35 protein-coding genes and 1 tRNA gene (1 of these 36 only partly in view) are annotated in these 57,671 nt (G+C 59.4%); 18 read left to right on the forward strand and 18 right to left on the reverse strand.

Annotated elements, in window-relative coordinates:
- Positions 1 to 240: 240 nt before the first annotated feature.
- Positions 241 to 1,125 (forward strand): hypothetical protein, encoded by an 885-nt coding sequence (locus tag H1B37_RS03400; RefSeq protein WP_182865198.1) that lies wholly within the window; start codon positions 241 to 243, stop codon positions 1,123 to 1,125.
- Here H1B37_RS03400 and H1B37_RS03405 read toward each other — a convergent pair.
- A complete protein-coding gene (locus H1B37_RS03405; protein ID WP_182865199.1) occupies positions 1,049 to 2,452 on the reverse strand; it encodes a Gfo/Idh/MocA family protein in 1,404 nt (467 codons plus the stop codon). The genes H1B37_RS03400 and H1B37_RS03405 overlap by 77 nt on opposite strands.
- 252 nt (positions 2,453 to 2,704) lie before the next feature.
- On the opposite strand from H1B37_RS03405, the gene H1B37_RS03410 reads away from it, so the two are divergent.
- Complete coding sequence (locus tag H1B37_RS03410) at positions 2,705 to 3,301, forward strand: c-type heme family protein (protein ID WP_286177364.1); 597 nt, start codon at positions 2,705 to 2,707, stop codon at positions 3,299 to 3,301.
- Here the strand turns inward: H1B37_RS03410 and H1B37_RS03415 are convergent.
- Positions 3,273 to 4,925, reverse strand: a complete 1,653-nt coding sequence (locus tag H1B37_RS03415; protein ID WP_286177365.1) for an alkaline phosphatase — start codon at positions 4,923 to 4,925, stop codon at positions 3,273 to 3,275. The two genes, H1B37_RS03410 and H1B37_RS03415, sit on opposite strands and share 29 nt — an antisense overlap.
- A 210-nt stretch (positions 4,926 to 5,135) precedes the next feature.
- Here H1B37_RS03415 and H1B37_RS03420 point away from each other — a divergent pair, with 210 nt between their 5' ends.
- The 5 genes from H1B37_RS03420 (at position 5,136) to H1B37_RS03440 (ending at position 11,568) form a co-directional block, all read left to right on the forward strand.
- Complete coding sequence (locus H1B37_RS03420) at positions 5,136 to 5,699, forward strand: methanogen output domain 1-containing protein (RefSeq protein ID WP_182865201.1); 564 nt, start codon at positions 5,136 to 5,138, stop codon at positions 5,697 to 5,699.
- Positions 5,665 to 7,737 carry a hybrid sensor histidine kinase/response regulator gene (locus tag H1B37_RS03425; RefSeq protein ID WP_182865202.1) on the forward strand — a complete coding sequence of 691 codons (2,073 nt, stop codon included), beginning with the start codon at positions 5,665 to 5,667 and terminating at the stop codon, positions 7,735 to 7,737. Before H1B37_RS03420 ends, H1B37_RS03425 begins: the two co-directional genes overlap by 35 nt.
- Positions 7,738 to 7,916: 179 nt before the next feature.
- Complete coding sequence (locus H1B37_RS03430) at positions 7,917 to 8,768, forward strand: RHS repeat-associated core domain-containing protein (protein WP_182865203.1); 852 nt, start codon at positions 7,917 to 7,919, stop codon at positions 8,766 to 8,768.
- A 1,397-nt stretch (positions 8,769 to 10,165) separates the two neighbouring features.
- The gene (locus tag H1B37_RS03435; RefSeq protein ID WP_182865204.1) at positions 10,166 to 10,570 is read left to right on the forward strand and encodes a tyrosine-type recombinase/integrase; all 405 of its coding nucleotides are present in this window, start codon (positions 10,166 to 10,168) and stop codon (positions 10,568 to 10,570) included.
- Between the two features lie 134 nt (positions 10,571 to 10,704).
- Positions 10,705 to 11,568 carry an Rpn family recombination-promoting nuclease/putative transposase gene (locus tag H1B37_RS03440; RefSeq protein WP_182865205.1) on the forward strand — a complete coding sequence of 288 codons (864 nt, stop codon included), beginning with the start codon at positions 10,705 to 10,707 and terminating at the stop codon, positions 11,566 to 11,568.
- A gap of 408 nt (positions 11,569 to 11,976) precedes the next feature.
- Here H1B37_RS03440 and H1B37_RS03445 read toward each other — a convergent pair whose 3' ends face one another.
- The 3 genes from H1B37_RS03445 to H1B37_RS03455 all read right to left on the reverse strand — a co-directional run bounded on the left by H1B37_RS03445 (position 11,977) and on the right by H1B37_RS03455 (position 13,990).
- On the reverse strand, positions 11,977 to 13,299 hold the full coding sequence (locus H1B37_RS03445; RefSeq protein WP_182865206.1) for a hypothetical protein: 1,323 nt from the start codon (positions 13,297 to 13,299) through the stop codon (positions 11,977 to 11,979).
- A 155-nt stretch (positions 13,300 to 13,454) separates the two neighbouring features.
- Positions 13,455 to 13,537: transfer RNA gene (locus H1B37_RS03450), tRNA-Ser, on the reverse strand.
- Between the two features lie 126 nt (positions 13,538 to 13,663).
- A complete protein-coding gene (locus H1B37_RS03455; RefSeq protein ID WP_182865207.1) occupies positions 13,664 to 13,990 on the reverse strand; it encodes a hypothetical protein in 327 nt (108 codons plus the stop codon).
- A 233-nt stretch (positions 13,991 to 14,223) separates the two neighbouring features.
- On the opposite strand from H1B37_RS03455, the gene lysS reads away from it, so the two are divergent.
- Complete coding sequence (gene lysS, locus H1B37_RS03460; protein WP_182865208.1) at positions 14,224 to 15,831, forward strand: lysine--tRNA ligase; 1,608 nt, start codon at positions 14,224 to 14,226, stop codon at positions 15,829 to 15,831.
- Positions 15,832 to 15,976: 145 nt separating this feature from the next.
- Here lysS and H1B37_RS03465 read toward each other — a convergent pair whose 3' ends face one another.
- From H1B37_RS03465 to H1B37_RS03495, 7 genes are all read right to left on the reverse strand, one after another.
- A complete protein-coding gene (locus H1B37_RS03465) occupies positions 15,977 to 16,990 on the reverse strand; it encodes a hypothetical protein (protein ID WP_182865209.1) in 1,014 nt (337 codons plus the stop codon).
- A gap of 106 nt (positions 16,991 to 17,096) precedes the next feature.
- Positions 17,097 to 18,752: a coiled-coil domain-containing protein gene (locus H1B37_RS33310; RefSeq protein ID WP_286177366.1), complete on the reverse strand. Its 1,656-nt coding sequence runs from the start codon at positions 18,750 to 18,752 to the stop codon at positions 17,097 to 17,099.
- Positions 18,753 to 19,015: 263 nt separating this feature from the next.
- Entirely contained in the window at positions 19,016 to 21,376 is a 2,361-nt protein-coding gene (locus H1B37_RS03475; RefSeq protein ID WP_182865210.1) for a coiled-coil domain-containing protein, read from the reverse strand.
- A gap of 16 nt (positions 21,377 to 21,392) precedes the next feature.
- On the reverse strand, positions 21,393 to 24,215 hold the full coding sequence (locus H1B37_RS03480) for a VWA domain-containing protein (RefSeq protein ID WP_353620769.1): 2,823 nt from the start codon (positions 24,213 to 24,215) through the stop codon (positions 21,393 to 21,395).
- Between the two features lie 2 nt (positions 24,216 to 24,217).
- Complete coding sequence (locus tag H1B37_RS03485) at positions 24,218 to 26,650, reverse strand: BatA domain-containing protein (RefSeq protein WP_182865211.1); 2,433 nt, start codon at positions 26,648 to 26,650, stop codon at positions 24,218 to 24,220.
- Positions 26,651 to 26,664: 14 nt separating this feature from the next.
- Positions 26,665 to 27,546, reverse strand: a complete 882-nt coding sequence (locus H1B37_RS03490; protein ID WP_182865267.1) for a DUF58 domain-containing protein — start codon at positions 27,544 to 27,546, stop codon at positions 26,665 to 26,667.
- Positions 27,536 to 28,618 carry an AAA family ATPase gene (locus H1B37_RS03495; RefSeq protein WP_182865212.1) on the reverse strand — a complete coding sequence of 361 codons (1,083 nt, stop codon included), beginning with the start codon at positions 28,616 to 28,618 and terminating at the stop codon, positions 27,536 to 27,538. Before H1B37_RS03495 ends, H1B37_RS03490 begins: the two co-directional genes overlap by 11 nt.
- 174 nt (positions 28,619 to 28,792) lie before the next feature.
- Between H1B37_RS03495 and H1B37_RS03500 the strand changes: the two genes are divergently transcribed.
- The 8 genes from H1B37_RS03500 (at position 28,793) to H1B37_RS03535 (ending at position 44,377) form a co-directional block, all read left to right on the forward strand.
- Positions 28,793 to 31,771 (forward strand): tetratricopeptide repeat protein, encoded by a 2,979-nt coding sequence (locus tag H1B37_RS03500; RefSeq protein WP_286177367.1) that lies wholly within the window; start codon positions 28,793 to 28,795, stop codon positions 31,769 to 31,771.
- The gene (locus tag H1B37_RS03505) at positions 31,768 to 32,601 is read left to right on the forward strand and encodes a DUF4159 domain-containing protein (protein WP_182865213.1); all 834 of its coding nucleotides are present in this window, start codon (positions 31,768 to 31,770) and stop codon (positions 32,599 to 32,601) included. The genes H1B37_RS03500 and H1B37_RS03505 overlap by 4 nt, the downstream gene beginning before the upstream one ends.
- Positions 32,602 to 32,706: 105 nt before the next feature.
- On the forward strand, positions 32,707 to 33,696 hold the full coding sequence (locus H1B37_RS03510) for an AAA family ATPase (protein WP_182865214.1): 990 nt from the start codon (positions 32,707 to 32,709) through the stop codon (positions 33,694 to 33,696).
- On the forward strand, positions 33,693 to 34,673 hold the full coding sequence (locus H1B37_RS03515; protein ID WP_182865215.1) for a DUF58 domain-containing protein: 981 nt from the start codon (positions 33,693 to 33,695) through the stop codon (positions 34,671 to 34,673). The genes H1B37_RS03510 and H1B37_RS03515 overlap by 4 nt, the downstream gene beginning before the upstream one ends.
- Positions 34,670 to 36,790, forward strand: coding sequence for a BatA domain-containing protein (locus tag H1B37_RS03520; RefSeq protein ID WP_182865216.1), 2,121 nt, complete (start codon positions 34,670 to 34,672; stop codon positions 36,788 to 36,790). The genes H1B37_RS03515 and H1B37_RS03520 overlap by 4 nt, the downstream gene beginning before the upstream one ends.
- 62 nt (positions 36,791 to 36,852) lie before the next feature.
- Entirely contained in the window at positions 36,853 to 40,965 is a 4,113-nt protein-coding gene (locus H1B37_RS03525) for a DUF4175 family protein (protein WP_220498011.1), read from the forward strand.
- Positions 40,962 to 43,361 (forward strand): hypothetical protein, encoded by a 2,400-nt coding sequence (locus tag H1B37_RS03530; RefSeq protein ID WP_182865218.1) that lies wholly within the window; start codon positions 40,962 to 40,964, stop codon positions 43,359 to 43,361. Before H1B37_RS03525 ends, H1B37_RS03530 begins: the two co-directional genes overlap by 4 nt.
- On the forward strand, positions 43,358 to 44,377 hold the full coding sequence (locus H1B37_RS03535) for a hypothetical protein (RefSeq protein WP_182865219.1): 1,020 nt from the start codon (positions 43,358 to 43,360) through the stop codon (positions 44,375 to 44,377). The genes H1B37_RS03530 and H1B37_RS03535 overlap by 4 nt, the downstream gene beginning before the upstream one ends.
- Positions 44,378 to 44,642: 265 nt before the next feature.
- Here H1B37_RS03535 and H1B37_RS03540 read toward each other — a convergent pair whose 3' ends face one another.
- From H1B37_RS03540 to H1B37_RS33615, 5 genes are all read right to left on the reverse strand, one after another.
- Positions 44,643 to 46,055 (reverse strand): hypothetical protein, encoded by a 1,413-nt coding sequence (locus H1B37_RS03540; RefSeq protein ID WP_182865220.1) that lies wholly within the window; start codon positions 46,053 to 46,055, stop codon positions 44,643 to 44,645.
- Positions 46,052 to 48,598: a serine/threonine-protein kinase gene (locus H1B37_RS03545; protein ID WP_182865221.1), complete on the reverse strand. Its 2,547-nt coding sequence runs from the start codon at positions 48,596 to 48,598 to the stop codon at positions 46,052 to 46,054. Before H1B37_RS03545 ends, H1B37_RS03540 begins: the two co-directional genes overlap by 4 nt.
- The gene (locus H1B37_RS03550; RefSeq protein ID WP_182865222.1) at positions 48,598 to 49,275 is read right to left on the reverse strand and encodes a sigma-70 family RNA polymerase sigma factor; all 678 of its coding nucleotides are present in this window, start codon (positions 49,273 to 49,275) and stop codon (positions 48,598 to 48,600) included. The genes H1B37_RS03545 and H1B37_RS03550 overlap by 1 nt, the downstream gene beginning before the upstream one ends.
- A 331-nt stretch (positions 49,276 to 49,606) precedes the next feature.
- A complete protein-coding gene (locus H1B37_RS03555) occupies positions 49,607 to 51,235 on the reverse strand; it encodes a prenyltransferase/squalene oxidase repeat-containing protein (protein ID WP_286177368.1) in 1,629 nt (542 codons plus the stop codon).
- 228 nt (positions 51,236 to 51,463) lie between these two features.
- Positions 51,464 to 51,907: a hypothetical protein gene (locus H1B37_RS33615; RefSeq protein WP_286177369.1), complete on the reverse strand. Its 444-nt coding sequence runs from the start codon at positions 51,905 to 51,907 to the stop codon at positions 51,464 to 51,466.
- Positions 51,908 to 52,114: 207 nt separating this feature from the next.
- On the opposite strand from H1B37_RS33615, the gene H1B37_RS33620 reads away from it, so the two are divergent.
- Together H1B37_RS33620 and H1B37_RS03570 are read left to right on the forward strand one after the other, a co-directional pair.
- Positions 52,115 to 55,375, forward strand: coding sequence for a PSD1 and planctomycete cytochrome C domain-containing protein (locus H1B37_RS33620; protein ID WP_182865223.1), 3,261 nt, complete (start codon positions 52,115 to 52,117; stop codon positions 55,373 to 55,375).
- Between the two features lie 164 nt (positions 55,376 to 55,539).
- Positions 55,540 to 56,994 (forward strand): DUF1501 domain-containing protein, encoded by a 1,455-nt coding sequence (locus tag H1B37_RS03570; RefSeq protein ID WP_182865224.1) that lies wholly within the window; start codon positions 55,540 to 55,542, stop codon positions 56,992 to 56,994.
- Between the two features lie 113 nt (positions 56,995 to 57,107).
- Here H1B37_RS03570 and H1B37_RS03575 read toward each other — a convergent pair whose 3' ends face one another.
- A protein-coding gene (locus H1B37_RS03575; protein WP_182865225.1) for a PEP-CTERM sorting domain-containing protein crosses the window boundary here: on the reverse strand, positions 57,108 to 57,671 show its 3' portion. 351 nt of this gene lie beyond the right edge of the window; 564 of the gene's 915 nt are visible here — the last part of the coding sequence; its start codon lies off the right edge, out of view; its stop codon occupies positions 57,108 to 57,110.

Below are 57,671 nucleotides of genomic sequence, written 5' to 3' on the forward strand. Positions count from 1 at the left end.
GCACACCCCATCGGTCCCATCCGCCCTCTGTTTCTAGCCCCGCAATCACCGCAAAATTCGTTGGCCAATTGTTTTTCCAGCAATCGCTTCGACATTCACACTGGTTCGATCGGATTCCACCCGCAATGGACTTGCCACTTCACCGCTTGGATCGAAAACGGCACGCGACTTGCCATGGTGATCATTGCAACCATCCACTGTGGCTCCGCTCGACGGGGCAAATACGAAAAGGAACCCCCGATGAAGAATCTTGTATGGCTGTCCGTCACTTTGACGTTGTTGATCGTGTTGGCCGCAGTCTTGACAGACTCGCCCGCCGAAAATCCAGGCTCTCCCGCTGCCGACGAAACTCCTCAGGCGGGCGCACCGTGTTGTTCCAGCCAGAGCGGTTGTTCAAACGAAACCTGTGCCACCGACACGGCACCGAACCAGCAGACCAAAGCGGCATGTTGTTTGGCCGCGAAAGACGCGGCGTTGTCCGACGCAGCGAAGACGGACGCCCCGTCCTGTCAGTTTTGTTCCGGCGACCAGTGCCCCCAGGAATGCAAGGACTGCGCTGATGCGAGGAAAAACCAAACCGCGGTCGCCAAGCAACCGATGCAAGCCAGAGGCAAGGGGATGATGATGCGGGGCCGGCACGGCCACGACGCACAACACGACATCGACCACGAAGATTTCTTCTTCCTGATTGAACACAAAGACACGATTCGGCGAACCGTCAAGAATCTGCCCGACGGGATCGAAACGCTGACCGAATCCGATGACAAAGACGTCGCGGCACGCATCCAAAAACACGTCGAATCGATGTATGACCGCATGGAGAACGTCAACCCGATCCGCATGCGTGATCCGCTGTTCCGCGAGATCTTTGCCAACGCGAAAAAGATCACGATGGATGTGGAGCATACCGAGCAAGGCGTCCTGGTGAGGGAAACCTCCAAGGATCCCTATGTCGTCAAATTGCTCCAAGAGCACGCCAAGGTCGTTTCCCTGTTCATCAAAAACGGGTATTCCGAACTGCCCAAGAACCACGCCCCACCGAAGCCCCTCATCCCACAAACGGATGCTGCCAAGGGGCGCGATAGTCGCGACGGAGCATCGCAGTCGCTTCCTGGTCCCCGATGACCCGTTGGTTCTTTGGATCGTATTGCAGCGGCCGGCCGCCCAGCCGCATCGACAGGTTGGCCAAGATGCAGCTGGCCGTCGATATGTGGCCTTCTTCGATATCCGCCACCGGACGACTGCGGTCTTCGATCGCCTTCAGAAAATCGAGCATGTGGAGACGTGTTGCCGGTGCGGCGTTCAGTTCAATGTCCTTTTCGGTCAGGTCTTCCGGGTACTTTTCACGTTCAAAGAAACAGTCAAAGTGGATCGGTTGGGCGCGTTTGTCTTGCGGGATAAAGTCAGCCCGCATCGTACTGGCCTTTAATGTCCCCTTTTCGCCATAGATGAATAACGCCCAGGGATAGTCGGGATCGGTCGGCGAGCCCCAGGTGCGGTGGGTCCACTGGGCGTTGAAGTCGTCGAATTCGAAAGTCGCCGATTGGGTGTCCGCGATGTTCGACTTGCCTTCGGTTTGGACCAAGATGCCACCGGTCGATGTAATCCGGCTGGGCCAGCCCAGGCCCAACATCCAGCGGGCCGTGTCCAGCATGTGGACACACATGTCGCCCATGATGCCGTTGCCGTACTCGGTAAAGGTGCGCCACCAGCGTTTGTGCGGCAACCCGTCATACGGCCGCATCGGCGCCGGACCGGTCCACATCTCGTAATCCAGATGATCGGGCACGGGCATCACGTCCGGATTCCCGTTGGCCCGCATGTGATAGTAGCAACACATCTCGACGTGACCGATTTTGCCCAACAATCCCGCCTGGACGACTTGTTTTTTGACATCGATCAAGTGCGGCGTGCTTTTTCGTTGCGTGCCGACTTGGACGACGCGACCCAGCCGTCGCGCCGCAGCGACCATCGCTTCGCCCTCCAGCACATCGACGCTGATCGGTTTTTGAACGTAGACATCCGCACCGGATTCCATCGCCGCGATCGCTTGCAAGGCATGCCAATGATCCGGCGTCCCGATCACGACGATGTCCAATCGGTTTTCGGCAAGCATCTTGCGGTAATCGACATAGGTTGACGGCTTGTTGCCGGATTTCTGTCGTTCGCTGGCGATCTGCACCGCTTCATCGAGCATCTTTTGGTCGGGATCGCAGATGCAGACGACTTCGACCGGTGCCACCTGAATCAATCGCCACAGATCGCTCTTGCCATACCAGCCGGCACCGATCAACCCGACTCGCTTGACCGGCCCGTCGGCCGCCGCAAAGGCGTTAACGCCCAGTGTCCCGGCAGCGATCGACGCCGCACCGGCTTGAAGCACACGGCGCCGCGCGATTCCGGTGGTTGCCGCGCCCGCGGTGGATTGATCCGAAGGGGTTTCTTGACGCATCGTCCTGGCTCCTCGTTGAACGCTTCCCATTGATTTCTCAAAACCGACCCGGCCCATTATACGTGTTCGCTGCCGGTTCAAGGCGTTCGACTCACTGGGGCCCGACGGATCCGAATCAACTGGCAATGTTGACATCTCGTTAGCTGGCGATATAAATGCAGTGAAAGCCTGCGATCCTCAATGGCACTGCGACACCAACACGGTCAAGGAGACGCTTTGAAAGTGAAGACGTCGAAGCTAAACAGATGGACGTTGACGACACCGAGCGTGTGGATTTCCGCCGCCGCCTTGCTCGCCGGGACCACACTCGGTTGCACGGCAAAACAACCCGAACCGACGAGCGAAGCCTCCGCCGAACCGGAGGTTCGGATCGTTCAGGGGGCGACGCCGAGTGAAGATGCCAAAGCGACGATGCTTGCCGCCAAGGACGCGTTGTTCACGCGGCTGTCCGGTCGTCTGATGGAAGCGATGGCGGACACGGGGCCAGCAGGGGCGATCGAAGTCTGCAGCCGGGAAGCGGTGACGATCGCCAATGAAGTGGGCGCCGAACATGGGGTTCGGATCGGACGTACCGGCGTTCGGATTCGCAACCCCGCCAATCAGCCTCCGTCGTGGGCAACGGCTTTGGTCGAGCAAAAAGTCGACATGCCCGTGTTCGCCGTCTTGTCCGACGAAACGGCTGCGGCCTTGTTACCGATCAAGCTGCAGATGCAGTGCGTGATGTGCCACGGCCCGAAGGAACAAATCGCGCCGGACGTTCAGTCGCAACTCGCCAAATTATATCCCGATGACCAAGCGACCGGGTTTCGCGAAGGCGAGCTCAGGGGTTGGTTTTGGGTCCAGCGATGAGTGCTTCGGGACGCTCCAGTTGAAAGTAGTGCCCGTGGTCGGCGGTCAGGATCAGCACGGTTTCGTCCCAGCCGCCATGTTGCTCGATCCATGTGACGACATCGGCAAAGGCATCGTCGCCGCTGTGGACCGCACCGATGGAGTTGTCGATGTTGTTGGAATGGTTTGCCCAGTCGACGTCGCCGGATTCGATCATCAACCACCATTGATCCGAGCGGGCATCGAGCACGTCCAAGGCGGCGATCGCCATCTCGCTCAATTGAACGTTCTCACGCAAGTCGGCTTCACTGTAGACCTCGGCCGCTTCGGGCGTCGGGTTGCCGAAACTGATCACCGGGTTGTAGTTCCCGTCGGCGGTGCGAAACGGCAGGTGTCCGCCCTGGACGCCGAAGTAGCCGAACAATCGCTCTCCGCTGGTTACGACTCGGGCGACCGCGTTTTTCAATACTTCGCTGCCACGCGTCCCGGGCGTACGCTGGGCGACCACGTACCGGCCTCCATTGGCCACATCGATTTTCGCCAGATCATCTCTGGTGAGGTATCGATTCCCGGGCACAAAGTTTTCACCCTGGGAACCGTCCTTCTCCTTATCCGTTCCCCAGCCGCCACCGATCAACACGTCGACGCCCGACAAACCGCCGGGATGATAGCTGGACGGGATCCCGACCAGGTCGCGCGTCAGGTCTTGGTAATCGCTGCGATGCACGTTGCTCGCGTACGCGCAGGCGGGCGTGGCGTGGCTGATCGGAACGCTGGTGACCACGCCGACGGCAAAGTCCTGCTGCTGCAGCGTGCGTGCGATCGGCAGCACTTCGCGGCCCAGCGGATCGACGTTGATCGCACCGTTGTACGTCTTGATGCCCGACGTCATGGAAGTCGCCGAGGAGGCGGAGTCGGTGAAGGCGTGTTTGGTCTGCTTGCTCTTGCCGATCGGATAGTCGGCGTCGGTGATCGGTTCCCAAGGCGCGGCGCCGCACAAGGCGGGGTCGTAACCACCCGGCACCGTGCCGCCGATCGACGTGACGGTTTGCTTGTCGACGTTGACGTTGGTTCCATCGTTGTGCGGGCTGGTGACAAAAAAACCGAAGTCCGTCGTCGTTCCCCGATAATCTTGAAACGCCAATCCGTCGCCACGCCCGCTTGCATACGTGACTTTGCCCTGTTTCGCGATCGCAGCGGCCCGCGTCGTGTCCCAGTCCATACCGTCAAAAACGAACAGGATGATCCGCTTCTTGCCGGACTCCAGGGCCGACAGTTGCAGCCGATGAACATCGGTCTGGTCAAAGTAGTCCGCTTCAGGATTGTGCGTTTTCTCGGGGATTTGGCCGTACAGATTTTCCAACACCGCACGGTCGCGGTAAACGCTGTTTTCCCCGGAAACCGACTTCAGGTCGATTCCAAAGGTGTAAATCGGAATCAGCCGATTGCTGTGGTTTTTCCAGCTCGAGTAGGTGTCCGGATTTGGCCCCCAATGTCCCCAGTCGGATTGATTGGTTCGCACGGCCTGCTCTTGCAACGTGGCAATCGCGTCGGGCATCTGCCCCGTGCATGGGAAACCGGTAATCGCCAGGGCAATGATCGCGCCCAGCGGCAAACAGCGTCGGGAGTGAAAGTGCATCGACATCTCAGGCAGAATCGATCCGTCGTAAACGGTTTCGGTGGGCGAAGGTGGGGGGGAAGGGAGGCGGGATCGGCAGCCGCCACGCGTACCAACGGTGACGGCGCCGAAGGGGATATCTTAACCGAGTCGATCGAGAATGATAGCGAGCGCGACGCGGGAACGGTAAGATGGAACGCAGCGTCCATTGACGTGACCTATCGACGCGAGGGGACCATGAACCAGAAACCGCCGCTTCCGGTAATCCACCGCCTTCCGGTCGATCTCGATCGCGACAACTTCATGCGAACGTTGTTGCGAGAGCTCTCAGGCACGCTGCAGGACGTCGTCGGGTTGGACGAAGCCGCCGGGTTCGTTTCCATCGTCGGCCAGCGAATGGGGGAACGGATCAACCAGATCTATCGCGAACAGGCCTTCCGAGACCGATTCACCGCCGGCCAAGTGGGCGAGGTGTTGGTCGACCTGAAACGGCGGATCGAAGGTGATTTTTATATCATTTCCCAAGACGACGAAAAGATCGTGCTGGGCAACCGCGTCTGCCCCTTCGGGGACAAAGTCCGCGACCGACCCGCGCTGTGCATGATGACCTCCAACGTCTTTGGCGTGATTGCGTCTACGAATCTCGGTTACGCCAAAGTTGTGATCGAGCAGGCGATCGCCCGTGGCGATTCCGGGTGTCGCGTGGTGGTGTACTTAAAACCGACGGCCGAATCCGATGCCGCCGACGGGCGCGAGTATTTTGGCGATGACACTGATTCGGGTGATACCATTGACGCCTGAATCGTTCGAAGCGTTGGCATCCACACTCGGCGACCCGCTCGTGTTGCTCTCACCCGGTGGCGTCATCGTCGGCGCCAATCGTCTGGCGGTCCAGGCCATGGGGCGGCAGAAAAAATCCGACGTGCTGCAACACCGATTACAGGACTTTGTGGCCCAACCGCACGCTGATCTGGACGAATGGTTCCGTCTGGCCAGGCGAACCACCGAGGGCACACTCGGCACACTCAAGTTTCAGTGCCGAGACCAACCGCTGCGTGCGAGCGCCCATCGTATCAACAACGGGACCAGCTACTTCCTATTGTTACGTCTGCAGGAGCATGCCGCTGCGTTGAAACAATTCACGGCATTGAACGAGAAAGTCCAGCAGTTGCATCGCGAGGTTTCACGCAGGCGAATCGTCGAAGCACAGCTTCGCATCGAACGCGACATCGCAGCTTTCGGACGTGACATCGGGCTGGCACTTGTCGGGAACCATGATCTTGACAATTCATTGCAAGACTGTACGGAATTGATGGTCCGGCAACTCGATGGTGCGCTGGCCAGAATCTGGTTGGCCAACGAAGAAGGCACGTCGCTGAACTTGGTCGCCAGCAGCGGTCTGTACACCCATCTGGATGGAACACACGGCTGCATCCGGTTCGGAGACTACAAGATCGGGCGCATCGCTCAAGAGCAGCGAGCACACATCACCAACGACGTCCTCTCCGATCCGGCGATTCACGACAAGGATTGGGCCCGGCGTGAAGGGATCGTTGCGTTCGTCGGGTATCCGTTGGTTGACGGACACACTACGGTCGGCGTAATCGGCATGTTCGCCCGTCGCGTCTTAAGCGAGTCGGTGTCCACCGCAATGGGGTCGGTCGCCAACAGCATCGCGCTGCGAATTCGCAAGCAAGCGATTCAAGACGGGTTGGCCAAACAAACTCAGGCACTCAAGGAAGCCGATCGGCGGAAAGATGAGTTTCTGGCAATGCTGTCGCACGAACTTCGCAACCCGCTTGCACCGGTTCGTTCGGGACTGGACTTGCTGTCACTTTCGGAGACCCAGCATCGCGACACCATCGCAATGATGCAGCGGCAAATCGAACATCTGGTCCGACTGGTCGATGATCTGCTGGATGTTTCCCGGATCATGTTGGGAAAAGTCGAACTGCGAAAGCAACCCGTCGCGCTCGCCTCGCTGATCGCACAAGCCCATGACACGTTGCGGGAAACGATGGAAACCGAAGGGCACCACTTTGAAATCAACATGCCCTGCGAACCGATTTGGATCAACGCCGATTCGGTGCGGATCATTCAGGTGATTGAGAACCTGTTAAAAAACGCCTGCAAGTACACCGATCCCGGTGGCGAGATTTCCATCAATGTCGACAGCGACGGGAATCGAGTGACCCTGGCCGTCAAAGACAACGGGATCGGGATCGACAGTGATTTGCTGCCCCAGGTGTTCGATCTGTTCACTCAGGCCGATCGCGCGCTCGATCGCGCCCAAGGCGGGCTCGGGATCGGCCTGACGCTGACCAAAAACCTGGTGGAAATGCATCGCGGTTCAATCCACGTCTGCAGCGCGGGGCTGGGGCGCGGCACGACCTTCACGCTCAACCTGCCGACCTGTGTCGCACCGACCGCCGATTCCGGCGCCGCGGTGCAAACCCATCTGCCGGCCGACGCGCCGCTTCGGATTCTGGCCGTCGACGACAACCGTGCGGCGCGTTTCATGATGGAAAAACTGCTCGAGAAACTGGGCCCCCACGAAGTCAAGACGGCCGGCGATGGCCCCTCGGCGATCAAGCTGTTTGTTGAATTCCAGCCGGAGTTGGTCTTCATGGACATCGGGTTGCCAGGACAAGACGGGTACGAAATCGCACGCCAGATCCGGCAACTCGAAACCGGGACGCCTTGCAGGCTGGTCGCATTGACCGGTTATGGACAACAAGACGATCGCGAAAAATCGAAACAAGCCGGCTTCGACGAACACCTGGTCAAACCACCCGGCATCGACCAAATTCGCGAACTGCTCGCAAGCCCCCGAGTGTAAAACCGTCGCCTCCAGCTGTTCCTCCTGACCGCACGCGACGTCCAATGCATGACTGAGCGATTTGGCAGCCAACTCGGCTTCTCTCCCCCAGGGAGAGACGGCGTTTTCGCAGTGAGCAAACGCCAGAGAGGGTCCGTCGCTCTTCCACCGACTCCAGCCAAGAAAACGCCCCCCGCGAAATGGTCGCCCTCAAAACGATCGACTACACCTTCGGACACGATGAGATCGCCCAGCGAATCGTAACCGACGACGGCCAAGGTACGACGGACGAAACCCACGTCTTCGGTCATGACGGCCACGGTAGCGTCCGAGTCCTCTACGACTTAGCGGCAACCGCCGCGACCATCGCCCAAGTCTTCACCTTTGCCCCCTACGGCGAGATAATCGCGTTACACGGTCCTACTGCCAACTCCCTCTCTCCCACCTCCCGACTTTCTTCCCTCGGCTACTCCGGCGAACACTTCGACGCCAAGGCCCAGCAGCAATATCTCCGCGCCCGCTTCTACGACCCAGCGAATGGAAGGTTCAACCGACTGGATCCGTTTGCGGGCAACATGCAGGACCCGCAGTCGCTGCATAAGTACGCCTATGTCCATGGGGATCCGATACAGGGTGTAGATCCGACGGGCCTGGAAGTTGAGCCGTATGACGAATTTGACTTTTTAACTCCAGGCGGCAAAGGCATGTCTGCCCATCGCCATTTCTCGCACTGGGTGGAACGACGTTACGGAAAAACGAATGTTGGAAAGACGATCGGGACTCTGGTTCCAGGTATGTTTTCGCCTGGTGACCATCGGCGAGGCCTGAAGCCCGATTATGTTGATACGTCCATGCAAAGATACTACGAGCTTAAGCCGGTAACGCACAGCAACAGCGTGCCACTCCAGACTCTTGACTACTTGGACCAAATGCCAGAATACGACACTCACCTTCCCCCAAAGGATTACTTCCGTGGGTTATCGGCATCTGTGATTCCGCACCAAACTGGAGGGTATTTCAAGACGAAACAAAGGGGACGGGGGTTGAATTGACACACGAACCTGATGATCAAGCGGCGGACGATTGACATGAACACAGGACCCTGTCGATTTCCGCCGCAACGAAGGGCCCGCCAGATTTTCTGCCGCTGGCGGTCACGATGACCGCCGATGTCTTTGGCACGATGCCGGACCGCGCACCTCCACCCACGAAAGAACGCCGTAGGCACGGCGGGTAGGATGCCCGTCGATTGAAACCCGTCGGGGACAGGATGTCCGTCGGAGAGCGATGGCAGGAAGCGGGGGAGAAAGAGGGGGAGTTGGGAGTGGAGAAGTTGGGAGAATGGGAGTGATGATGGTGGCGGCGTGAAGGAGCGGGCCATCGTTCGACGACCGGAGTGAGGGAGGGACCGACCGAGTGGAGCCGACGGTTGACGAAGGCGATACCAGCGACCAAAGGATGAGGGTAGCGCCGAGCGAGGTGAGGCGGTAGGGCTTTAGGCGTTAGGCTTTTAGGTCGGACACACCATCACCCGTGAATACAAGACTACTCCGAGCGAGGATCGCCGTAGCCGACGGCGGAGCCCCGATAAGAACAGACGAGGCACGAAGCCGAGTCCGCATCTAGAAGGGCGCAAGTGACCGCGCGGGAGCCTCAGGCGACCAAGCTGGGAACGAGACACCCCACCCCACTCGATCCGGCAGCTTGTCTGTCCGGCCAAAGCCTGCTGCAAATTACCGACAGGCTCTCGGGCCGCTCGATGGTCTCTTCGCACCGCCAAACCCCGTCAACACACGAAGCGACTCTTCCCCCACGTTTTTTGCCTTTCGCCGAGCCGGACTGACGCCGTCACCGGTACCCTGCGGCGTGAGTCCGAGAGAAGGCGAGAGGCGAAAAACGCGCTCGTGCGATCGTTAACACCAAGTGCGTTGACTTTACCGATTGATCCCGAAGCGGTTTTCGGGCTTCCGTGGCGGTTGACCGACTACCTCGTTGACAAGCAGGAGAATCTGTCGCGTCATCAGGGCAGAGCACCACGGCGGGCCTTTCCAACTCGTCGCTCGCCGCTCGCGACTCGCCACTTTCTCTCACGTCAGCCCTGAGACACGCAGATTCACCGGACCCAATCAATGACCATGACATCGATCCCATCGGTTATCCCCGAAGACTTCAACGGCAACCTCACGGCATCCTCGGCCGCCGTATCGACCGCAAAGCCAAGGCCGACGACATCACCATCGGCGAAGGGACGCTGCGAGCGTCGGTCATCGGGTGCGGAACTGAGCCGGTGGCGCTCGCCACGGTTTCAGCAGGAGGCACAACCACGAAATACTCGAATCACACGAAGGCTCAACAGGACGATTCACTGTAGATTGAAAACGATTCAATCACCTTCATCCGTGATGATGGCCGTTACCGAGTTTGCGGGCTCGAACGGAACAACAACACTATGATACTGAAAGTCAACATCCTGGCATCGCGCGAGGACCTTGTTCACCTCGACGCGATCCTTGCCGTTTCCGACACCACCCAACCGTTCGGTATCCGCAAGCGAGCGATCCTGGAAACGTTCTACTCGTCAGCGATCCGCGCCAGCGAACTGTCAACGGTGTCGCTGCACGACATCGACCGCGACCGCAAACTGCTGGTCATCGGTCACGGCAAAGGCGACAAGCCTCGCTGGTCGCCAATCAGCACCACGGCGTTCGCTTGGATCGACCGTCGCATCAATGAAGTCCGCCCAGCCAACGCTCGCTCAATCAGCGGCAGCTATTTGTTCCTCGGCCAACGAAAGCCTGCAAACGACGCAACGTTACCCCCATGTCACACTCGGTCACTTGCGAAAAATGTATGACCACACGCATCCGGATGGCGACAAACCATCGAAGAATGACGATTCCAATCCATGATTGACCTACCGCCTGGACACAGGCTCGCGAATTGGCGAGCCTATTTCGTCCCGAATGTCTCCCCTTCGAGGGTCTCCCGATGCCGCTAGGAATCCGCCCAACTGTCGACTTCGTTTTCAAACTTCTCTTTGGAAGTCTTGAGAACACAGACTTGCTGATTCATCTCCTCAACGCAGTGCTCCAGTCGGTGTACCCGATCGAGGAAGTGGAAATCCTCAATCCGTATAACGACAAGATGTTCGAGGATGACAAGCTGTCGATCGTCGACGTCAAAGCACGAGATTCCGCTGGTGCGTGGTACGTGATCGAGGTGCAAACGACTATTCCAGGCGAACTCCGTAATCGACTCGTTTTCTATACAGCCGAGCTTTTCTCGCGGCAAATGAACGAAGGGACGACATATGGGGAGCTTCGTCCGGCGATCAGTATCTGCTTTATGACCGAGCCCCTGTTCAAGGAAGTCAAATTCGGCCATCTCCGGTTCGCCCTGCACGACGCCGCCCATTCACTGACCTTCGGTGACCAAATTCAGCTACACCTGATCCAATTATCAAAGTATCATGTGGATGTGGCAGATCTCGCGGATGCCGACGCTTTCGAGCGTTGGGTGTACTTTCTGACAGAGTCTCAAAACCGAGATCCCGACGAACTACGGCAACTGCTTCCCGATGCGGCCTTTTGCAAAGCAACGGAGATCCTGGAAATGATCGCCAAAAGCCCCGAACTACGCCTGATCTACGACGACCGAGCCAAAGAGGCGAAGGATCGATTCTCGGAGCTTGAGGACGCTAAGACACAAGGCAAGCTAATTGGACAAATTCAATTCGCTCAGCGGATGTTAGGTAAAAACGTCGCTGCGGACTCCGAACTCGGGTCATGCGAGATTAGTAATCTCCGGCGTATTTTGGCCGATCTCGAATCACAATTTCCGAATCGTGGATAGCGGACAGCCGTTCTCGCGTGCCACCGCGCGAACCAAGAACCGGTTACTGCGATTCAAGAGTTCGTTGTAGTCAGTTCTCTCTCATCGGAAGTGAAAAAGGGGACGGGGGTTGATTGAATGTGATCAAGCGGCCGACGACTGGCTTGACCATGGGGCCGAGTCCATTCCGCCGCGGTGGATCGCAGGAAAACGCACGTAGCGGGTTAGCCGTTGGCGAATGAGCTGCTTGCCAGAATAACCAAGCCCGCTCCGGGTTGCGCTTGATCACGTTGTCGAAGCACTCGCATTCTGTCTCGCATCAATATTCGGGTAGGCGGTCGTGGACGACGGGAGGAGTCCCCGCGAGCATACAAGCCGTATGGACGCGTCGCCGCGTCCACGACCAGGAAGCGGAGTTGTGGCGGAGTGCTAGTTCGTCACGGCGGCACCAGGCGTTTTGGAATGCGCGTTTTGCGGGAAGTCGAAGGTCAACACGAGCGGTACGGTACCCGTGTTCTCGATTTCCACCCCGCCGCCGGAAAGCGCCGCCTGAGTGATGAATCCGATCTCGGGATAGATCTCACCAAGAATCATGTCTTGGTGATATCGCACCTCGAGTTTTCCGACACGGCCACTTCCGCCGTTAGTGTGGAACAGCGCGGGACTCTCGGGACAAAAATTCGTCTTCCCGCCAGGTTCGACGGTGAGTCGCAGAATCGAGCACTTTTGATCGCCCAGGAAATCACCGTAGACGATCCACTTGGCGTCAACACCGTCGCCGCTGAATTCTTCGGCGGTGATTGCCGGACGCGAATTCTTCAGGACGAAGTCCGGGTCCTGGTTGGCTTGGAAGTCGAGCTTTTCCACCAGGTACTCCCAGTCTTCGTGCCGGTCCTTCGGATAATCCTCTTCCCTGCATGCATAGAACGCATCGGCTGCTCCGATACGTCCGTCAAGGGTCAGGTCCTCGGCCAGGAAGTGTTCATCCATCGTGACATGCAGCTCGTGCGTGCAGAGGTCCGTGGGCGAGTGCAGCACACCGTTCGGCATCACGAAGCCGTTGTCGATGTGCATCATCGTGTGCGGCGACAAATGCCGAACACCGTTGTACTCGCCTTTTCCGAAACGCTTCATGCAGGCAAGAAACTGCTCCTTCGTCACGAATGAGTACAACCCCATTGCCGTCGTGTGATAGTGCGACGCACTGACACCGGGATTGTCGAATGAATTGATGTCATAGACTTCCCATTTCGACCAGTGAAGGTGGTGCGGGATCGGGTTCAGATTGTCGAACTTCTTTGACACGATCGGCCAAGTCGGATCGCCGAACAGCGATTTCGAAAAGGCCGTCATCTTCTCACCCATGACAGCATCGGGATTGGCGACGATCAAATCCTGCAGCGAGATGACTTGCCCATTCGGAGTGAGGACGTGTGATTCGCCTTCGCGAAACGGTGCCTTGTTCGTGCGCGTATCGATGACACCGGTCACGATGGGCACCGTGCAGCACATCCACAGTTCATCAAGCCCCGTCCCGCCCATGTAGTCGGGATAGTACGATTTGGCATCAAGGCGAAGTCGTTTGCCTGGCGTGCAAAAGGTTCTGCCGGCGTAACGGTGCAGAAGCTGCAACACGCCGCCGTGACTGTTCAGGCAGTCATCCAGGATCGAAGCCGATTCTCCGCCGGCGCCGTCGATTACATCTTGCTGGGGATACTCGTGCAGTTTTTCCGCGAGAATTGACGAAGCCATGAAAGATGCACCTCAATGAGATCGGGATAAGGGTACCGGTTCCAAGGAACGCCCTGGAGTGGTGGCGGGAATTATGACACGCTCCTGGCGCACAGGGGTGTGCCAAAGAAAAACACCTCGAAAACACGGTGGTTTCCGAGGTGTCATAACGAAAGCGGAGGACACGGGACTCGAACCCGCAACCGGTTGCCCGGCAACTGATTTCGAATCAGTCTGCTTGCCAATTCGCTTATCCTCCTGAATCGGCCGGCGGCGGTGTTGCGGGCCGCTGCCGGTGTAAATAGAAGTGTAAATCACACTTCGGGTTCAGGGCAAGTGGCGGTCGACGCGTGAATCTTTCGGACGCCGTCATTGCCACGTTATTTTAGTGGGTGTGGTAGACCTTGAACCCGAATTCCTTGAACCATTTTTCCCACTTGACCGCTTCGGCGTGGGTTTTGACCGGCAGCGTCCGCTCCTTGGGGCAGCGGTACTTGACGTCCATGTGACCGTTGTGCTGTTCCTTTTTGACTTCACAGCCCAGCTTTTTCAGGGTCGCCGCGATCGTGTCGGCCTTTTTGGCGTCATGAATGTGTTTGGCTTTCCATTCCTTGCACTGGAAATGGACCACTTCGGCAGCCGATGCGTTGGTCGACGCGGTTACGAGGCTGGCGGCAAATAGGAACAAGGCGAGGGCGAGAAAACGATGCATGGAGGTCTCGGATTCGATCGTTGGCGGGAGGGAAACAGGGCCATGTCGCGGCGTCAGGATGACGGCGAAAATGAGTTACGAACCGTCTGATTAGCCGACCGTCGCGATCCAGGTCAAGACAACTCGCCGGCGCTCGCCTTGTCAAAATCTGCTTTCGACTCGACAATTCGCCCCCAAAGCGTCGGAAATCCGGTTGGTTTCCGCGGCATTTTCCAACCCAATTAGCAGTCAAGATGAATCAGAACCCAGACGGCGGCAACGGAAATGGAACTCCCGACGACGGTGATCCGACCGATCCGAGAGTGGCGCGCCGGGAAAAACTGCGACAAATCGAAGCGCTGGGGATCGATCCCTATGGCTCGCGTTTTGACGACCGCACGCTGATCGGCGATTGCCGCAAACGGGCCGCGGAAATCAAGTTTCAAACCAAAGACGGCGAGCTGCTCGATTTGCCCGATGTCGAATCCGACGACGTCGACTATCGCCAGTGGAAATCCGACAACGGCCCCGGCGAAGAGATTGGGCCGATGGTCCGTGTCGCCGGTCGCATCATGTTGGCCCGGCCGGCTGGCAAGCTGATCTTTCTGAACATCAAAGATTGGACCGGTTCGATCCAGATTTTCATTGGTAAAAAGCAAGTCGGCGAGGACGATTTCGCACTGGCCAAACTGTTCGATCTGGGGGATCTGATCGCCGCCGAAGGTCGCTTGGGGCGTACCAACACGGGCGAGCTGACGGTGTTTGCCGAAAAGTTGACATTCCAGACCAAGATGCTCGAGCCGCCGCCGGAAAAGCACGCCGGGTTGACCAACCCCGAACTCAAACAGCGGATGCGATACGCGGATTTGGCGTTCAATAGCGGCACGATGGAAACGTTCCTGGATCGAACCAGGATCATCAAATCAATTCGTGCGACCCTGGATGCCGACGGGTTCTGCGAAGTCGAAGGGCCGACGCTGCACACGGTCGCCGGGGGGGCTGCGGCACGTCCTTTTGAAACGCACCACAACGCGCTCGACATGGGGCTGACCATGCGAATCGCCCTCGAGCTGCACCTGAAACGTTTGATGGTCGGGGGCATGGAACGCGTCTATGAACTCGGTCGCGTTTATCGCAACGAAGGTCTGAGCCCGCGCCACAATCCTGAATTCACGATGCTGGAGGTCTACCAGGCCTACGGCGACTACTCGTCGATGATGGATTTGACCGAGCGGGTGATCTGTAACGCGATCGAAGCGATCGGTGGCGGTTATCAACGTGAATATGGCGGCAAGACGATTGACTTTACGCCGCCGTTTAAGCGCGCCACCTATGCCGAGCTGTTCCAAGAAGCGACCGGGATCGACGAAAGCGATGACGCGGCGGTGATCGAGTACGCCAAGAAACTGGGGCTGGATCCGGAACACAAACACCCCGATGTGATCCGCAACGAGATCTTCGAAGAGAAGGTTGAAGACACACTGGAAGGTCCGATCTTTGTGATCGATTACCCGGCCAGCATCTGTCCGCTGACCAAACGGAAGCGAGACAACCCGGCGATCGCGGAACGATTTGAGTTGTTCATCAATGGGATGGAACTGGCCAACGCCTACACCGAATTGAACGACCCCGATCTGCAACTGAAACTGTTTGAAACGCAATTGGAAGGGTTGGACGACGAAGAATCGATGGCCAAGATGGACCACGATTTCATTCGGGCCCTGCGTCACGCGATGCCGCCAGCCGGCGGGCTGGGGATCGGGATCGATCGCCTGGTGATGATCCTGACCGGCCAGAAATCGATTCGTGACGTGATTCTGTTCCCGGTGTTGCGGCCGACCGAACGGTCGGAAAACGATTAAGACGTTCTTTGGGACAGTCGCCGTCCTCTCCGAGGTCGGCGCGGGGGCATGGCGTCACTTCTTGGGGCGCCGAGTTCGGAGAACACGGCGACTTTGGGGCGTCGTACGAAGCAATCGGCTAAAGCCTTGACACCAACGGAGTCGGTTAGCCGTCGGTGGCTCGTTTGCGGAAGTAGGCTTCGATGGCGTCGCGGTAGTGTGTGGGCAGATCACGGCTGATCTTTTGCAGGGCCTCTTTCCGCTCGGCCGGTGGCAGATTCCCCCAGCCGTCGTCGTCGCCCAGGTTCTTCTTCTTCACGTTCCCGTCACCGCTGCCGCCGGCAATTTGGCTGTCTTGCATCGGTGATTCCTGGCCGTTTTGCGGGTCGCCTCCCGAGCCGCTGCCGCCGCCCTGTTGTTGCTGTTGCTGCTGTTGTTGTTGCTCTTCAAGCTTGTCGATCAGCTTGGTCAGCTTGTCGATGATTTTCTGTTCCTGGTTTTCGACCTTCTCGTCGCTGCGTCCCAAATCCAGTCGGCGGGTGACGTCGGTCATCAGCCGCGAAATCTCATCAAGCGAATCTTCCTTCAACGGTTTGATGTCGGCGACCATCAATTTTGCCAAACGGGAAAACCGCACCGGGCAATCGTCTTCGTTTTCAAGCAACATCCGAAGATCGGCAAGCGCTTCGGATTTCATCAGCAAGGCGTGATAACAGGCCCCGCGGTAAAACAACGAACTGGCCGGGTCGACCGATTCGGTCACATCGACTTCGGCGATCACCGGCAGCGCCTCGTCGTACAACCGCGAACGCACCAGCATTCGCCCCAGCCAAGTCCGAACGCTCATCCGGATCGGCTTGGGCAACGATTCGATTTCGGCGTAATCCGCGGCCGACGGATCGATGCTGGCTGCGGCCGCCAACGGATCCTTGGCGGCGATCTCGGCGAGTCGCTCGACCGCATCGGTCAGACTAGCGACCGCGGTGACAAAAGCGTCCAGCGGGTCATCGACACCCTGTTCCAGTTGCTGCCGAAACCGCTCGGACGCCTCAGCACTGGCCGCCGGCGGGGCGCCGTATTCGTCCAACGACCCGCGCAGCACCATCGACATCTGATCGCCGTCGAGCACCTTCCAGCTCTGCCGACTTTCCAGCGACTGATCGGCCATCGCAGGCGTCACCGACAGGAAGACCGCGAAACAGTAAGCCGGGACTGAACAGAGAAAACTCCGCCGCTGCTGGAAAGTTCGGTTACGAATCACAGTGGTCCGCCTGTGTTGGAGTCGCTTACTGATTGCGCTGCATCACCAAGTCACGCGTTATTTTGTACAGCTTGGCCTGGCGTTCGGACAAGTTCTTTAGCAAAGGAAGCACATCCTGTGCCGATGTCTCATCCGATTGTAGGAGTTCAGCATAACGTTGTGTCGTCGATTTGATCCTGGTTTCCATGGTTCGGATCAGTTTCAGTTCGGAAATCGCACCCACCAGCGGCTGTTCTCCCGGCTGTCCGGCTTGTTGGGGCGCCGATTGGCCCTGTTGTTTTTGCTTCTCCAGGTCCCGCTGGGCCTGCTGCAGCGCGGCGATCATTTCTTCGATCGCGGCCAGGACATCTTGTTGAATGCCTTGAGTGATGGCATCAATTTGAGTTTTGCTCAATCTCTGGGCAATGCGGTCACTCTCGTCACGGATCTGCGCGACCACCTCTGGAAAGGCAACACTGGACCCCTCTTCGCGGAGTAACAGCATGGCCCGGTCCGCTTCGACGGTGATCTTTTTCTGGTCGAAGGACAGATCGCCGGCTTTCAGGTCCGTTTGCCGGCTGCGTTGCGATTTCGGCGTCGCGGCAAGTTCAGCCGTATCGTCGATCAGTTTGGATTGCATCGCAGCCATCTTCTTGAGACGACTTTCCAGGCGGGCAAGTTCCCTCTGCATCTCTTCCTCGCGAAGCTGACGCAGGATTTGTTCTAATTCGTCGATCGCCTGCCGCAGATTCTCCTCGGCCGCCAGCTGGTCCTCGATCGCTTCGTCGCGTTCGGACTGCTCCAGATCCTGCTCCGCCTGGCGCATCTTTTCGATCGCCTGCTGCAGTTTCTCTTCCGCCTGCTGCTGCGGCGTCTTAGGTTGCTGTCCCTGCTGTCCCTGCTGTCCCTGCTGTCCCTGCTGTCCCTGCTGTCCCTGCTGTCCCTGCTGTCCCTGCTGTCCCTGCTGTCCCTGCTGGCCCTGCTGGCCCTGCTGGCCCTGCTGGCCCTGCTGGCCCTGCTGTCCCTGCTGTCCCTGCTGGCCCTGCTGGCCCTGCTGGCCCTGCTGGCCCTGCTGGCCCTGCTGGCCCTGCTGGCCCTGCTGGCCCTGCTGGCCCTGCTGTCCCTGCTGGCCCTGCTGGCCAGACTCCCCTTCTTTGGACTCTCCTTCTTTGGACTCCCCTTCCTTCGACTCCCCTTCTCCCGACTCCCCTTCTCCCGACTCCCCTTCTCCCGACTCCCCTTCTCCCGACTCCCCTTCTCCCGACTCCCCTTCTCCCGACTCCCCTTCTCCCAACTCCCCTTCTCCCAACTCCCCTTCTCCCAACTCCCCTTCTCCCAACTCCCCGTTCTCTTCGGCGAGTTGTTCTTTCAACGCTTCGCCGCGATCGCCGATAGACTCCTGCTCTTTTTCGAGCTGATCGAGATCGGCTCCATTTTCGGTTCGCGCGCGGGTGCTACGTTGGGAACGTTCGATGCGTTTCAGATCCTTGATCATTTTCGTCAACCGCTCCTTCTCGTCGCGGATTCGGTTGGCGCGATCCTCGCTGGTCAGCAGTTTCAGGATTTCGGCCAGACCGGCGCTGGCGGAATCCTGGTTGGCGACCGCATCGGAGAATTTTTCATTGCGGAGTGCTTCGCTCGCCTTTCGCAGTTGTTGCAGCACGAACTTTTCGCGTGATTGCTTTGCCGCCTGGCGCAACAACGCCGCTCGATCGGGGTTCTCGGCGGCTTCGACATCCGCCAAGCGCAACAGCAGTTCTTCTAGTTTTTGGTAGCGGTCGGCGACGCCTGCTTGTCGGAGTACCAGATCGGACTCTTGGGCGTCGCTGATTCCGCCAACGGAAACGGAGACAAAGACGAAGCACAGTGCGGCCAAGCGGACCATCCGCCGCGGAGGCCGGTTTCGGCGATTCGACTCACGCATGGCGGCGTTGTTGCACATTGTGTTTTCCACGTCAGTTGCGGCTATTTGAATAGGTCTTTGACACGGTCTTTGCGCTCCTGCTGGGTGTCTTCCTTGAGTTGTTCTTGGTCCTGGATCAGACCGCGAACCAAGTCCAGCAGTTCATTGTAGCTTTCCAGGTCAAGCATCTTCTCCAAAACGGCCGTCAGCTCCAATAGCACCTGGTCGGCCGTTTGGATCGCCGCCTCGGTGTGCTCGAGCGCTGATTGCGGTTGATCGATGGATGTTTCGATGGCACGGATTTGTTGTTGAAGCTGGTCCATGGAGACGTCGACGATCTGTCGTAGCGGGTCGCGGACCCCGCTGCCGAGTCGTTCCTGGCGGTCCTTGGAGTCGACGCGGTTGTTGACCATTTCCAGCAACAGGTCGTCGAGCGATTCGGCGATCCCGGTCAATTCTTCGGTGGTTTTACTCGCCTGCAAACCACTTTGCTGGACTCGCAACCCGATGATCCGCAGCTCGCGCTGTCGCGTCTGCTGTTCCGTTTCCCCTTGCTGACCTTCCATCGAAAGTTCAAAGCGGTCGGCTTGGAACCCCGCCAGTTGTTCGCGGAGCCCCTGGGTTTCGGTCACGGTCTGTTCCAATCGCGTTCGCAGTCCCAGTTCACGCCGCTCCATCAACGTCAACAATTCTTCGGGTGTGACGACTTGGAGCCGAAAGATTTCGCTGGACGTCAAATGGGTTCCTTCCAGGTTGTAAGCATCGCGTGCTTCGGCATAGACGCTGATGGCACTGCCGGGTTGGAGCGCGGGGATGCGTCCGGAGTTGGTCAATTCACGCAGGTCGATAACGGTTTCGGCTTGTCCGTCGCGATCCAGTTGCAGCGGTTGCGAAATCGGCTCGATCGTCCCTGGTTGCATGTCGTCGGATTCCGCGTCGTCCTGCCCGGATTCTTCGTCTTGTGGTGCAGCGTTGCTTTGCGCGACCACCGCCGTCACCGACTCGACTCCATAATCATCTTCGGCGACACATTCCAGCGGCAAGCGAGCGATCGGTGTGACCGCGGACTGGATGCCTTTGAGCGACAGTGAAACGCTGGGCGGTTCATCCAGGATCGCGCCCAAAAAGTAGCGAAACGGAGCTTGGGCGCTGATGCCGCTGGGGTCCGAGGGAACAACTCGGATGGCGGTCGGGCTTTGGAATCGGTCCAGGTTCAACTGCACGCTGCCGCGGTCCTCGGAATACTGCAGATCGGTCAGCCGAGTTTCTTGACCGTCGGATTCGAGGACGACATCGACGTCACCGAGCGGCAGACTGGAAACCGCCTCCAGCGTCACCCGGCTTCCTTCACTGATCCGCAATCCGGCTTGGTAGGTCGTTTCCACGTCGTAGTCGTCTGCCCCATCACCGCCCGGCCCGCGGAGATAGTCCGGATAGCGAACCTTGACCTGCATCGATGCGATCGCCGGCGGCTCGGCGGCTTCGATCCGGTAGTCGGTCAGTCGGTCGTCGAGCCCTTGGATGGAGAACGAGAACGACGACGCCAAATTGCTGAGCGGGGGGCCGTCGAGCACAAACGATTGGTAACCGTCTCGTTCGCGTCCCACCCGCCGCATGTTGGATTGCCCGCGCGTGCCATCATCGGTTTCGTAGTAAACGGTGCACGCTGAGGGGACTTCGGCGTCCTCTGCCGCGGCGCGGATCCGCAGCGTAGCGCTGCTGCCGGCCGGCAGACGCATCACTCCGTTTTCGAATTCAATTCTCTCCGGATCGGCATCCTGGATGTTCGATGCGCTGACGGTGGGCAGGTCCACGCCGACCATTTCCAGTTTCGCCCGCCGCGGCCAACGTGCGTCGGACATCAGCGTCAATCGCGCCGCGGCCCGGGCAAACGCGCTGGGGCTGAAAGCTGCCAGCACCAACGCCAACAACAACAAGGGGCCCGCGATGGCCGCTTTTTGGACCAGCGGCTTCATTCGAAACACCCGTCCCGGGTCGACTTCGTCCACCGATTGCGAGGCCTCGTGGTGCACCAATCGCAACAGATCCGGTGAATGGGAATCGCCCGAGCGACCGGGGCGGCTGAGTTGGACAGCCGTCACCAATCGGCCCGCCAATTGTGGATGGTGGCGTTCGACCAACAGCGCCAAACTGTCGTCGGGCAAGGGGCGGATGAGCCGATCGATCAGCATCCGCACCACGATCACAAACACGGCAAGCCCGACGGCCCCCAGCAGGATTCCACGCGCCGACCGTGGCATCTCCGTGCCGCCGAGTGTGACCGGCACGTAATCGACGAGCAGCCCGATCCAAAACGCCGACAACACCACCGCCAGGATCGCCAACAAGGAATCCCAAACCACGTAGCGGCGAATCCGCCCACGAAGCGATTGAAGCAACGATTGGAGTTCAGGATCAAGCATTCGAATGATGTTTTACCTACGCGAGTCGGTGGAGTCGCCGGACCACCCATTCCATTGTCAGCGCACTGGCGATCAGCCACAACAGCATGGCGTTTCGTCGCTGGGTGAAAATGGGATCGGGCGTGCCGGGCAGAATCGTGGTTTGGGGTTGGGGGCGGATGGTCGTGGTGATTTCATTGGCCAGTGTTTCGCCGGAGGCCTCGGCATCGACCTTCCAGTATTTTCCGCCGGTGGTCCGGGCCAGGCTGTCCAGGTCTTCATCGTTGCGTCGCGGCCGTTCCAATTCGACCGTCGGCAGGCGAACCTGAACGTTTTGCCGAAAGACTTCTTCGTTCAAGGCGTCACCGAGGGTCAGCCGCAATTCGTGGTTGCCGTCGGTGCGGACGACGAATCGTCCGCTGTAGATCCCCGGTCGCGATTCGCCTTCGACGGGCGTCAAACGGACATCCTCGACGCCTTTGGGGGTGATCAATTTTGCCTTGACCTCCGGCAACGTCAGCGGTTCGAATTGTTCGTCGGTCAACACGGCGCGGACCGTGATGGTGTCGCCGACCATCGCCCGCGGCGTGTCGACCAACAACAATCCGCGGTTGCTGTCGCGCAGCAATCGCCCTTCGCTGACCCAGCGGATCAGTTTGGTGTAGTAGTTGTCAAAGTACGCGTCGCTTTCACGTCGCATCCGCCACATCTCGCCGCTGCCTTGGAAAAACACGCGGCCGGCACCATAAAACTGGCTGGCCATGTAAACCGGCAGCGAATCGGAGATCCGCGTGGTCGGGTCGGAGAAATACGCGTACACCTTGGCGATCGGTTTGGCCGCTTTGACGCCGACGTAATCGTAGACGCCGCCGAAGGAGTCCCAAGCTTCGAAGCTGGATGCCGGGTCATCGGTCACCCACAAGAATTCGGCACGACGCGCTTCGGGCGTGAACTCCAACGGCCACGCCGTTTCGCCGCCCTCCCGACCCGAACCCATCATCAATCCGCGGCTGGAAAACGTGACCGGAAAGAAGCTCGCGATTCGTGAGACACGTGGATCGGTCCGCAGCCGCAACCAACGCGGGTGATAGACCGGGCCGCCGACGATGATCAATCCGCCCGACTGCGAGGCCAGCCAACGATCCAGCAGATCGATCGACGCGGCGGGGATCTGTGTCCAATCGGGATCGAACATCGCGATCGCGTCGTACTCGAATAACTCAGCCGGCGTGGACGGAAACTCCGTCAACAGCTGATCGGCATCCTGGCTCATCCCCGGTTGTCCGGTCTGCAACCACGTGTCCAGGCGGATGGATTTCTCGCGGTGCAACAGGTTTCGGACGAAGCGGTACTCGCGTGTCGGACCGCCGGCGATGGTCAGCACGCGCAGTTTTCGCGCGACCACTTCATACCGCGCGTCGCTGACGTCATCCTTTTGGTTCTGGTCTTTTTCGACCGGCAAGATGCGGATCGCCAATCGACGCCGCCCCACCGACTCGGGTTCCAATTCGAACTTGATCCCCACCAACGAACCGTCGCCGGAGAGCGTCACACTTTGGGAATCGACCACCTCGGTCGGCAGCGAGTCGGATGCGTTGCCGTCGGTCGTGGTGGAATCCAATCCATCCAACAGTTGGACTTGGATTTTCAAGGAATCGCCGCCGGTGGCTTGAAGCACGGCCGAAACGGCGAATTTGTCGTTGGGGTAAACACGTTTGGGGGCGTCCAGATCGACCACCCGGACATTGGTCGGGGGCTTGCTGCTGCCCAGTCCGACCGGGTAGACCGACACCTCACCCCGTTTGGCCAGCGCCATCGCCGAAGCCACGTTGCTGCCGCCATTGTTTTGGCCGTCGGTCATCAACACGATGCCGGCCAGCGTCGTCGGGTCGTGGCTTGCCAACACGTTGCTGATCGCATCGCCGATCCGGCTTTGCGACGCGGAGGCGGCGACGGCGTCTTCCCAGTTGAGCACCTTGATCGGTGGCTGCGCCGATTCTGCCCCCTCGCCCGAATCGTCTCCATCGCGATCCAGCTCTTGTGGCGATTCGTCGTCGGCAAATCCGACCAGCGAGGCAAACGAACGCGTCGTCGCGCTGCTGTACGCGAAACCGCACATCAAAATACCGGCACACATCGTGACTGCGGTTGCCCCCAGTAACCAACCCAGGCCCTCACGGCCGCCTCCGGATTGGGAGTCCGGCGCCGGGGCGGACAATCCACCCACCAACAGCGAGGAAAGCGACAAGACGAAGGCGATTCCCAACAGAATCATCCCGATGATGGCGACCGGTGACGGACGGCGCGGCGGAGCGACTTCGTCAACCGACTCCTCGGCCTGCAACGCCGTCTCAGTGTTGCCGCCGTTGGTCTGCAGCAACAGCGGTTCGGGGGCGTCGCCAAAGCTGTACACGCTGACGCGATGCTGCTGGCCGAGACGATTGACCAAATCGTTGTCCGCCAGAATCTCCGCGGCGCGTTTGGCGCGACTCTCACTGCCCAGCGTGTCGGATTCGGCCAGCGACATGCTCTGGCTGGTATCGACCAACACCACGACTTCACTGGGACGCAAAACTTCGCGCTGGGTGCGACGTTGCAGGTCGAAGAAGAAGAACAGTAACGCGACGATGATGGTGATGCGCAGGCAGATCAACGTGATGCTGACCGATCGAGACAGTTCGGCGGTGTCGCGGCGATAGAAGCGCGCACAACCAAAGATCACCACTGCGGTCGAGATCACCAGCAGCGCCCACCACCACCAGCCTTCGATCGAGCCGGCGCGGGCGAATTCATAGACCGTGCTTTCCAGCGCCGGACCGCCGTCGCCGGAAAAAGCGGACTGTTCCAATGTTTCTTGCACGCCTATCGCCCTCCTGCCGCCAAACCAAACGCGTGACGTTCCGACCCGCCCTGCGGATCATCTGCCCCGGCTACCGACCCTCGCCCGCCGCCGCGAACCGGGATCGACGCCCGGGCGTGGTAGCTGGCCCAGTATGCCAGTGCCTGTTCGGCGGCCAGCAACAGCCCCAACAGTGCCAGCAGCATCAATCCGAGCGTGGAGCTGCCGGCGAATTGATTTTGTTGCCGCCAGTCGTCACTGGAAACAAACTGCACGTCCAGGGGGAGCAGGCTGCGTCGAATCTCTGCGGCGTCGGCACGCTCCAGTTCGCCCTCGCCGGTGACGATCGTGCTGGCCGACGGGATCACTTCGCTGCCGCCATCGGCTTTCAACAACCCCCATTCGAACAGCCCCGGTCGCAACAAGTCGTCGACGTTGGATTCACTGGCGATCAATCGTTCGACCGGATCAAGAGACACTTCGACGGTGTCCGTGCCGACCTCGTTTCCGATCACCTCCATCAAAACCCGTGGAGGCGACTGGGAAGGCGTCAGCAATTTCATCTCTGGAAAATACGCTCGCGTGGAAACGGTTTTTTGCAACGGATCGATCACGCTGCGCGAGGTCGTTGCACTCGCACCGCTCCAAAGTCTGGCATTGGACAGCAGCATGAACGGGACAAACGTCGGATCGCCGGGCCAATTGGTCCAAGCGGCGTCCAAGCTGGTCAACACCGTCACGACCGTTCCGGCACCGAAGCTGTGTTCGGTGACCAGCGGCTCGCCGTCGCGACGGACCAGCACGTTGCGATAACGCCGTGTCTGCGCGGCGGTTTCCTGCCCGGCGGTGTCTGCGTCATCGTCGAGCGTCCATCCTTTGGCGACGCCGATCATCGACAGCGACGCATCACCGGCACTGCGCAGTGGATCCAGTAACGTGTCGGTGTCACCGAACAGGACGTCGCCGGTTTGGTCGGTCCCGCCGACGGGCAACTCACGGATCGAATCGAGCGGGGCCGGCAGCAACTGTCGGTCCGGCGAAAGCAAGGTCCGGTTGTAGTCTTCAGCGGTAACGGAATCACCGAGGAACCAGGCGATCCCGCCACCGTTTTGTACGTATTGTTGCAACGCGGTCGCAGCGGTCTCGTTGACCTGTGGCAGATCCAGCAAGTAGATCGCACGGTAGGGGGCCAACATTTCCATCGTCGCACTCCGCAGGAACGCCGGCGGTTTGATGTCCGGTTGGGCACCGATCCGCACTTGGCTGCCCGGGTCCAAAACCGCAGCGACGGTGTACGCACCGGCTTCGTCGACGTCGGAATCGATCACCAACACGCGTTCCACGTCGGTCAGCGGCAACGTGCAGGTTCGTTGATTGTCGATGCCCAACGCGTCGGACGGCAATTCGACTTCGATCGCATGCGTCCCCGTTTCGGCGACGAAGACTTGAAACGACTTTGTGATCTCCGCCCCGGCGGCCAGGGATTCGATCACCAATCCCGGCAGCGCTTCGACGACACCGCTGACACGCCGCGACGGGTCGACAGCCGTGACCTCGTCACCGTAGCGGATGACTCGACAGGCCAACGTGACGCTTTTCACTTCGCTGGCACTGTAATTTTTGATGGTTGCCCGCACGACCACCGGAACGCCGGCGACCCAGACGTCTTGGACCGGCGCCAGATCCGTGACCGCCAAGTTCCGTTCCGGACGTTGGGCACAGTCGATCAGACGCACCTTCAAGTCATCGCCGGAAAACTTGCGCATCGCTTCGGCCAGTCGCTCGGTCGATCCCCAATCGCGGTCGCGGAAATCGCTGGCGATGTAAACGAATTGACTGTCCGCGTCTGTCGCCGCGGCCAGTTCGCCGGCCAAGTCCAGCGCCGGCACCAGATCGGTGCGGATCGGCGAAACTTCGGTCGCCATCACGCGTGCGATCACCCCGGCGTCGCCCAGCACGGTTTGGCTGGACAGGTCGGCCGCCGCGTCACCGGATTCGCTGCCCCCCTGAACCGCCAGCGACGCCCGGCTGGCACGCATCACCGTCAGTTGATGGTTGCCTTCGTCGCCGGCCAATCGTTGGGTCAATTGTTGCAGCGCCTGGAGTGCTCGATCGTAGGCCGTCGTCTCACCACTGCCGCTGACGTCCCCCATCGAATAACTGTCGTCCAGGATGACGATGTGGTGTGTCGTTTGACCGCCCAGTGCACCGAGGAGATGGCGTCCGCCGGTCCAGCCGCACAGCATCATCACCAGTAACGCGGCGACGGCCAATCGCGTCAACAACAGCAACAATTGCCGCAACCGCAACCATTTTTTCTGTTTGCGATAACTGGCCAACAGAAAATCCATCGCGGCCCAACGGCGGCGGCGATGCCGCAGCATGTTGATCAGATGCACCAGCAGCGGGACGGCGACGAACCCGAAACCGGCCAGAAGAGCGGGATACAAAAACATTCTTCGCGGCCTCCTTACCGGCGTAGTTTGGGTAGCGAGGTGCGGTGAGACAAAAATCGTGCCAGCAACGCATCCAAGGGGTCACTGGTGCGGACCTGGATGTAGTCGATCGAAAGTCGCCCACAGGCCCGACGCGTCGAACTGAGGAATTGATCGAGGGCGTCCAAGTAACCTTGTCGCAGCGCGCGCGGATTGCAATTGAGCAAGTCGTCGCTTTCGAGCGCTTCGAACCGTGTCGCTCCGTTAAACGGAAACTCGATCTCGTCGTCATGCAAGACGTGAAACAGGGCCACGTCGTGACCGCGGGAACGCAGCACCCGCAAGCCTTCGACCAACGAATCGATTCCCAGCAGGTCCGAAATGATCAACACCAACCCGCGACGCGGAATCGCCTGGCCGACCTGTTTGGCCACGCGAACCAGATCCGTGCGACCGTCGGCGCCGACCTGATCGAGCATCGCCAAGATTCGCGCGAGTTGCTGTTGGTTGCTTTTGGCCGGCACGGTGTCGCGGACCGTGGTATCGAACGTGATCAACCCGCAGGCGTCCTTTTGACGCAGTGCCAAGTAGGCCAGTGAAGCGGCGATCGAGGCGGAATAATCGAATTTGTTGGTTTCGCCTTCGCCGTAGGACATGCTGGCGCTGCGGTCGACCAGCAAGGTCAATCGCAGGTTCGTTTCCTCTTCGTATTGCTTGATGTGCAACCGGTCCTGGCGCGCGTACACCTTCCAATCGATGTGACGCAGTTCGTCACCGCGGTTGTATTGGCGGTGCTGCAGGAATTCGATCGACTGGCCGAAGTAGGGACTGCGGTGCATCCCCGACAGGAAGCCTTCGACGACGCGCCGCGCCGTCAGTTCCATCCGACGAATTCGCTGCGTGACTTCAGGACGCAAATATTTTTTGGAATCGGGCATCACGCGAAAGCTCGTCTTCGGTCGTCGGTGTCGCCGCTACGATGCGATCGATCACATTGTCACTGGTCACCCCGTCACTTTCGGCGGCGAAGTTGACCACCATGCGGTGCCGCAGAACGGGCTTGGCCAGTTTTTGGATGTCATCGATGGAGACATGGAAACGACCTTCCAAGAGCGCCCGGGCCTTGCCGCCCAGGATCAAGAATTGAACCGCACGCGGTCCGGCCCCCCAGCCGACCAAATCGTTGACGAAATCGGGCACGCCCTCGTCACCGACACGGGTCTGCCGCACCAACGACAATGCGTAACGCACGACGTGATCGCTGACCGGCACGCGACGCACCAGGTCTTGCAAGCGGATGATTTCGTCGGCATTGAGCACCGCTTGGACTTCACCGGTCTCGGTCCCCGTCGTTCGCCGTGCGACTTCGAACTCCTCTTCAAACGAGGGGTATTCGACAAACACTTTGAACATGAAGCGGTCCTGTTGTGCCTCCGGCAACGGATACGTCCCTTCTTGCTCGATCGGGTTTTGTGTGGCGAGAACAAAAAACGGCGTGGGCAACGGGTGGCGGGTACGCCCGACGGTCACCTGACGCTCTTGCATTGCTTCCAGCAACGAGGCCTGTGTTTTGGGCGGCGTTCGGTTGATTTCGTCGGCCAGAATGATGTTGGCAAACAACGGGCCTTCCATGAACCGAAACGCGCGGTGCCCGCTGGCACGGTCCTCCTCGATGATTTCGGTTCCCGTCACGTCGGCGGGCATCAGGTCGGGAGTGAACTGGATGCGGGAAAACGCCAGGTCCATCGTCCGGGCCAGCGTGCTGATCATCAATGTCTTGGCCAGCCCGGGCACGCCTTCCAACAGAACGTGACCGCGGCTGAACAGCCCGATCATGATCTCGTCGATGACTTCCTGCTGGCCGACAATGACTTTGCCGAGTTCCTCACTGATCTGTTTCTTAGCGTCGTTGAGACGTGCCGCGTCGGCTGCCGAAAGCTCGCCCACCGCCGCCGGATCGTTGCCTGCTGCCTCACCCGAGTTATCCATTCCGTTCCCACAATCAAAAGGTGCCACGCTTACTGAACCGCTACAGGATACCAGCCGGACTACGCTCCGGATATAGGAACCCCGGCAGAACAGGATCGGCTCGTCCGTCGACCAACCCTTGCCCCGTTTCGTTCCGCTACAATCGTTAACTACCTGCCCGCTCCAACCCACCCAATGGTGCCCACCGCCGTGTTTCGACATTACGCTCCCCAGGTTGTGTTGTTCGGTCGACCGCGACCGCGTCGTCGGGTGCGGGAGTGTCGGCGGACGTTTGACTGCGGTGCCGATCCAGGCCGGCTTCGTGACCAAGTGTCCAACACTGCTGCGGCCCCGGCCGGGCCTGGCCGAACACGCGTCCGGACCGCTAGCGCATCGGGCTGGTTGCGGGTTGCCGCAATCGTCTTGCTCGCGTTGGTCAGCCGATCGGCCACGGCGGCAAACTATTCCGAAGCCGAAACGTTGTTCCTGGCCGGAAAGATCGACCAGGCACAAGAAATCGCCGCGGCCGAGGTGGAGCGCGGAATCTGGAATCGCCGCTGGTCGGAACTGTTGATCCGGTGCCAATTGGCGACCGGTCAGTACGAGGGGGCACTGGAAACCTATGACGCCGCCATCGGACGCTATCCCACCAGCTTGCCGCTCCGCACGCTGGGAATCGAGGTCGCCCACTTCAATGATCTGCCCGACCGGGCGGCCAGCGAAAAGGCGATGATCGAGCGTTACCTTCAATCGGGACAACTGAGATACGCGACCAGCGACACACTGATTGCCGCCGGACGTTTTTTCTCAAACAACGGGATCGATGCTCGGATCATCTTGAAAAACTTCTTCGATCGAGTGCTGGAAACCGACGCGACCAACTTGGAAGCCTTGATCGCTACCGCCGAACTTGCCATCAGCAAGGGTGACTTTGCCGTCGCAGCGGAAACGGTGGCCAAAGCCCAGCAGCGTGAACTGGACGACGCCCGATTGGATTACCTGCTCGCCGTCGCACTGCGTTCGTCCGATCCCCAACAATCCCGACTGGCCCTCGCCGAAGCGCTCGGCGCAAACCCTGTCTACGAACCGGCATTGATCCTGAAGGCCGAACAGGAAATCGATCGCGAACAATACGATCAGGCCGAAACCACGATCCAGGAAATTCTAAAGACCAACCCAAAGAGCCCCTCGGCGTTTGCACTGAAGGCTGTGCTGGCACATTTGGCCGGAGATTACCAGCTCGAAAAACAGCATCGCGAAAAGGCGTTGCAGTGGTGGCCGACCAACCCCAATGTGGACCACTTGATCGGACGAAAATTGTCCGACAAGTACCGATTCGCCGAAGGGGCGCATTACCAACGACTGGCGCTGACGTTCGAGCCGTCTCACATTCCGGCGACATTCCAGCTGGCTCAAGATCTGCTGCGCCTGGGCGACGACGACGTCGGCTGGGAATTGGCCGAACAGGTTAACACCGAAGACCCTTACAACGTGGTCGCCTACAACCTGATGACATTAAAAGATCGCATCGATGGGTTTGAAACGATCCGGGCGAGCGACCCATTGGAGACGACACAGGATGTCGACGCCGCGCTCGCCGAACTTGGCGGCAAAGAACCTCGCCAGCCCGGTGAAATTCTGATCCGGATGGATCCGCGCGAACGCAAGGTCTATGGCAAGGCCGTCGCCGAACTGTTGACCGAAGCCAAGCAAGTGCTGTGTGAGAAGTACGACCTGGAGCTGACGCGACCGGTGACCGTCGAAATCTTTCCCAAACAAAGTGACTTCGCGATTCGCACCTTCGGGCTTCCCGGTGGCGAAGGTTTCCTGGGCGTCTGCTTCGGCCGCGTGATCACCGCCAACAGCCCGGCGTCGCAGGGACCACGACCGTCGAATTGGAAGAGCGTGTTGTGGCATGAGTTTTGCCACGTGATCACGCTGACGAAAACCAAAAACAGGATGCCGCGTTGGTTGAGCGAAGGGATCTCGGTGTACGAAGAACTTGAGCGCGACCGGCGATGGGGACAAACAATGACCGCCCGCTATCGAGAAATGATTTTGGGCGATGACTTTACGCCGGTCTCGCAGTTAAGCGGTGCGTTTTTGAGCCCGCCTTCGCCCACGCACCTCCAATTCGCTTACTACGAGTCCTCGCTGGTGGTCCGCTACCTGGTCGAAACGTTCGGTGCCGACACGCTGAATGCGACACTGGATTCCCTGGCCGCGGGGATCCCGATCAATCAGGCGCTCGCGGAAAACATCGCCCCGATGGAACGGATCGAAACCGGGTTTGCCCAGTACGCGCGCAGTATGGCCGAAGAATTTGGCAACGGGCTCGAATTCGCGCGCCACGATTTGCCCGAAGACGCGCCGCCGAGTGAGATTTTGCAATGGGCGGAAAAGAACCCGGACAATTACTGGGCGCGGATGACGTCGGCCCGATCGGCAGTGGCGCAAGGCCAATACAAAGCCGCGGCCGAGCATTTTGAGTTTCTGGTCAAGAAGAATGCGGCGACCGGCGAACAGGAGGGCGTGCTGGAATCCCTGGCGGCTTGTTACCGCGAACTGGGGAATGTGGACAAGGAGCGGGAAACCTTAAAACGGCTTTTTTCAGTTTCGTCCGATGCTTTGCCCGGTTTGCAGCGTTTCATGGAAATGGAGAAAGCGCGAAGCGAATGGCCGTCGGTGTTCAAGTCAGCCACTCAGGCACTTGAGATTCAACCCTTCTCTGAAGACGTGCATCAATCGCTGGTCACCGCTTGTCGCGAAATGGAACAAAGCGAAAACGCGATCGACTCGCTGCGGGCGCTGCAGGCCATGGAACCGGTGGACGTCGCCGGGCTGAATTACCAACTGGCCGAATCGCTCGCTGCCGCCGGTCAGGTCGACGCGGCGAAGCGGCATGTGGTCGATGCGCTGTTGATGGCACCACGCTATCGTGACGCCCATCACCTGTTGCTGAAACTTCACGCCCCGCCGAAGCAAACGCCGGAGTCGGAAACTGAACCGGAGTCGGATCAGCCGGATCCGTCACCGTCGGTTGAATCGAGCGAGCCGAGCGAAACGGCCGAAGCGACGGAAGAAACACTGACGGAACAAACGCCTGCAGATCAACCAGCGGCCGAGTCCGCTGACGCAAACGAGTCACCTGCTGCGGAGACCGAGAACCGATGAAAGGCCGACGTCCCAGAATCTTGGTCCTGCTGACAACGATGTTGATCATCGGGGCCACTTCGGTCGCGCTGGCCCAATGGAGGCGACGGTTCCGCAGCATCGAAGAAGACCGACGCGGTGTCCCGCAATGGGAGGTCGATCGGCAGTTCCCCGGCGACAACTTTACCTTCGCTCGGGTCCGCTACGATTCCTATTATGGACGCGGCGGCGGTGGCGGCTGGCGCACCGATTATCCCGACAGCGATCTCAATTTTTCGTTGCGGCTGCAGCAACTGACCACCATCAAGGTCAACCCCGACCCGGTGATCGTCAATCTGACCGACGACAACCTTTCCGACTACCCGTTCCTGTACATGATCGAACCGGGCAGTCTGGTGTTCAGCGAAGCCGAAGTGTTGGCGCTGCGGAAATATTGTTTCAACGGCGGCTTTCTGATGGTGGATGATTTCTGGGGCGATCGGCAGTACGAAAACTTGGAATTCGAATTGGCACGCGTCTTCCCGGATCGCAAGCCGTTCGAAGTCCCGCTGGAACACGAGATCTTTCATAACGTGTACGACATGAAAGAAAAGCCTCAAGTGCCGGCCATCGGCAGGGCGTGGGGATCGGTCACCTGGGAGGACACCCGCGACGGCAGCGACAACAGCGTGCCGCACTACCGAGCGATCGTCGACGACAAGGATCGAATCATGGTGTTCATCTGCCACAACACCGACCTGGGCGACGGCTGGGAACGCGAAGGCGAAGACGAAGAGTACTTTCGTGAGTTCTCTGTCAAAAAAGCCTATCCGATGGGAATCAACATCGTCACCTACGCCATGACCCACTGAAGTGCTGCCCCTCATGCCAGTCCTCTCTTTCCCATTCACGACTTCCATCGCTGGCGTCTCGCCCGTGAAGTTTTTCATTGTCCGGAGCCCGTAGTCAACTTGCCAATGTCAGTCACTGAAGCCAACGTGGTCGAGCAGATCCAGCAAGCCCGCGAACGAATCGTCGGCGAATTGTCGAAAACCATCGTCGGACAACACGACGTGATCGAACAACTGTTGATCAGTCTGCTTGCCGGAGGGCATTGCTTGATCACCGGACCGCCCGGATTGGCCAAAACGTTGTTGGTCCGCAGCGTCGCCCAAGTCTTTCACCTGCAGTTCAGCCGGATTCAATTCACACCGGACTTGATGCCCGTGGACATCGTCGGCACGGAGATTCTGGAGGAATCGACCGACGGCCATCGCAGTTTGACTTTTGTCAAAGGCCCCGTGTTCGCCAACGTGATTCTGGCCGACGAGATCAACCGGACGCCGCCAAAAACGCAAGCCGCGATGCTCGAAGCCATGCAAGAACATCAGGTGACCGCCGCCGGAACTCGGTACGAATTGCCCGAACCGTTCTTCGTCCTCGCGACGCAGAACCCCATCGAGATGGAAGGCACCTATCCGTTGCCGGAAGCTCAACTGGACCGGTTCCTGTTCAATGTCAAAATCGATTACCTGCCGCCGGAGGACGAGTTGTCGGTCGTGTTGCGGACCACCGCGTCCAAACCGGAACCGATCAATCCGTTGTTCACCGGCGAAGACGTGTTGCAGTTCCAGCAAACGGTTCGCGAAGTCCCGATCGCGACGCCGATCGCCGAGTACGCCGTCAAGATCGCCCAAACCACGCGGCCCAATCGCGAGGGGGCGCCGGAGTTTGTCAACGAGTGGGTCGGCTGGGGCGCCGGAACCCGGGCCTCGCAAACCCTGGTGCTCGGTGCCAAGGCGCGGGCGTTGCTGATGGGACGCGCCCATGTCCAAACCGAAGACATCGTCGCGCTGGCTCACCCGACGCTGCGCCACCGCGTGCTGCCGACCTACAAGGCCGAAGCCGAGGGTGTCACGATCGAACAAATCATCGACAAGTTGCTTGAGACGATTCCCAAACCATGAGCAACGTTGCGACAGCCGAACCGTCCGCGGTCGGATCGAATTCCAACACGAATGATCGCGCCGGGGTCGATCCGTCGGCACTGATGCGCATCAAGAGTCTAAAGCTGCGCGCCAAGACCGTCGTCGAAGGCTTCTTCTCGGGCCTGCACCGCAGTCCGACCCACGGCAGCTCGATCGAATTCAGCGAGTACCGAGCCTATGTCCCCGGCGATGACCTGCGCAATCTGGACTGGAAACTCTACGCCCGCAGCGATCGCTACTTCATCAAGAAATTCGAAGACGAAACGAACCGACGTTGCTATTTGGTGGTCGATCAAAGCCGGTCGATGAGCTACGGTTCGATCGGGTACAACAAGATCGAGTACGCCCGCACGGTCGCCGCGACTCTGGCGTACTTTCTGACGATGCAACACGATGCCGTCGGTGTGCTGACCTTCGATACCGAACTCGGTGATTTCCTGCCGGCCAAACTCGGTGCCAAGCAGTTCCACCAAATTCTGGTCGAACTCTCGCGGCCGGCCGAGGGCAAAGGCACCGACATCGAAGCGCCGCTGCGGCAGGTCACGTCGCTGGTTCCCCGCCGCGGTCTGGTGATTTTGATGAGTGATCTGTTGGCACCACCAGGGATGCTAAAGACGCAATTGGCGGCGCTGCGGGCTCGCGGTCACGAAGTGGTTTTGTTGCGGATGATCGACCCCGGCGAACTCGACCTGGGCATTGTCAACCCCGCGATGGTGACCGATGTCGAAACCGGGCGTCAGATCTACGTCGACCCGACCACCGCCAAGGCGAACTACACCGAGCGGTTTTCGCAGCACCGCCGCCAGATCGAATCGATTTGTGAATCGACCGGCGTTGGTTATTACGAACTTGTCACCGACAAACCGCTCGATTTGGCGCTCTCAAGCCTGATCCACGCCCGCAACCGACTCGGCAAATCGGGATTCCGGTCGATCAGCCAAGGGGGACGCCAATGAGTTTTTTGGCACCATTGTACTTTCTGGGGGCGCTGGCCGTCGCGGGGCCGATCATCTTTCACCTGATCCGCCGTCAGCCCCGCGGCGAAGTCGAATTCAGTTCGTTGATGTTCCTCGATTCGACACCGCCACGATTGACGCGGCGCAGTCGTTTGGAGAATTGGCCGCTGCTGTTGCTGCGCTGTGCCGCGATCCTGCTGCTGGCCTTTGCCTTCGCCAGGCCGTTCCTGCCGATCTCCGAATCGGACTCCGTCGCCGGCGTCAAACAGGCGGTCGTCGTGTTGATCGACCAAAGCGCCAGCATGAAGCGTGCCGGATTGTGGGACCAGGCGAAAAACAAGGCCATGGCGATTCTGGATGAATCCGACGACGAGACACTGCTGTCGGTGATCGCGTTCGATTCCGAACCCCATTCCGTCTTGTCGCTCGACGAATCAACTCGACTGGTCGCCGACACTCGCAAAACGGCCGCACGGGAAGCGATCGATGCCCTGGCGCCGACGTGGTTCTCCACCGACGTCGGGAAAGCGATCCGCTATGCCGCCGATCAAGCCGCGCTGTTGGAACTCGGCGATTCCGAAAACGCCGCGGCCACGCCGAACAATCCGATCGCCAGCGCCGCGATCGAAACGCGGATCGTGCTGCTAAGTGATCTGCAAAGTGGTGCCGGGATCGAAACGTTGCAGGGATACGAGTGGCCCAGTCGCGTTTGGCTGGACGTGCAACCGCTGACCGCCAGCACACGCGGCAATGTCAGCCTGCGCGTGATGCCACAACGGACCGCCGCCGACACCGATGATTCCCTTCGAGAGGCGGCGGGGAATGCGGTCCGTGTCCAAGTCTCGCAGGCCGATGACGGAGAAACATCGACGTTCCGGCTGCGTTTCAACGGACAAGACAATGACGCCGCGGTGGTTCAAGTGCCGCCAGGCCAAACACGCTTCTTTACCGTCAAACTGCCGGATGCCGCACCCACGGATGCTTCCAGTGACAAAGACAAGCGTTCGCGGACCGCAACGCTTGACGTGTTCGGCGATCGTGACAGTTTCGACAATACGTATCACTTCATTCGCCCCAGCCGCGTCAGCCAACAGGTTCGTTTCGCGGAAATGAGCAAGACCAACGCGCCAATCGAAGCATCTGCGGCCGCGCGGGAAACGCTTTCGTTCTACGCCCGTCAATTGCCCTGGTCGGACGCGACGCGCCACGTCGATTTTAATCTGACGCAACGTGACGACTGGACCGATGGACTCTCCGCCACCGAAACGCCGTTGGTGATCGCCAGCGGTTCATCGGCCGCAGCGGCAAACGGCGACGCGGTGGAGCAATACCTGTCGTCCGGCGGACGGATCCTCGTGGTTTTGGATGGCCCCGTCGACGACGCCACCGGTGCTGCGATCGCAGCGTTGCTGAAGGCGCCAAAATTGACGATCGGCGAGGCGGATGCGGAGGACTATCGCTTGATTTCCTCGGTCGATTTCACGTCGTCGCTGATCGCGCCGCTCTCCGATCCTGGCGTCAATGATTTCAGCAACATCCGAATCTGGAAGCACCGCCAACTGCAGGGTCTCGGCGACTCGCTCGCGGTCACGTTGAAATTGGACGACGGTTCGCCGCTGTTGGTCCGACGGGACGTCGTCAATGATTCGCCCGAGGTTCCCGACGGCAAGTTGTGGGTGCTGGCAACCGGCTGGCAGCCCGCGCAAAGCCAATTTGCACTGTCGACAAAATTTGTTCCGATCCTGCTCGGAACGCTGGGACCGAATTTGCAACTCGCCCCGGAATCCTTGACCATTGGCGACGCACTCGCGGACAGCTCGATCGCGTCCGAACCGGGGTTTGTCGAAATCGACGGCGAGACCTTTGCCGTGAATCTCGAACCGTCCGAAAGCGAGACCGAGTCGTTTGACATGGACCGAATCAGCGGGTTCGGAGCCGTCATCTCGTCGCCATTGGCCAGGCAACAGGAACAGATTGCCCAGCGGGCCTTGCGCGATGTCGAATTGGAAGCGAAACAAGGCTGGTGGCAATGGTTGATCCTGGCCACCCTCGGATTCATTGCCGCTGAAACCTTGCTGGCCGCCAAGGAGCGTCCCGCACCGCAGGCTGAAGCATGAATTAGTTCCGAGCAACAACGATAATTGACCCACATCGAAATTCCGTCCCAGGCGACGAAACAATGAGCGACACACCTTCCATGGGGAACGACCTCCGGTTCGATTCCAAAGTTGGGATGGCCGAGCGTCAACTTTCGCGAATTCAACGCGAGATGCATCACGTGTCTCGTCGGATCCGGTCCAGGCACTTCTGGAGGTTGCTGGCCGTGTTCGCGATCCTGGCGATGTTGTTCGCATTGATGTTTCGCGGTGCCCAGTGGAGCGGACAGATCGGCGATGCCACGACGTGGTCGATGATCGCTGCGGTGTTGCTGATCGCCTTGATCGCCGCGCGCGCCCTGGCCGGACGTTTGGCCGGCGGAGTCCAGGCGACGGTGGCGCGAATTGAAAATGCATTTCCGGGACTGGGCGAACGGCTGATGACAACCGCCTGTTTGGACGCCCGGCAATCCAGCGGCCCGCTCGGGCAACATCTGATCGGTGAAACGCACGATCACTTCCGTTCGCATGACTGGCAAACGGTCGTTTCAAATCTGTCCCTGTGGGCGTCGCGGTTATTCGGCGCCGGTGCCATGGCCGCCGCCATCGGCGTCTCCATGATCGATTTCCGACAGGGCGCCGAAGGAATGCTGTTGCCAGGGGCCGCCACCTCCGCCGGCGATTTCAAGCAGGACGTGACCGTGCTGCCGGGCGATGTGTCGATCGAGCGCGGCACCAGCCTGGTCGTGACCGCCCAGTTCAGCGTGTCCGCTCCCGAATCGGCGACCTTGATCACCGAAAACGTCGACGGGACGCTGGCGGAAATTTTGATGAAACAAAACCTAAGCGACCCGATCGTCGGCGGGTTTTTGTCACGCGTCGACCAGCCGCTGACCTATCGAATCGAATCCCCGAATTGGAACAGCCAAGCGTTTTCGGTCGACGTCTTCGAATTCCCTGAATTGCGGCAAAGCGACGCCGTGTTGGAGTTCCCTCAATACACGCAAATGACGCCTCGAACCGTCGAGGATACCGTCAAGGTGAGCGTGGTCCAAGGAACCGAGGTGACGTGGCGATTGTTGTTGAACAAACCCGTCCTCTCGTGCACGTTCACCCGGACAAATGGCGACGTGATCGAGTGTGCGCCGGCGACTCAAACGGTGGATGCTAAGACGGGCGATCGATCGGAACCTTACGTAGCCTACCTCGCAACGGTCAAAGCGACCGAGTCCGAAACCTTTGTTTTGAATTTGGTGGACGACCAACAGCGAAAGAACAAGTACCCGCCCGAATTGTCGATCAAGGTGCTGCCCAATAAGCCGCCAAAACTGAAACTGGAAAAAGCTCGCGATGTGACCGTCTCGGCACTCCAGGAATTACCACTGCGCGCCACCGTCCGCGATGATTACGGGGTTTTGAAATCGGGGATCACCTACACGATCGAAAACGAACCCGAAGTGACGGTTGAACTTGCGCAAAACCTGAACCGCAACATCGACTCGACCGTCGATCACACGCTCGATTTCGAAGCGTTAAAGGCAAAACCGGACGACTTGGTCTCGTACTATTTCTGGGCCGAAGACATCGGCCCGGATGGTACGCCGCGGCGCACCGAAAGCGATCTCTTCTTTGCCGACGTCCGCCCCTTCGAAGAAATCTTTCGTCAAGGCGACTCGCCGCCCCCGTCTCAACCGGGCCAACCGTCGCCCCAACAACAGCAAGCCGAAGAACTCGCCAAACTGCAAAAACAGATCATCACCGCGATCTGGAATCAAATCCGTCTGGAACTGAGCGGCACGACACCCGCCCCCGAGGACATTCAGACGATCAGCGACTCACAAACCGATGCGATCGCTCAATTCCAGGAACTTGCCGGCAACTTGACCGACGCCGAATCAAAAAAGATCGGCGAGCGGGTTCTCGAAGCCATGCAGTCGACCGTCAAAAACTTGACCGCCGGCGACCTCGGTGAAAGCCGCTCGTCCGCTCAACGTAGTTTTTCCAACCTGCTGAAACTGAGGTCCCGCGAGTTCGAAATCACACGCCAACAGCGACAACAACAAAGTCAAGGCGGTGGCGGCGGCCAAAGTCGTCAACGACAGATCGACGACCTGGAACTGGACGAGGACGAAAACCGATACGAAACACAACAACAAGCCCAACAACAAACCGCAGCGCAGCAGGCCGCCGCGGAAGACCGTCAGGTTCTGAGCCGATTGCGCGAACTTGCCAAACGCACCGAGGATTTAACCGAAGAATTGGCGAAACTGCAATCGGCACTCGAACAGGCCGAAAACGAAGAGGAGGCCGAAGAGATCCGCCGTCAACTCAAACGCCTGCGCGAGCAGCAGCAAGAACTGCTCCGCCTGTCGGACGAATTGGAATCTCGCATGCGATCGGCCGAAAACAGCGAACGGATGAGCGAACAGGCAGACAAGTTGCAGGAGTCGCGAGAAGATCTGCAGCAAGCGACCAAAGCGACCGAACAAAACGACGCCTCGGCTGCACTCGCCGCCGGCCGACGTGCCGAACGCCAATTCGAAGAGCTGGAAGAGGAGTTTCGGAAACGCGCCGCCGGGGCCTTTGATGAAACGGTGCGTCAAATGCAGCGGGAGGCGACCGAACTGGAAAACGAACAGGAAAAGATTAGCCAATCGATGCGCGAGCAGGTCGAAAAAGCTTCGCCCGGACTTCGAGGCGACGAACAGACCGACGCCGCTCCACAGCAGCTTGAAAACCAAGCCCAACGATTCCGAGATCTGGTCGACAAGATGGAGCAAACCGTCAAAGACGCCCAAGAGGCCGAACCGCTGCTTGCCGAAAAACTGTACGACGGATTTCGCCAGGCGCGTCGGTCACAAACCGAGCAACAATTGGAAAACGCTGCCGAACTCGTCCGGCGAGGCTTCATGCCACAAGCCGAACAATTCGAACAGGAGGCTGCCGAGGGAATTGAGAGTCTGAGGCAGAGTATCGATGAAGCGGCCGACGCCGTCCTCGGAGACTCCACCGAAGGCCTGCGACGAGCGGCACAGCAACTCGAACAACTCGCCCGCGGCGCCGAACAAGAACTGCAACGCGAAGCTCCAGAAACCCAACAAGGCCAACAACAAGGCCAACAACAAGGACAACAACAAGGACAACAACAAGGCCAACAACAAGGCCAACAACAAGGACAACAACAAGGACAACAACAAGGACAACAACAAGGACAACAACAAGGACAACAACAAGGACAACAACAAGGACAACAACAAGGACAACAACAAGGACAACAACAAGGACAACAACAAGGCCAACAACAGGGCCAACAACAAGGTCAACAACAAGGTCAACAACAAGGCCAACAACAAGGACAACAACAAGGACAACAACAAGGACAACAACAAGGACAACAACAAGGACAACAACAAGGTCAACAACAGGGCCAACAACAGGGTCAACAACAGGGCCAACAACAGGGTCAACAACAGGGTCAACAACAAGGTCAACAACAGGGTCAACAACAAGGTCAACAACAAGGTCAACAACAAGGTCAACAACAAGGTCAACAACAAGGGCAACAACAAGGGCAACAACAAGGGCAACAACAAGGGCAACAACAAGGGCAACAACAAGGGCAACAACAAGGGCAACAACAAGGGCAACAACAAGGGCAGCAACAAGGGCAACAACAAGGGCAGCAACAAGGGCAACAACAGGGCCAGCGACAGCAGCCGGGGCTGCGGGGCGGGCCGCAGGAGTCGGCGGATTCGCGACCATCACGTCAAGATTCGCTCGGCGGCCGTTTTGCCGCTGAGTCACCGAGCGACGGTGGCGGGCCGATCGGTCCGCTGACCGGTGATTTTCGCAGCTGGTCCGATCAGATGCGTGACGTCGAAGAGATGGTGGGCGATGCCGATTTGCGTGCCCGAGCGGGCAGTATTCGCGACCGGGTTCGTCAAATGCGAGCGGACATGAAACGACACGGCGAGCCGCCGAAGTGGGAACTGGTCGAAGACCTTGTGGCGCAGCCGCTCAGGGAGTTGAAACGTGACGTGCGGGCGGAGTTGCTGCGCAGGACGGCGTCCAAAAATGAACTGGTTCCGATCGACCGCGACCCCGTGCCGGCTCAATTCACCGAAGCCGTCCGCCGCTACTACGAGAACCTCGGCAGTGCTGATTTGGGAACGGGATTGTCGGAGTCGCCAAGGTGAGCAGGACATTGGATTCATTTTCCCCCCTGATCGCAGAACTCGTCCTCGGGTCTCCCCGCTGGACGGTCCCCGCCATCGTCATCGGAACACTATTGACGTTCATGGTGCTGTGGAACTACGCCAAAACCGGTGGCAATCGAGTCCCCGGTGCGTGGTTTGGCGTCACTTTAAAACTCATCGCGATCGCGCTCCTGGCTGTCTGTTTGCTGCAACCGATGCAGCGTGGGGAACGTCCACGTCCGCGAGCCAATCTGTTGCCGGTGCTTGTCGACACCAGCGGTTCGATGGAGCTGAAAATTGGACGTGCGACCGACTCCTGGCGTGACCGGATTGAATCCGACATGTCTGCCGACTCACCGATCTTTGCTTCGATGGCGCAGGCGTTTGAGACGCGTATTTACGGATTCGACAAACGATTGGCCAGTGCCAGTGAAGTCGACGATTTGCGCCGCGGAGGAACGGGCAGCCGGCTGGTTGAAAACTTGAATGAACTGTCGCAACGACTCGACGGGCGACCGGTCGCCGGCGTGTTGCTGATGACCGACGGCAATTCGCCGGGCATGCCCCAGGATGCGGACGAATTGCCTGAATGGAAACACCCGATCTACCCCGTGATCCCCACGCAAACCTCGGGGCTGAACGATTTGCGGATCACCAGCACGACGGTGCGGCAAACGAATTTTGAGATCTCTCCGGTGACTCTTGCAGTGCAGTTCGCGATCGACGGATCCTTTCCCGGACCCGTGATCGCCAGACTGACTGACTTGGCGCAGAAGTCGGTGGTCGAAGAAAAGACGGTGCCTTTGCGGTCCAATGAAAACGCGTTCAGCGCGTCGTTCCAGTTCCGGCCCAACGACGTGGGGTTGCGTTTTTATCGTGTCGATCTGTTTCGTGAGACGGATCGCGGTGCGTTCGACGAACTCGACGGGCTAAAGGATGCCAATTCGTCGGAAACGACGTTGGTCAACAACACACGATTGATCGCGGTCGATCGAAAAGGCGGCCCCTACCGTGTTCTGTATGTCGCCGGACGTCCGAATTGGGAATTCAAGTTTTTGCGGCGGGCGATTTCCGAGGATGCGGAAGTTGAATTGACCGGGCTGATTCGTATGGCCAACAAAGAGCCCAAGTTCAGTTTTCGCGACAAAGAGGTGTCCAGTACCAACCCGCTATTCCAAGGTTTGGGCGAGGATGCCGAAGAGACGGCCGAGCAGTATGACGAACCCGTGATGATTCGAATCGGGGTGAAGGAGACCGAGGAGTTGGCGTCGGGGTTTCCGAAAGTGGAAGAGGAGCTGTTCGGGTTTGACGCCTTGATCCTGGATGACATCGAACCGGAGTTTTTTTCGCAGGACCAGCTTGAGATGGTGCGGCGGTTCGTTGCCTCGCGCGGAGGCGGCTTGTTGATGCTCGGCGGGCAAGAAATGTTCCGCGGGCGTTCGTTCGGTGATTCGTTCTTGGGTGATCTGTCGCCGGTCTATGTCGCTGCGTCCGCTGCGGGGTTGCCGGAACGGTTTTCGCTCTCGTTGACGCGTGAAGGCATGCTGCAACCGTGGATGCGATTGCGAAAGACCGCCGATGCCGAAACCAAGCGGTTGCGAACCATGCCCGCTTTTGATTCGGTCAACCGAGTCGGCAGCTTGAAACCGGGGGCGTATCCATTGGCGACCGTCAGTGGCGCCGATGGAACGAAGCAACCGGCAATCGCGGTCCAACGGTTCGGCAAAGGCAAGGTGGGGGCGATCAGTGTTGGCGACCTTTGGCGCTGGTCGATGCAACCCGATCCGCAAAACCCCGACGATGCCGCCCAGGCGTGGCGTCAAATCACGCGTTGGTTGGTCGGCGACGTTCCGCGACGAGCGGAATTGACGGTGAATCAGGGACCGCCCGAAGACGACTCGATGGTGCTGCGCGTCGACGCCTTTGATGAAGCCTACTTGCCGCTGGAGAATCCGACGGTCACCGTCAATGTGGTGCGTCCCGGTGGCGATTCGATCACGCTGGACGCCAAGCCGATCGGAGAGATTCCCGGGGCGTTTGCGGTCTCCTACTATGACGATCAGCCGGGCCAGTACATTGCGACCGCAGAAGTTCGTGCCGAAGACGGCGAACTGGTCGGTACGCCGACCGCCGGATGGACACGCCAGATCGCCGGACGTGAATTCGACACCTTGGGGATCAATCGACCGCTCTTGGAACGGATTGCTAAACAGAGTGGAGGCGACGTCATTCGGGAAGAGGATTTGGGTTTGTTTTCGCGGCGGCTGAAATCTGAAAAGGTCCCGGTGATGGAAACGTGGGTGTTTCCTCTTTGGCACCGCGGTTGGGTGATCGCGTTGGCGCTCGGCTGCCTGTGCGGAGAGTGGGGATTTCGTCGATGGAGGGGGCTGGCATGAGCAGCATTGGGAAGCGGATCGCGATTTTAGGGTTGATCATCGGTTTGCTCGGATCGCTCGCCCATGGTGACGACAACACGAAGCGAGTCGATGTGTTGGTGGTTGTCGGAGCAGCGGGGACGGACGAGTTCGGCGAGGCGTTCGCGCAGTGGGCTGAGGCATGGAAAGCGACTTGTGAGCGAGCAGAGCTTGCGATGCAAATCATTGGACCGGGACGGGCGGATTCTGGGACGACAGACAAAGATCAACTGAAAGCGGTGTTATCTGGCGAGGTTTCGTCCGTCAGCGTGCGCCCGCTGTGGTTGATTCTGATCGGACATGGAACGTGGGACGGAGCGTCGGCGGACTTTAATTTGGTCGGGCCTGACGTGAATGCGAAAGAGATCAACGCGTGGCTTGATTCAATGCAGCGTCCGCTGGTGATCGTCAATTGCACGTCTTCCAGCGGTCCGTTTATCAACCGGTTATCGGGGAAGGACCGGGTGATCGTGACGGCAACCAAGAGTGGATCGGAGCAGAACTATGCCCGATTCGGAGAATACTTTGCCGCCGCGTTTGGCGCCGCCGATGCCGACTTGGACCATGACGATTCGATCAGTGTGCGTGAAGCATTCCTTAAAGCTGCGGTGGAGGTCGACCGGTTCTACCGGGAACAAGGTCGGCTGGCGACGGAGCACGCGTTGCTGGACGACAACGGCGACAGAAAGGGATCTTCGTTGTCGCTCGTTTTGGGCAAGGCTACATCGAAAGAATCCGCGGCGATTGACGGCGACTTGGCCGGCCGTTTCAGCCTTCCGTTCGTCGACTCCGGGATTCAACTGACCGACCGGCAATTGAAGACGCGTGACGACATGGAATCGCAACTCCGCGCTTTGAGACAGCGGTTCAGCCAGTCCAATACCGAAACCCAAAAAGACCAGCTTCGGCAACAAGCCCTCCCGATTTTGCTGAAACTCGCCAATCTGTACCACCCAACCGAGCAGCCGTCCGGCGAACCACAACCGGTCAGTCCCTAAATTGTAGGAACCATTGTCCTCAATTGTTCCCCTCAGCCGCCTGGCTGAGGGGACGCATCGAATCTGCCCGCGGAGCGGTCAGGGGAACAGTGTAGGAACCATTGTCCTCAATTGTTCCGCTCAGCCGCCCGGCTGAGGGGACGCATCGAATCTGCCCGCGGAGCGGTCAAGGGAACAGTTGAGGACAACGGTTCTACATTGGCTGAGGGGACGCACCGACTCTGACCGCGGAGCGGTCAGCGGAACAGTGTAGGAACCATTGTCCTCAATTGTTCCGCTCAGCCGCCCGGCTGAGGGGATGCATCGACTCTGCCCGCGGAGCGGTCAGGGAAGGACGTCGTGAGCGCCGGCGGGTGCTGATGGCCAGTAGGCTCGCGACGACGAGGGCGCCGGGGTAGGCGATCCCGGAAAGTCGGATCGGGGTCGGGGCGTCGACGGCCTCCACTCTCGGCGGCTCTTCGCTCGCCAGCGCGTCAGCGAATTCGGAGGCGATGACTGCCAAGATCTCGCCGCGGAGCCCGCTCGTCAGGTCATCTCCGTCATCCACTGATGCGTCGGCGATCAGGCCGACACTGCGGTGCATCCCGACGGTGGCGTCCAGGACGACATCCACCATCGACGCGTTGATCGTCTGTGTGATGGCGGGCAATTCGGTTTCGCAGTGAATGTTGTCGATCAATCCGGTCGCTTCGCCAAACCAAGACGCGATCGTGTGATCGACCCCACGAAACTCGGACGGGACGTCGGCATCGTCGGTGGCATCGGCAATGTCGCGAAGACGCTGCAGGGTCTCACTGCCGAGTTCCCACGGTAACCCGGAACCGGTTGCGTCGGGGGATTGTTCCACGGCATTGAACGAGGGCAGGTGAATGATCGTTCCGTCGACCAATTGATCGACGTTGACCGTTGGCAAATGCAGCTCGCCGGGGGACAAGGCCGATTCTGGGAGCGGAACGATGGCCGCAGCGGCGTTTGAAATCGGTGCATCTGACACTGAAATCGCGTCGCTGGAGGTCGATTGTGAACGTGCGTCGACGTCGCGGTTTGTTTGCGGGAAGTCGCGATCGGGAACCGAGGTGCTGGGTGTCGTTTCGGACACGTCGCTGGGGGCGTGTGTCGCGCGATCAATCCCACTCGTGCCGACACTGGATCCGAGCCAGGCGAGGCGGTCGGCAAGCGCTTCTTCTTGACGCTCGGCGACACTCCCGGACGTGAGTTCAGGATCCGGCCGCGCCGCTGTCGTCTCAGTCGACGACAACGGCACATGGATGACGTTGACAGGTGTCAGTGTAGAGGATGAACGCTGGGGATTGCCGTTTTGCCGCAGTGATTCAGATTGCGGAGAGCCGTTGCGGAATGAATCGCCGGGCCGTGACATCACGCGCAGGGATTCGGCGTGGGAGCGTCCTCCAATAAGTTGGTTGCTCGAACGAACTGACGAGGTCCGATCACTGGAGCCGTGGTTCTGCGGTGCCCCATGTCGCTCCGAGGCGGCCTGGAACGTGGATCCGATGATCGCTGGGCGATCGGTCCGATGGTCGGCCCGGTCGCTTGAATCAAGCCGTTCGTTTTGCTGTAACTGCCAATGGGTGATCTCTGCGAACAGTTCGCCGGCCAGCAAACAACGGGATTCCAGCCGTTCGAGCATCAACGCTCGCGGTGTCTCGATGAAACTCATGAGGCAGCCTTCCGAATCGAGGCGTCGGTCGATGCGACCGTGTGATAGTTTTGCCGATGCTTTTCAAGATAGTCTCGGAACCGCTTGACTTCCGGAGCCAGACGCACGGCGGCCGATTGATGCTCGATCGCCTCATGGTACGCTTGGGCGGCGGCCAGGCCGTCGCCGAGTTGCTGGTGCAGGAACCCGAGGTTGTTCAATACACCGCCGAGCATGCTGCGAGTTTCCGCATCGGTGCTGAATTGTGTCGCCAGCGGGCGACCGAGCGTGAGTGCTTCGTCGAACGCCGCGCGGGCGTTGGCGACGCTGCCGGTCTTGGAATACGCCAAGCCCAGATGGTTGTAGCTAAGGACGAGATCACGGCGGTAGGCAGCGTGTTCGGGCCAGCGAGCGAGGAGTTCGCGGCCGATTTCGATGGCGCGGTTGAAGGTATCGATCGCGTCTGGATTGCGTCGTGCGGCCGACTGGGCGGCACCGAGTGTGTTGAGGGTGACGATCGTCTGTGTCGCCAATTTGGCGTTGCCACGGTCTGCTTGAAGGGCATCGAGTTGTCCGGAAAGCGCTTGGCGGGCATACTCCACCGCGCGGTCGGGCGCCGTGCCGGTCAACAATCCACTCAGGTTGCCGCGGACGGTGGCCAGTTGTCGCTGGATGCCCGGATCGGATTTCTGGTCGCTTGTGGTCAGCAAATCGATGGCTTCCAAGTAAGTCGCTTCGGCTTGAGCATTGGCATCGGTTTGGTTGAGCAACAAGCCGAGGTTGTTCAAACTGGTCGCAAGCGCCAAAGTCACCGACGGTTTCTGCTGCCCGCGTGTCCGAGTGGCGATCGTCCGCTGTGTGGCAATGGCGCGGGCGAAGAAGCGGGCCGCTTCGGCCAGCTGTCCTGATCGGACGTGTGCTTGAGCCAGATTGTTTTGGCTGGTGGACCATTCGAGACGAATTGCGTCGGTGGCCTTTGGCGGGCCGGCGAGTTGTGCGTACAACGATTCGCTTTGGGTCAGCGAGGCGATCGCTTGGTCATGGTCGCCCAGTTCCGCATGCAGCGACCCGATCTTGCCGAGCGTCACCGCCAAGTCTCTCCGCAGCGTCGGGTCATTCATCGCGCCCGCCGCGAACCGCTGATAATAGTCCAGGGTATCGATCAGCAATTGACGACGCACCGGGTCGGCGGCGGGGATGTTCTTCAGTTGCTCCGCGCCTTGTAATCCCAGTCGGTCGACGGCGTCCCGCGCCTCCGCTTCGCCCCGCATCGCGCGGATGGCACTGGCATCGGACGCCTGTTTTGCCGCGGCCAGTTGGGCGTTCATGAAGGCCGATCCGACGAATGCGAAAGAAACGATCACGACACCGGTCATCACCACGCTGCGGTGCATGGCTGCAAAGCGGCCGATGCGATCGGCGATCGAGGGCGGCCGGGCGAGGGTCGGTTGTCCGTCGAGGACGCGTGTCAAATCGGCGGCGAAGTCCGCGGCGGTGTCGTATCGGCCTTCACGACGTTTCGACATCGCTTTGGCGATCACGGTTTCCAAGTCGCGGGGCAGATCGGGGCGAAGACTGCGTAGCGGCGCGACGTCTTGTTGGTCGATCTGTTTCAAGATCGTCGGCGCGTCGTTGCCGTTATGGGCCGGACGCAGCGTCAGCATTTCGTACAGCGTCACTGCGAGCGAGTAGATGTCGGCCCGTCCGTCGATCATCGCGGTCTCGCCGCGCGCCTGTTCGGGGCTCATGTACCGCATCGTGCCGATGACGTCGCCCGAACGCGTCAACGTGACGTCGTTTTGGCGGCGGGCGAGACCGAAGTCGGTGATCCAGATTTTTCCCGTGTGGTCCAGCATCAAATTAGACGGTTTGACGTCCCGATGGATCACGCCGTTCTCATGAGCGACCTGCAACGCGCCGGCAATGTCGATCGCCCAGCGAATGATCTGGTTGGTTCCAAGCTGCAATCCCTCCGACGATCCCGTGCGGCCACGCGACACCAGATCATCGATCGATTCGCCGTCGATAAACTGCATCGCGTAATAATGCACACCACGCTCGCTGCCGACGCTATAGATCGGCACAATGTGGGGGTGTTGAAGCAAGCCCGCGGCGTGAGCTTCGTTTTTGAAGCGAGCGATCTGACGTGAATCGAGCAAGGACGCGAGCGGAAGCAGTTTGATCGCGACGCGGCGATCGAGTGATTGCTGGCTGGCTTCGTAGACGATCCCCATTCCGCCGCGACCGATTTCACGAAGAATCGCAAAATCACCGAGCGTCATTTTGTCCGTGTGTTCCGGCGAAGGCGTTTCGTTGGGGGCATGAAACCCGGGCACGACGCCGTACAACGCGTCCAGCTTTTCCAAGTAGGTTGCAAAGACTTCCGCAAGGTCCGGGTTCTCGCGGGACACTTGGTCGACGTTCAACCGTTGTCCGTGTTCAAGTGCGATCAAATACTGATCGAGCAACTCGGTCAAACGTGTTTGCTGGTCTTCGTTCAGACCGTCCAGCCCCTCGGTCGGCGACCGACTGTCATCCAACTGGGATTGATTGAGCGCCACCATCAGTCTGCCGAAACCGCTGTTTTAAAGCTCTCCAGTGCCCGCAGCCAAAGCATGCGGACCGCCCCACAATTGCGGTCCATTCGTTGGGCGATCTCGTCAAAGGAAAGCCCTTGCAGCACACGCAACACGATGACTTCGCGGTAATGGGGGCGGAGTTTGCTGAGCTGGTCGGCCAACAACACGGCACTCTCGCGTTCTTGAAGCGGAGCGCTGGGCGAGGGATCTCGACCCGGCAACAGCCCCGCCAAGTTGCAGGCGGAATTGTCCATCCGTTGGCTGACGGATTCCAATGAGACTTCGCGGCGGATGTCTCGCTTTTCCACCTTGACGTGCTTTTTGAAACTGCGATGCAAGGTGTGGATCAAAATCGTTCTCAACCAACACAGCAACTCTCCCTGGCTGGTTCCACGAAAGCATGCAAAGTCCTGGTGGGCGGCCAACATCGCTTCTTGAACGATGTCCGAGGGGTTCAAGCGACGGCGCAGCCGCCGGTCGAGTTGGGTGCTGGCCAAGATCGTCAGGTAGTTGCTGTACCACTGCAACAATTGCCCGAGCGCGTCGCGGTTGCCGCTGCGGGCGTGGGCGAGCAGATTCAGAAATTCGGTGTCACCGTCGACGTCGATCTGCGACGGCGAGTGGGAGGACCGAGAGGAGAGGGAAGATTCGGTGGCGACCATGGTGTTGGATTGGGAGGAGAAAAACGCGAGGTCGTTGGATAAGTGTTTTCAGTTGATTTTTACCGGCGACGATTGATCAGGGAAACGAACATTCGTTGCACTGGTTCGAATCGGCGACGCTGTCGAGGGGCAAAAGGGACCGTTGGTGGCAACGGAACGCATGGTTTTGCCCTTGCCGGAGAGCAATGCGCAGTTTCAACGTTGAAAGGGACATCGATTTTCAACGTTGTCACGTTTTTGGGGCAAAAGGAAAGAAAATCGCGAGATTTTTTGAACGTGAAAGACCGCTCGTCCTGCTGTCCGGAGCGACGGAACGGTGGCGCCGGCCGGATCAAAGGTCTGCAACGTCCGAGTCGGGGTCGTACAGCGGCATGTGTCGGTAGTAGACTTCCAGGCAGTACAGGGAAAAGCAGGTGGTGTAGAGCCTGCCGGCATGGCGGCCCCAGGCGTCGTTTTGCGGGGACCAGCTGCCACGCTCGCGACCACGCAACACTTGGTGGGCCGGCAATTCGGTTTTCAGTTTGTCGTTCCACTCGGTCCAAAGTGGTCCGCCGTAGTGGTGGAGGGCTTGGGTGGCGTAATACCAATAATAGACGTCGGGTTCGTGAAAGCTGATCGGATGGTTGCTGACCAATGCCCCCAGACCTTGCGTCATGCCGGGCACATTACGATGCCATCCCATGTATTGACGACACAGCAAGGCTTCGGCCGTCATCGAGGGTGACGCCACATCGCCGGCCATGTACGAGTAACCCACGGCGTAGTAATCGTTTGGTCCACCGGCGCTGACCGAATCGAGGTAGCGGCCGACGTTCGGCCAGATCGATGGATCGACATCCAATCCGGCCGCTTCACCACTTTTCAGGCCCATCACGAACCAGCCGGTGACCGAGGTGTCACTATCGTACCGTGGCTGATACCGCCAACCGCCTTGCGACGCCTGGGCGCGGACTGCGAAATCACAGGAGCGTTGGGCATAGGTCAGCAGCCAGGTGTTGCGGCTCATCGCATACAGTTCGCACAGCGCGATCATCGCTTGCGCTTGCGCGTACATTTTTTCATGCGGCGCCGATCGGCCTGCCATCAATCCTTGGCGGTCTTGTTGTTTGACCAGCCAACGGACGGCGCGCAACAGTTCTTTTCGGTAGGGACCTTTCTCGTGAGTGCTGCCGGCGCCCATCAGTGCGATCATGGCCATCGCGGTCGCGCTGACCTTGTTCTCCGATCGGGCGCCGTCGGAATACGGCCCGCGCAGACTCCAGCTGCCGTCATCGAGCTGCTGACGTTTCAGCCATTGCAGCCCCAATGCGACGGCATCTTCGGTCGCTTGGGTCCCGCCTGCCTTTCGAAGCAACTCCTGTTTCATCGCCCCGCTGCGGCCGCCGAACATGTTTGTCGGGGACGATGGCAATTTGACGATCGACGGTTGCGCGGCCAAGTCATCGGTCTTCAGCGCCGGAGCGAGTGAGGCCAATTCGATCGACGCGACCTCGTCAAACGGATCAATGTCCAATTCCCTCTCAGACAGGGTTTCGGTCGTCAAATCTTCCAGCTGGATCGGTTCGATCGAAAACTCGACGAACTCTTGCGTCGTCGCGTCGGGCCCTTGAGTGATGGTCAGCACCAGGTTGCCGATCTGGCCGGACGAGGTGCTGATGAACGCCAACAGCAGGAGCATCAACAGGTGGACGATCAAACTGAACAGCCACGCCGGCATCTCTTCAAGCTTACGTTGGAGTGTTCGGTAGTGAAACCGACCCTCGAATGAATCCACGCCCTCGGCCGACGGTGCGGCGGGCGGTGGTGGATTCAGCGGCGCCCCGGACGCATCGGCCTCACGAGACCGTTCGCCGCGCCAGCGACTCTGGGGCGGCGGGTTGATCCGCTGCGGCCGCCGAGCGGGGAGAACGACGGGCGGCAGCATCGGCGTCATGACCGTGGAATGAGAAGAGTTTTGCATCGAGCGGTCTGTGCGTGAGAGAAGCAAGTGGGGCCGCGCCGGGCGGCTGAGCGAAATGCTCCGATGACGGGCCTTCAATGGTCTGATGCGATCGAGCGATTCGGCGGGCAACACCACAACGACGCGCACCACTTGTCAAAGGGTGGAATCCAAGGGAGACCATCTTCTGGCGAAGGGAGCTACGTTTGGCGGTCATCGCGGCGCTGCCCTGGCGATACGACGACGCGACTAAGGGGCCTTGGTCGAGACAAACGCGTAGCGGTCGCCGGAGTCCTCGCCGGACTGGCGATTCTGTTTTTCTACCAGCACGGCGATTCGTGCAGCCCGCGCCGCCCGTTTGGCTTCGGCCCGCGCCATCCGCATCGGCAGGATGCGTTGTTCGTATTCGGTGCGCGCCAGACGCTGACGCAGCGCGTTTTGGTACGCCAACGCTTGGATCTGGTTTTGGACGCCCGCGGCGTACTGCTGGGCCGTCAAGACCATCGATTGGGGATAGACCGATGCCAACGTGTTGGACGCGTAAGGATTCGTCTGAATCAGCGGCGTCCCGCTGCCGGTCGGCATTCCGCCTCCCCTGCCCCCGCTGCATTGGGCAAGCACCTGGCTGGACGAACACATCATCAAGCCTGCCAATCCCACCCCCAGGAACAAAGCCGTTTGCTTTCCGATCACGATACACCTCCGCGCGTGCGCTGAACTGAGAAAAGACGAAGCCGCTGTCCGGCTCACTGTTTCCAATGGGGAACATCGGCCAAACGGGCGCCACGGCGAATTTTGAAGGTGCCGATCGAATCGTATGGCGCACCATCACGCGCGCACGGCTCCGCAGCGGCTAGAATGGTGCTTCGTTAATCACATCACCGGGTGGGCAGGAAACCGATGCACCGAAATTTTGGGTACGCCGTTTGGGGGCCGCTTTTGTTTGCGGTCGTGTTTTCGGCTGGAATTCAAGCCGCGGAAATCAATTTCGTCCGCGACGTGCAACCAATCTTTCAGAAACATTGCGTCTCCTGTCACGGGCCGGAGAGCCAGAAAAGCGGCTTGCGGCTGGACATCAAATCCGAGGCCTTCAAGGGAGGCGACGGATGGGGGCCGAGCCTGGTGGCCGGTCGAGCCGACGAGAGCCCGGTCATCGAACTGGTCACCAGTGACGACGAAGATTCGCGGATGCCGCCGGAGGGGGATCCGTTGTCGACGGCCGAGATTCGGGTGTTGACCGAGTGGATCGATTCCGGCGCCGTGTGGCCCGATGGGGTGGATCTTGCCGAATTAGAAGATCGGCTGGATCACTGGTCGTTCAAGCCGATGACGTCTCCATCGGCTCCCGAAGTCCAGCGTCGCGATTGGCCTCGCAATCCGATCGATCGTTTCGTGCTCTCACGATTGGATCGGGACGGGTTGTCGCCAGCGTCTGAATCGGATGCAGTGAGTTGGTTGCGACGCGTCAGTATTGACTTGACCGGGCTGCCACCGACACCGCGGGAAGTGAGCGAGTTCATCGAGCAGGCCAGACGTGGCGAAGCAGCCTACGCCGGCGCGGTGAACCGGTTGCTCCAGTCGCCTCGTTACGGCGAACGTTGGGCCCAGCATTGGTTGGACGTCGTGCGTTATGCAGACACCCACGGATTTGAAGTCAACACCGAGCGTCCCCATGCGTGGCCCTACCGCGATTACGTGATCGCCGCGATGAACGCGGACACGCCCTACGATCGATTCATCAAAGAACAGATCGCCGGTGACGCATTGGGGGCCGACGCCGCGACGGGGTTTCTGGTGACCGCGTCCGTGTTGTTGCCGGGACAGATCGGCAAGGACGCACCGTCGATGCGGTTGGCTCGTCAAGACGCGTTGGATGAAATCGTGAACAACGTGTCGCAGACCTTTCTGGGGTTGAGTGTCGGTTGCGCCCGTTGTCACGACCACAAATTCGATCCGATCAGCGCAAAGGATTATTACAGCATGCAGGCGTTTGTCGCCGGTGTGGAATATGGCGATCGAAAGTTGCGCACACCACACAGCGAGGCGCTGGAGCGACAGGCGGATGCGTTTCGCAAACGCGTGGCTGACATCGACGGTCGATTGGCCCAGTTGGTGCCACCGGCCAGACCACGCTTCGATCAGGATCTGAAGCCGTATACCAGCAATGCGCGTGAGAATATCGAGCAGTTCGAACCGCTGGATGCACGGTTCGTGCGTTTTACGATACATGACGCCAATTTGCACCCCGGTCTCGGTTTGATCGAGCCCTGTCTGGATGAGTTTCAAATCTATACCGACGATGCCAATCCGCGCAACGTCGCCCTGGCATCCCACGGCACCAAGGTCACCGCGTCGGGCAGCCGGACGTCGTCCAATCACAAATTGGAACACATCAACGATGGCCAATTCGGAAACTCGCGAAGCTGGATGTCCGACTCCAAGGGCACCGGATGGGTGATGTTTGAATTGCCGGATTCCACTCGGATCTCGAAAATCGCCTGGGGCCGCGATCGAACGGGAAAATTCACCGACCGACTTGCCACGGCATACACTTTGGAAGCCGGTCCGTCGATCGATCAACTGCGGACGCTGAAACACGTCCCGCCACAGCGTTCCGGCGTGAACGCTGCGGTGAACATCGACCGGTTTGCGGCGGTTCGGGCGAAACGATTGCGGTTGACGGTACTTGCAACGAACAGTCTTGAACCGTGCATCGACGAATTGGAAGTGTTCGATCGTGCCGGTCAGAACATCGCGCTGGCAACCGCCGGAACGACGGTCACCACATCCAGCGATACGGTGGTCGCCGACCGCCACGAACCAGGGTTTATTCATGACGGTCGGTATGGCAATTCCCGCAGTTGGATGTCCGGTCAGTCCGGTGGCGGCTGGGTACAACTTGATTTTCCTGCCGAGCAGGAGATCGTGCGCGTGGTGTGGGGCCGCGATCGGACCGGGAAGTTTCAGGACCGTTTGGCGACCGAGTATCGAATTGAAACAGCGATCGAGGAAGACTGGCAATTGGTGGCCGATTCCAGCGATCGACGTCCCTATTCCGCGGATCAAACGCCTTCCCCGTTTTCAACGGTCGGATTGAACGACGATGAAACGCGACTGGCCAACCGATTGCTCGCTGAAAAGCGATCGATGGAACAAAGAATCAAGAGTGCTGAGCGTGGCCAGCTCGCGTTTGCGGGAACGTTTCGTCAACCTGATGAGATTCACCGACTTCACCGCGGCGATCCCGAACAGCCTCGGGAAGCGGTTGCGCCGGCCGTGCTGAGCGCGATCGGACAGTTGGCCTTGCCGATCGATTCTGCCGAACAAGAGCGACGTCGATCCCTGGCCGATTGGATCGCCGCCCCCCAGAACCCGCTGACCGCTCGCGTGATGGTCAACCGGATCTGGCAAGGGCACTTCGGGACCGGACTTGTCGACACGCCGAATGATTTCGGCCGCAACGGGACTGCCCCGACGCACCCCAGATTGTTGGACTGGCTGGCGCAGGAGTTCATTCGATCGGGCTGGTCGGTCAAACACATGCACCGGATGATTGTTTTGTCGTCGACCTACCGCCAATCCAACCAATTTGATCCGCAAGCGGCGGCGCTGGACGCCGATGTTCGTTTGCTGTGGCGTTATCCATCGCGACGCTTGGACGCCGAAGCCATTCGCGATGCGATGCTTGCCGCCAGCGGTCAATTGAACCTGACAATGGGCGGTCGCGGATTCAATCTGTTCAACAAACGTGGCGGATTGTCCGGATTCACGCCGGTCGAGTCGTTTCGGGAGGACGGACTGCGGCGGATGATCTACGCACACAAGGTTCGACGGGAACGTGATGCGGTGTTCGGGGCGTTCGACTGCCCCGACGCGGGCCAAAGCACCGCCCGCCGAATCGAATCGACCACGCCGATCCAAGCATTGAATCTGTTGAACAGTCGGTTCACGATCGAGGCCGCGGCGGCACTGGCCGAACGCGTGACGGCCGAAGCGGGGAACGAACTCGGCGACCAGATCCGCCGCGCCTATCAAGTCGTCTTCAATCGAGATCCCGAGCCGGTGGAGTTGGGCCAGACGATTCCTATCGTCCGCGAGTATGGATTAGAAACCCTTTGTCGAGCGATGTTCAACAGCAATGAGTTTTTGTTTTACCCCTGATTCGCATAACACGAGCATACGTGTTGGTGTCCAGACTTTAGCCACCCAGGGTCGCTGCTTCGCAGCGACGGGAAATCGCCTGAAGGCTAGACACCAACGGTTGCTAATCCCTTTCGACTGCTGCTCGGACCTTTCATTCCTGATCCGCTTCCAATCCTTGCGAAATGAATTCACTCTCCCCCAACGGACATCGATTCCTAAACCGACGCAACTTTCTGGGCGGATCGGCCGGGGCGCTCGGTTCGATCGCACTGTTGGATTTATTGTCCGGAGATCACCTGCTGGCGGCGCGTCCGAGGATCGATCCGGCGCGTCCCTTCGCGCCCCGCGAAAGTCACTTTCCCGGAAATGCGAAACGCGTCGTCGTGATTTTCTGCGCCGGAGCGGTCAGCCAGCTTGAAACTTGGGACTACAAGCCGGAACTGATCAAGTTCGATGGCCAACCTCTTCCCGACGGCCCGGCGGTTACCTTTCAAGGCCCCGCGGGAAATCTGGCGCGACCACAATACAGGTTTCGGCAACGTGGCCAGACGGGAAAGTGGGTCAGCGACATGATCCCGCATCTGGCGGAACTGACCGACGACATCGCGTTCATCCACTCGCTGACCAGCAAAAGCAACACGCACGGTCCGGCGGAAAATTTTCTTTCGACCGGGACGCCGCTGGACGGCTTCCCCAGTTTGGGATCTTGGGCCAGCTATGCCCTGGGCAGCGAAAATCAAGATTTGCCCGCCTATGTCGCCATCCCCGATCCGCGCGGCGTCCCACAAAACGGGTCCAACAATTGGGGGCCGGGATTCTTACCCGCCGCGTTTCAGGGCACACCACTCAGTTCCAAGGAACCGATCCGACATCTGAAGGCGCCGATGGTGTCCGCCGGAGCCGATCGCGCGGCACGTTCCTTGCTGCAGCAGATGAATCAACGCCATTTGCAGCAACATCCCGGCGACAACAAGTTGGCCGCGCGGATCGCCAGCTATGAACTTGCCGCCCGAATGCAATTGAGTGTTCCGGAGATCACCGACTTGAGTTCCGAACCGGAGTATTTGTTAAAGAGCTATGGGGCCGATGATGAATCCAATCCGGTCCGCGCGGCGTTCGCGCGCAACTGCATTCTCACCCGCCGGTTGATCGAAAGCGGCGTCCGGTTTGTGCAGCTGTTCAACGGTGCGTATGCCAGCGGCGGAGAACTCAACTGGGACGGACACAACAAGTTAAAGGAGCAATATGACAAGCACGCCGCCATCCTGGATCAACCCGTCGCCGCGATGATCAAGGACATGAAGGCGCGGGGTTTGCTGGAAGACACGCTGGTGATCTGGTGCACCGAATTTGGGCGGATGCCATTTTTCCAGAAAGGATCCAAGGGCCGCGATCACAACCCCGATGGATTCACGTGCTGGATGACCGGGGCGGGGATCAAGCCGGGGATCAGCCACGGCGTGACCGACGACCTGGGACAAAAGGCCGTCGGTGACGTTCATCCGCTGTACGACTTCAATGCCACCATCCTGCATCTGTTGGGCCTGGATCACGAGCGTTTAACGTTCCAGCACAACGGCATCGAACGTCGACTGACAAACGTCGAAGGCCACGTCATCGGCGAAATCCTGGCGTGAGATCGAAGCGGATGTCGTCAATGGTTTACTGATGCCAGCCCGCACGCGTCAGCAAGGGGCCACGCGGCGTCCCTCGCTGACGCGGCGTCCCTCGCTCACGGGGAGCCCCTCGCTCACGCGGCGGGCTGGCATTGCACCGTTGGTTTTAGAGATCGGCCGACACGTTTGCGGCGTAGCGATCCGATCGTCGCGATCAATCCCAGCAGCGCGAACGAGCCAGGTTCGGGGACCGCGGAGATGTTCATCACGCCAACGCCCAACCCCTCGCCGAGGCGAAAATCGAATCCGCCTGATCCGCTGGTCAGCCAGTTGTCGACGATCGGGTTGCCTTGGCTGTCCAGAGACGACCCGTCGCCGGGGATGTCGACCAGACGCACGTACTGAATGTTGTCCAGATCCAACAAACCCGCGGCCACCAATGCGTTACCTTGCAAATCATCCAGGTCGAACGGCGTTCCGAAACCGGCGGCGTGTTTGCCTGCCAGGTTGTAGACATTGGTGACGTCAAAGGGCGAGAAATTGCTTCCGAATCCTCCCGACAAGGCTCCGGTGTTCAAGCTGATGCTGGGGAAACGGGCGAAATCGCTGCCGTTGGTCGAGACGTCGACATAGGCGAATTCGGCAAACAAACCCGGTGTGCCATCAGCGTTGGTGCCGAAGGTGAATCCATTTTCGAA

The organism is Stieleria mannarensis (genome assembly GCF_014154935.1).
Taxonomy (GTDB): domain Bacteria; phylum Planctomycetota; class Planctomycetia; order Pirellulales; family Pirellulaceae; genus Stieleria; species Stieleria mannarensis.

What these genes read in the sequence shown, in the direction of transcription:
- H1B37_RS03400 (WP_182865198.1), top strand. Translation starts at nt 241, where the DNA reads ATGAAGAATCTTGTATGGCTGTCCGTCACTTTGACGTTGTTGATCGTG.
- H1B37_RS03405 (WP_182865199.1), bottom strand. Translation starts at nt 2,452, where the DNA reads ATGCGTCAAGAAACCCCTTCGGATCAATCCACCGCGGGCGCGGCAACC.
- H1B37_RS03415 (WP_286177365.1), bottom strand. Translation starts at nt 4,925, where the DNA reads ATGTCGATGCACTTTCACTCCCGACGCTGTTTGCCGCTGGGCGCGATC.
- H1B37_RS03420 (WP_182865201.1), top strand. Translation starts at nt 5,136, where the DNA reads ATGAACCAGAAACCGCCGCTTCCGGTAATCCACCGCCTTCCGGTCGAT.
- H1B37_RS03425 (WP_182865202.1), top strand. Translation starts at nt 5,665, where the DNA reads ATGACACTGATTCGGGTGATACCATTGACGCCTGAATCGTTCGAAGCG.
- H1B37_RS03430 (WP_182865203.1), top strand. Translation starts at nt 7,917, where the DNA reads ATGGTCGCCCTCAAAACGATCGACTACACCTTCGGACACGATGAGATC.
- H1B37_RS03435 (WP_182865204.1), top strand. Translation starts at nt 10,166, where the DNA reads ATGATACTGAAAGTCAACATCCTGGCATCGCGCGAGGACCTTGTTCAC.
- H1B37_RS03440 (WP_182865205.1), top strand. Translation starts at nt 10,705, where the DNA reads ATGCCGCTAGGAATCCGCCCAACTGTCGACTTCGTTTTCAAACTTCTC.
- H1B37_RS03445 (WP_182865206.1), bottom strand. Translation starts at nt 13,299, where the DNA reads ATGGCTTCGTCAATTCTCGCGGAAAAACTGCACGAGTATCCCCAGCAA.
- H1B37_RS03455 (WP_182865207.1), bottom strand. Translation starts at nt 13,990, where the DNA reads ATGCATCGTTTTCTCGCCCTCGCCTTGTTCCTATTTGCCGCCAGCCTC.
- lysS (WP_182865208.1), top strand. Translation starts at nt 14,224, where the DNA reads ATGAATCAGAACCCAGACGGCGGCAACGGAAATGGAACTCCCGACGAC.
- H1B37_RS03475 (WP_182865210.1), bottom strand. Translation starts at nt 21,376, where the DNA reads ATGCTTGATCCTGAACTCCAATCGTTGCTTCAATCGCTTCGTGGGCGG.
- H1B37_RS03485 (WP_182865211.1), bottom strand. Translation starts at nt 26,650, where the DNA reads ATGTTTTTGTATCCCGCTCTTCTGGCCGGTTTCGGGTTCGTCGCCGTC.
- H1B37_RS03495 (WP_182865212.1), bottom strand. Translation starts at nt 28,618, where the DNA reads ATGGATAACTCGGGTGAGGCAGCAGGCAACGATCCGGCGGCGGTGGGC.
- H1B37_RS03500 (WP_286177367.1), top strand. Translation starts at nt 28,793, where the DNA reads ATGGTGCCCACCGCCGTGTTTCGACATTACGCTCCCCAGGTTGTGTTG.
- H1B37_RS03505 (WP_182865213.1), top strand. Translation starts at nt 31,768, where the DNA reads ATGAAAGGCCGACGTCCCAGAATCTTGGTCCTGCTGACAACGATGTTG.
- H1B37_RS03510 (WP_182865214.1), top strand. Translation starts at nt 32,707, where the DNA reads ATGTCAGTCACTGAAGCCAACGTGGTCGAGCAGATCCAGCAAGCCCGC.
- H1B37_RS03515 (WP_182865215.1), top strand. Translation starts at nt 33,693, where the DNA reads ATGAGCAACGTTGCGACAGCCGAACCGTCCGCGGTCGGATCGAATTCC.
- H1B37_RS03520 (WP_182865216.1), top strand. Translation starts at nt 34,670, where the DNA reads ATGAGTTTTTTGGCACCATTGTACTTTCTGGGGGCGCTGGCCGTCGCG.
- H1B37_RS03525 (WP_220498011.1), top strand. Translation starts at nt 36,853, where the DNA reads ATGAGCGACACACCTTCCATGGGGAACGACCTCCGGTTCGATTCCAAA.
- H1B37_RS03535 (WP_182865219.1), top strand. Translation starts at nt 43,358, where the DNA reads ATGAGCAGCATTGGGAAGCGGATCGCGATTTTAGGGTTGATCATCGGT.
- H1B37_RS03540 (WP_182865220.1), bottom strand. Translation starts at nt 46,055, where the DNA reads ATGAGTTTCATCGAGACACCGCGAGCGTTGATGCTCGAACGGCTGGAA.
- H1B37_RS03545 (WP_182865221.1), bottom strand. Translation starts at nt 48,598, where the DNA reads ATGGTGGCGCTCAATCAATCCCAGTTGGATGACAGTCGGTCGCCGACC.
- H1B37_RS03550 (WP_182865222.1), bottom strand. Translation starts at nt 49,275, where the DNA reads ATGGTCGCCACCGAATCTTCCCTCTCCTCTCGGTCCTCCCACTCGCCG.
- H1B37_RS03555 (WP_286177368.1), bottom strand. Translation starts at nt 51,235, where the DNA reads ATGCAAAACTCTTCTCATTCCACGGTCATGACGCCGATGCTGCCGCCC.
- H1B37_RS33620 (WP_182865223.1), top strand. Translation starts at nt 52,115, where the DNA reads ATGCACCGAAATTTTGGGTACGCCGTTTGGGGGCCGCTTTTGTTTGCG.
- H1B37_RS03570 (WP_182865224.1), top strand. Translation starts at nt 55,540, where the DNA reads ATGAATTCACTCTCCCCCAACGGACATCGATTCCTAAACCGACGCAAC.